We start from the raw sequence: 57671 nt of genomic DNA on the forward strand, positions 1-57671 counted from the left end.
GGCCATCGCTCCCAACACCTGCGCCACGATCGCGTCATCACCTCTGTCACCACGGTCATGTTCTGAACGTCGCATCAAGGCCGAGAGCCGACGTCCGCCCCTCGACCGATCCCCCTCCTCCTGCCGGGTGAGTCCCGTACGGCCCAGGTATGGCTCACGAAACGTGACGCCCCAACTGACCGTACGTGGGGGATTCGACGTGGCCGCTGTAACAAGCCCTGAACGGTCTGAGCTTCGGCTGACAGATGGTGAAGCTCCACCACCGTCACGCCGGAGCTCTCAAGGAATGCGACGCCGTCGACGTCGTGTACGAAGAGGTCCGGTTCGCGCCATGCGATGACTACGCGAGGGATGCGGCCCGCAAAATGACGCCCCGCAGAAAGCCCCTACGGACGTGCTGGCCACACCAGCGCCGTATTTCCCGCTTGCGCGTCCGAGCCGCCCTCAACGCCGTGTCCCGGAAGCTGGACGGCAAGACAGCAGCCGCAGGGACCATCAGCCGGAAGCGCGTGATCTTCCACAACGCGCTTGAGTATGCGATCGAGGCCGTACTTCTCACGGAGAACCCCCTCACCCGCATCAAGTGGAAAGCACCTGAGCAGGTGGACGAGGAGGTGGACGAGGAGGTGGACCCGGCGTGCGTGCCGGACCCCAACAGGCGGGCGATATCTTGGCCGCAGTGCGGGAGCAGAGCGCGCGTGGTCGCCACCTGGTGGCCTTCCTGGTGGCCTTCTTCGGCTCCATGTACTACGCGGCAGCCAGGCCGGCCGAGGTCATCGGACTGCGCCTGAGCGACTGCGGCCTTCCCCGGCGTGGCTGGGGCGTACTGCGGCTGGACGAAACCCGGCCGCGCTCCGGCTCGGCCTGGACCGACAGCGGGGGAGCTCACGAGAGGCGCGGACTCAAGCACCGGCCGCGCAAGGCCGTGCGCCCCGTCCCGATTCCGCCTGAGCTGGTCGCCCGCTGCGCTGGCACGTCACCGCCTACGGCGCTGCGCCGGACGGACGAGTCTTCCGCACGTCGCGCGGCGGGCTGGTCCAGGACACCGGATACGGCGTACGGCGAGGTCTGGGCCGAGGCTCGGCGCCGAGCCCTCACGGCCGCACAGCTCGGCTCCGTACTGGCGAAGCGTCCGTATGACCTTCGTCATGCTGCGGTGTCGACGAGGCTCAGCTCGGATGTCGAGCCTCAGCTCGGGCCAAACGGGCCCGGCATAGTGTCGCTGTGCTCTTCCGCGTGTACGCGAAGTTCCTCACGGACGGTGACGACGCGGCCAACGCGAAGATCTCGGCGCGCCTCCATGGCCCCGGGGCTGCTGCGGCGAAGCCCTGCTGAAGCCGGTCCACGCCTGGTCCACACACACCGAGAAACAGTGGTTCACAGCGAGACAGTGTGAGATAGCGCGCCCATCCCGGCGGGCAGACCTGAAAAGGTCCCCTGACCTGCCTAAATGGCTGGTCAGGGGACCTTTTCCATGTCCTGTGGCGGCGCCAGGATTCGAACCTGGGAAGGCTGAGCCGGCAGATTTACAGTCTGCTCCCTTTGGCCGCTCGGGCACACCGCCTTGGGATTGCTGCCTGGCACCCCGCTGGAGCGGTGCGCCGTGGCAACGGTGTAAACCATACCCGATGGCCGGGGGTGGTTCGCCACCCGGTTGATCAGTCGCCGCACGGGCCGCGGGGCGGCCGGGGGCACGCCACGGGTGGCTAGGCTTTGCGCACGGCCATCGAGGCCGCTTTCTGCCGGATCTACGTACGAGGAGCCAACTCACCATGGCCGACTCCAGTTTCGACATCGTCTCGAAGGTCGAGCGGCAGGAGGTCGACAACGCCCTGAACCAGGCCGCGAAGGAGATCTCCCAGCGCTACGACTTCAAGGGTGTGGACGCCTCCGTCGCGTGGTCGGGCGAGAAGATCGAGATGCGGGCGAACTCGGAGGAGCGGGTCAAGGCCGTGCTCGACATCTTCCAGTCCAAGCTGATCAAGCGCGGCATCTCCCTGAAGGCGCTGGACACCGGGGAGCCGCAGGCCTCCGGCAAGGAGTACCGCATCTCCTCCTCGCTCCAGGAGGGGATCTCGCAGGACAACGCGAAGAAGGTCGCCAAGGTCATCAGGGACGAGGGTCCCAAGGGCGTCAAGGCGCAGGTCCAGGGCGACGAGCTGCGGGTGACCTCCAAGAGCCGGGACAGTCTCCAGGAGGTCATCACGCTGCTGAAGGGCAAGGACTTCGACTTCGCGTTGCAGTTCGTCAACTACCGCTGAACGAGCGGGCTTCGCCTGACGCACGCGGGACACGGGGACACGGAAGCGGTCATGCCTTCTGGGGCGTGGCCGCTTCCGTGTGTCCGGGGCCGGTGGGCCGTCCGGCGGTGGGCCGTCCGGCGGTGGGCCGTTCGTCAGCTCCCGTCCCCTTGTCCGTCGTCCCCCTGTCGGTCGTCCCCTTGTCCGCCGTCCACTTGCCAGCCGTCGGCTCGCCGACCGGCGGCTCGTCGGACACCTGCTCGGACGGCGGCTCGTCGTCCGGGAGGCGGACCGTGCGCAGTTTCCAGGCGGTGAGGGCCGCTGCCGTCAGGGTGAGGGCGATGCCGGCGAGTGCGGCAGTCTGCATGCCATGGGTGAACGCGTCCCGGGCCGTGACCAGGACCCGGTCGCCGAGTGCGCCGGGGAGGCGGCCGGAGGCGGCGACGGCGCCGCTGAGGGTCTCGCCCGCCGCGTCCGCGGCGCGGGCGGGAACGCCGGACGGGGCGCTGTCGGCGTACTCGCGGCGGTAGACGGCGGTGCCGACGCTGCCGAGCAGGGCCATGCCGAGCGCGCCGCCGAACTCCTGGACGCATTCGAGCAGTCCGGAGGCGGCCCCGGCCTGCTCCGGCGGCGCGGTGCCGACGACCAGGTCGGTGACGAGCGTCATGACGGAGGCGACGCCCATCGCGTAGATCCCGGCGCCGGTCAGGATGCCCCACAGCGGGGTACCGGCCTCGACGCGGGTGAGGACGGCGAAGCCCACGGCGGCCAGGACGAATCCGGCGGCCATGAGATAGGCCCGGTTGATACGGCGGGCGAGCTGGACGCAGACAGGCGCGGCGACGCCGACGGCCAGCGAGGGGACGAGGCTCCACAGCGCGGCGCGCAGCGGGCTCATGCCGAGCACCGACTGAAGGTACTGGGTGGTGAAGATCGCGAAGCCGACCATGACGAACATCGCGACGAGGTTGGCGCCCAGCGCCGCGCCGAAGCCGGGGCGGCGGAAGAGCGCGAGGTCCAGCATCGGGTGCGCGAGAGTGCGCTGGCGGTACAGGAACAGCCAGGCGAAGACGACGCCCACCACGGCGCTGATCACATACGCGGGGTCGTAGCCCTCGGCGGCGAACTCCTTGACGGCGTAGATGACCGGGAGGACAGCGGCCAGGGAGAGCAGGGAGCTGGGCCAGTCGAAGCGGCCGGCGCCCGGGGTCTTGAACTCGGGGATCAGGAACGGCCCGAGGCACAGCAGGAGCAGCATCGCCGGCAGGTTCATCAAGAAGACCGAGCCCCACCAGAAGTGCTCCAGCAGCAGACCGCTGAGCACCGGGCCCGCGGCGACGCCGCTGACGGCGACGGCCGACCAGATGGAGATGGCGGTGGCGCGCTGCTTGGCGTCGTGGAAGAGGTTGCGGATCAGCGCCAGCGTGGAGGGCATCAGGGTGGCGCCGCCCAGGCCGAGGGCGGCGCGGGCCGCGATGAGCATCGCGGGGCTGGTGGCGTAGGCGGCCAGGAGAGAGGCGGCGCCGAAGGCGGTCGCACCGGTCAGCAGCAGCTTGCGGCGGCCTATGCGGTCGCCGAGTACGCCCATGGTGAGCAGCAGTCCGGCCAGGACGAAGCCGTAGATGTCCAGGATCCACAGCTGCTCGGTGGCGGTGGGTGCCAGCTCGCGGGAGATGAAGGGCACGGCGAAGTAGAGGACGGAGACGTCCATGTTGACCAGGAGCAGCGGGAGCAGGAGCACGCCGAGCGCGGTCCACTCCCGGCGCCCGGCCCGTGCGGGTGCCCTCTTCGCCGCCTCTGTCGATGCTGCTGTCTTTGCCGATGCTGCTGCCTCTGCCGCCCCTGGCGCCGATGTCGTTGGTCTCGTCGGAGTCATGGCGGGGACTATACGAGCGTCTTAAACGCTTGTCTATGACACTTGTATAAGACGTCCGTCTAGATGCTGCGGTACGGTCGTCCGCATGGGACACCGCGAAGATCTGCTGGAGGGCGCGAAGCGCTGCCTGCTGGAGAAGGGGTACGCGCGGACCACGGCGCGGGACATCGTGCAGGCGTCCGGAACGAACCTGGCCTCGATCGGCTACCACTACGGCTCCAAGGACGCGCTCTTGCAGGAGGCGCTGTTCGCATGGATGGGCGAGTGGATGGACGATGTGGAGGCCATCGTCAAGAGACGGGCGCGACCGGAGGCGAGCCGGGCCGAGCGCTTCACCGCGGGCTGGACGGCCGTGTCCCAGCTTTTGGGCCAGCACCGGCACATGTGGACGGCCTCGATCGAGCTGATCTTGCAGTCGTACGACAACAAGGAAATGCGCGAGCAGTTCACCAAGGCGCTGCCCGAGGCGCGCTCGGGCCTGGTGGCGCTGCTGAACGGGGTGCCCGAGGAGGAAGTGACGCAGGAGGAGCGGGATACCTTCGGCCGTCTCTACTACCTGCTGATGGTCGGGCTCGTCATGGAGGGAACGCTCGACCCCGATACCGAGGTACCGGGGTCGATGTTGGTCGAGGCGATGCGGGGCATCTCCGGCGGGTGACCGTCAGGGAGTGCCACCGGCCGGTGCACCTCGGGGACGGGGAGGGGCAGGCGGGTGACCGTCAAGGAGAGGCGGGACGGCGGCTACCAGCGGTAGTGGGGGTAGGCGGCCTGGGTGCCGGCCGGCACGATCTCGCGGCCGAGCGGCATCAGGGAGATGGGGATCATCTTGAAGTGGGCCAGCCCGAAGGGGATGCCGATGATGCTCACGCACAGGGCGACGCCCAGGGTGAGGTGGCCCAGGGTGAGCCAGATGCCCGCGAAGATCAGCCATATCACGTTCCCCGCACCGGAGGCCGCGCCCGCGTCGCGGCGCTCGACGACGGTTCTCCCGAACGGCCAGAGCGCGTAGGAGGCGATACGAAAGCATGCCAGGCCCCACGGAATCGTGATGATCAGGACACAGCACACCAGCCCGGCGAGGAGATAGCCCAGGGCCATCCACAGACCGGAGAAGATCAGCCAGATGAGGTTGAGGAGGGTCTTCACTCGGTCCAGCCTGCCATCTTCTCCAGCCGCGCGACACGTTCGCTCATCGGAGGGTGCGTGGAGAAGAGCTTGGAGCGGCCCTCGCCCCTGCGGAACGGGTTGGCGATCATCATGTGACTCGCCGTCTCCAGCCGGGGCTCGGGCGGCAGGGGAAGCTGCTGGGTGCCCAACTCCAGTTTGCGCAGCGCGGAGGCGAGCGCGTGGGGGTCTCCGGTGAGCTGGGCGCCGGCGGCGTCGGCCTCGTACTCCCGCGAGCGCGAGACGGCGAGCTGGATGAGCGAGGCGGCGACCGGGCCCAGGATCATGATCAGCAGCATGCCGACCAGGCCCGGGCCCTCGTCGTCGTCGGAGCGGCCGATGGGCACCAGCCAGGCGAAGTTGACCAGGAAGAGCACCACGGAGGCGAGGGCGCCGGCGACCGAGGAGATGAGGATGTCGCGGTTGTAGACATGGCTCAGCTCGTGCCCGATGACGCCGCGCAGCTCCCGCTCGTCCAGCAGGCGCAAGATGCCGTCGGTGCAGCACACCGCGGCGTTACGGGGATTGCGGCCGGTCGCGAAGGCGTTGGGGGCCTGGGTCGGGGAGAGGTAGAGGCGCGGCATGGGCTGGCGCGCGGCCGTCGACAGCTCGCGCACCATGCGGTACAGCTCCGGGGCCTCGAACTCGCTGACGGGACGGGCGCGCATGGCACGCAGGGCGAGCTTGTCGCTGTTCCAGTACGCGTACGCGTTGGTGCCCAGCGCGACGGCCAAGGCGATGACGAGCCCCGTCGTACCGAAGAAGCTCCCGATGACGAGGATGAGGGCGGACAGCCCTCCGAGGAGCAGAGCTGTCCTGAGCCCGTTGTGCCGACGGTGCACAGTACGCCCTCCAGGTGGTGCGGCAGGGGGACCTCGAGCAGGGCGGTCCTTCCACCCTCCGGTGGCCCCTTCCAGTGGACCCTCCCTGCCTGGTCAACGCATCCCGGACCGGCGCAGTTCCCCCGCCCGGCCCGTTGCGGGCCGGGCGTGACGGGACTCGCATCCGGCTGTGACCTGCCCCTGTCACACCGACGTGGCCCTCCCGCGCGTCAGAACATACTTGCGGGTGCTGCTGACCTCCATGGCGGCCGGATTCCGCTTGTCGACCTTGTAGACGTGGCCGCTGTCGGTGACGTAGAGCACGTTCTGGTCGGTGTAGTCGGGCTGGACGTCATGGCCGTTGCCCGCGATGGTCCACTGGCCCGCCTGGACGAGCTTGATCTCCTGGTACGTGCCCTCGACCCGGTAGGAGCGCAACACGGTGCCGCCGACCGCCCACAGGAGGTTGTAGGCCGGGTCCCACAGGACGCCGTGCGCCTGGTGGAAGGGGTAGGAGCGCAGGTACTTCAGGGAGCTGATGGAGCCGTTGGTGGGCGCGTAGAGGTGGAGGGAGCCGCCGCCCGCGACCATGAAGACCGAGCCGTCGTTGGTGGTGTCGCGGAAGCGGGTCTCCAGCACGTCGCCCCAGCCGGGGTTGAAGCTCCACTTGATGTTGGCATCGGTGAACTGGTCACCTCTGTTGAAGATACAGACGTTGTTCCGGTTCACGTCGAGCACGGCGATCTGGTACGAGGGCGCCGCCTCGGCATGTCCCGCCGCGAGCGCGCCCAGCGGCAGCGCCGCCCCTGCGGCTGCTGTCCCCTTCAGCAGGCTGCGTCTGTCGATACTCATGTCCCGTTCGTCCCCCCTCACCGTGGAATGGTCAGCCGGCCACTCTCGTACCGGAGACGTCCGGATACACCGGGAGGTTTTGCTCCGCTTATGGGGATTCACCCGGAGAGCGATGCCACGGGAGGTTTCGGACGAACGCGAGTCAGAAGTGCGCGCGCGCCTCTTCGGAGAGCGGCCTCTTCGGAGAGCGGTCTGTTCAGAAGAGCGCCGTGTCCGCGAAGCGGAGGAGGAGTTGTGGCGCACCGGATGCTGCGAGGGCGAGCGCCCCGGTGAGCGCGATCGTCACGGTCAGCGGCAGCGCGAGGCGGCGTGGGCGCGGGCGGGGCCCGGCTGCCGCCGTCTCGCCCGTACGGTCGCCCTCGTCGGCTGTACGGTCGCCGTCGTCGGCCGCGCGGAACAGCAGCGCCGTCCAGCGCAGGTAGTACACCAGGGCGATCACGACGTTCACCGCCATGACGACAGCGAGCCAGCCCAGGCCCGCGTCGACGGCGGCGCCGAAGACGGTCACCTTGGCGAACAGCCCGACGATGCCCGGCGGCAGGCCCGCCAGGCACAGCAGGAAGAAGCCCATCGCGAGTGCGGTCAGGGGGCGCGCGGAGATCAGGCCCCGGAAGTCGTCGAGGCGGTGTCCTGTGACGCCTTCGTCCGCCCCGTCCGCGTCGCCGTCCGCCCGGTCGGCAGCCGTCGCGCCGCGTACGGCCGTGACGACGGCGAAGGCGCCCAGGTTCACCACGGCGTACATCAGCGCGTAGGCGACGGTCGCGCCGATCGCCGCCGAGGGGTCGTCGGCCTGGCCCGCGTACCCGGCCGAGGCGATCGGGACGAGCAGATAGCCCGCCTGCCCCACCGAGGACCAGGCCAGCAGGCGCACCGCGCTGTGGGGCCGGTCGGCACGCTGGCGCAGCGCCGCGAGGTTGCCGACGCTCATGGTGAGCGCCGCCAGCACCGCCAGCGCCGGGCCCCACAGGTCCGCGTACGAGGGGAAGGCCCGCACGGTCACCAGGATCAGCCCGGTGAAGCCCGCCGCTTTGCCGACGACCGACAGGTAGGCGGCGACCGGCACCGGCGCGCCCACGTACGTCTCGGGCACCCAGAAGTGGAAGGGCGCGGCCCCCGCCTTGAAGGCGAAGCCGACCAGGGTGAGTACGACGCCGGTGGCGGCCAGGGTCTCCAGGCGGCTGTCGGCGGCGGGCAGGCCCTTGGCGACCGTGCTCAGGTGCATGCTCCCGGTCGCGGCGTAGACGAAACTGACGCCCAGGAGCATCACGGCGGTCGCGGTGACCGACGAGAGGAAGAACTTCAGTGCCGCCTCGGACGAGAGCCGCCGCCCGCGCCGCAGCCCGACCAGCGCGAAGGCGGGGAGCGAGACGACCTCCAGCGCGACCACGAGCGTGGTCAGGTCCCGGGAGGCGGGCAGCAGCGCCGCACCGGATGCCGAGGACAGCAGCAGGAACCAGAACTCCCCCGCCGGCAGCCCCTCGTCCCGTACGGCCGTCATGGACAGCAGCGCCGTCACGAAGGCGCCGCCGAGAACCAGCAACTGGATGATGAGCGTAAACGGGTCGGCGACGTAGCTGCACGCCCCGTTTCCCGAGGTCAGGCAGAACGTCGAGCGGTCCTCGCCGATCAGCGGGACGATCGCCAGCCCGGACAGCGCGAGGCCCCCGGTGGCCAGCCATCCGAGCACCGGTTTGTGCCGCTCCTCCAGGAAGAGGTCGGTCACCAGGACGACCAGGGCGACGACGGCGGCGATCGCGGGGGGCGCGATCGCCATCCAGTCGACGCTCTGGACGAGGTTGTGGGCGCCCTCGGTGCTCTGGGCGCTGAGCCTTTGGACGCTCTCGGAGGCGAGAGCCGCTGGCGCTGTCATCGGGTCACTCCTGGCAGCAGGCTCTGCACGGCCGGATCGGTCAGCCCCAGCAGCGCCGCGGGCCACAGCCCGGCGAGGACGGTGAGGACGACCAGCGGCGTCCAGGCGGCGAACTCGTAGGGCCGCACATCCGGCAGGTCCCGCGCCGAGGGCTCGGCCGCGGGGCGTCCCGGCCCTGTCCCGGCCGGGTCGCCCATGCACACGCGGCGTACGACCAGCAGCATGTAGGCGGCCGTCAGCAAGGTGCCCAGGGCGCCCAGGACCATGAAGACCAGGTAGGCGGGGCGGCTGAGCCCGCCGGCCGGATGGTAGGCGCCCAGCAGCGCCAGCAGCTCGCCCCAGAAGCCGGCCAGCCCGGGCAGTCCGAGGGAGGCGACGGCGCCGAAGGCGAGGATCCCGCCGAACCGTGGCGCCCGCCCGTAGAGCGCGGCGCCCGTCGTGCCCGCCAGGCTGTCCAGGTCGCTGGTGCCCGTACGGTCCTTGAGCGCGCCGACGAGGAAGAAGAGCAGGCCGGTGATGAGGCCGTGCGCGACGTTGGCGAACAGGGCGCCGTTGACGCCCGTGTGGGTGAGGGTGGCGATGCCGAGCAGCACGAAGCCCATGTGGCCGACGGAGGAGAAGGCGATCAGCCGTTTGAGGTCTCCCCCGGCTCCCTTGCGCACCAGGGCGAGGCAGGCGAGCGACCCGTAGATGATGCCGACGGCCGCGAAGGCCGCCAGATACGGCGCGAAGGTGTGGGTGCCGTCGGGAACGGCCGGCAGGAGGATGCGTACGAAACCGTAGGTGCCCATTTTCAGCAGCACTCCGGCCAGCAGTACCGAGCCCACCGTGGGCGCGGCGGTGTGCGCGTCGGGCAGCCAGCTGTGCAGCGGCCACATGGGCGCCTTGACGGCCAGGCCGACGCCGATGGCCAGGGCCGCGATCAGTTGCGTGGTGTGGCCGATGCCGGAGCCGTGCGCCTCGGCGAGCCGCACCATGTCGAACGTTCCGCCGTTCAGCCCGATCAGGAGCAGGCCGAGCAGCATCACCACGGAGCCGAGGAGCGTGTAGAGGATGAACTTCCACGCGGCGGCGGTCCGTCCCTCCCCGCCCCACCTGGCGATCAGGAAGTACATCGGGATGAGGACCATCTCGAACGCCAGGAAGAACAGCATCAGGTCGAGCACCGCGAAGGTGGCCAGCGTGCCGCACTCCAGCGCGAGCAGAAGGGCGACGAAGGCCCTCGGGCTGGGCCCCTGCGGCATCTTGGCGTAGCTGTAGAGCGCGCACAGGAACGTCAGCAGCGCGGTCAGCACGAGCAGCGGCAGGGAGACCCCGTCGGTGCCGAAGTGCAGCCGGATGCCCAGTGCCGGGATCCAGCCGACGTTCGACTCGGCCTGCATGGTGCCGGGGTTGTCGTGGTCGAAGCCGAGCGCCAGCAGGACGGAGAGGGCGAGCACCACGCCGGTGACGGTCACTCCGTGCCGCAGGACGGCCTGGTCGGGGCTCCGCCCGCGCAGCCCCGGCGGCGCGGGCAGCAGCGCGGCCAGGGCGCCGAGCAGCGGCAGGGCGACGACGGCGACGAGGAGCGCCTGCATCACGGTCTCGTCGAGCGGGATCACGTCACGCCCCTCCGTTCCCTGTCGCGGCCAGCACGGCGGCGATGGCGAGCACCAGTGAGCCCGTCAGAAGCGCGCCCAGATAGGTCTGCACGTTGCCGGTCTGCGCGCGGCGCACGGCGGCGCCCAGCAGCCGGGAGCCGCGCCCGGCGCCGTTGACGTAGGTGTCGACGACCTCGCGGTCCACGAAGCGCACGAGCCGGGCGGCGCCCTGGAGCGGGCGTACGACCAAGGCGGCGTAGACGGCGTCCAGGTGGAATCCGGCGGCGGCGTGCCGGTGCAGCGGACCGAGCAGCAGCAGACCGGGGTCCACGTCGTATTCCGGATGGAGCGCGGCGTGCGCCGTGGTGTGCCGCCAGGTCGCGTACGTCACGATGCCGCCGACCAGTGCGACTCCGGTGGAGAGCACGGAGGTGGTCAAGGTGGGCGCCAGGGAGCGGCCGTCGAACCAGTCGGGCAGCACGAGGAAGCCCAGCCCCGCCGCGAGGGAGGGCAGCGCGAGCGCCCACAGGACGGCGGTCATCACGACGGGCTCCCGGCGCTGGCCGTCGTCCGCGCGGCCGGGCGCGGGCATGGCCAGCTCCGTCTCGGGCGCCTGCTGCGGTACCGCCTCGGGCACGTGTTCGGCGGCCTTCTCGGCGCCGACGGCGAGCGGCACGGGGCCGCTGTCGGCGGCGGCCCCGGACACGGCACCGTTACCGGCGGGGCCGGGGGCGGAGGCGGAGGCCTCGGTGGCGGAGGCTCCGGTGGCGGGGGCTCCGGCAGGGGCACCGTGCGTTTCCCGGAGCGGGGCGCCGTGCGTTTCCCGGAGCGGGGCGCCGTGCGTTTCCCGGAGCCGCTCGGGGGCGCCTGCCAGCAGCCACAGGCGGGCCGCGTAGGCGGCGGTCAGGAGCGCGGTGAGCAGACCGGCGGCGAGGACGATCCATCCGGCGCTCACCGGAACACCGGGCGCCCCCTCGAACGCCGCGTGCGCGTCCCCGAAGGCGGCGTGCTCGGCAGCGGCCAGGACGGCCTCTTTCGAGAAGAATCCGGAGAACGGCGGGATGGCGGCCAGCGCCAGCAGTGCGATGGTCATCGTCCAGAAGGCATCCGGTGCGCGCTTGGCGATGCCTCCCGTACGGGCCATCACGGTGAGGGAGTTGGTGCCCGCGGCGTGGATGACGACTCCGGCGGCGAGGAAGAGCAGCGCCTTGAACGCGCCATGGGTGAGCAGGTGGAAGACGGCGGCGCCCCGGTCGGCGACGGCCAGTGCGCCCGCCATGTAGGCGAGTTGGCTGATGGTGGAGAAGGCCAGGACGCGTTTGATGTCGTCCTGGGCGAGCGCCGCCAGCGCGGCGCCGGTCATCGTCAGCGCCGCCATCAGCGCCAGGACGACGAGCGCGGCCGAGGAGGCGGCGAAGACGGGCAGCAGCCGGGCGACGAAGTAGATCCCGGCGGCGACCATCGTCGCGGCGTGGATCAGCGCGGAGACCGGCGTGGGGCCCGCCATCGCGTCGGGCAGCCAGGAGTGCAGCGGGAACTGCGCGGACTTGCCCGCGACCCCGGCGAGCAGCAGCAGCGCGATCACCGTCGGATGCGACAGCTCGAACCCGGACAGGGACGAGGTCACCCGGGTGACGACCGTGCTGATGCGGAAGCTGCCCGTCTCGGAGGCCAGGGCCAGGATGCCGATCAGGAACGGCACGTCGCCGAGCTTGGTGACCAGGAACGCCTTGAGCGATGCCGAGCGGGCCGCGGTCGTCTCCCAGTAGTGCCCGACCAGGAAGTACGAGCAGATGCCCATGATCTCCCAGCCGACGAGCAGCACGATCAGGTCGTCGCTGTAGACGACCAGGAACATCGCGGCTGTGAAGAGGGAGACCAGCGCGGCGTACGAGGGGTAGCGCGGGTCCTCGCGCAGATAGCCGGTGGAATACAGCTGCACACAGGAGGCGACGACGCCGACGAGCACCGCCACGAGGACGGCGAACCCGTCGAGCTGGAGGGCGAGTTGGACCGGGAGCGCGTCGTTGCCCGTCGGGGTCAGCTCGGTGGCGGCGCGCAGCGGCGCCCCGCCGCCTTGGCGGACCGCGACGACGACGGCGAGCCCGGCGGCGACGACGGTCGGCAGGACGGCCAGCGGCCGGACGAAGCCGGGGGCCCGGCGGCCGAGCAGCAGCCCGGCCACGGCGCCGAGAAAGGGCAGCACGGGGACGAGCGCTGCGAGGGTCGTGGTGCTCACGCGTGCTGCCTCCCTGCGGAGCCGCCCTGGTCGGAGGGGGTGTCGGGGCCGGTGTCCGCGCCGTTGTCAGTGGCGGGTGTCACACTCGCCTCATCGCTTGAACCGCCGCTGGAGACGCCCCCTGGCGGGCCGCCGTCCTCACGGAGGTCCCTGAGTCTGTCGATGTCGGAGCTGCCGCGGTTGCGGTACACGAGCAGGACGATCGCCAGACCGATGCCGATCTCGGCCGCGGCGATGGCGATGGTGAAGAGGGTGAGCGCCTGGCCCGCGTGCAGGGTGTCGCGGAGCCAGACGTCGAAGGCGACGAGGTTGAGGTTGACGGCGTTGAGCATCAGCTCGACCGACATCAGCACGAGGATGGCGTTCCTGCGGGCCAGCACCCCGTAGAGGCCCACGCAGAAGAGGAGCACGGCGAGTACGGCGGGATAGGCGAGGTGCATCAGCGCTCGCCTCCCTTGTCCCGCCGGGAGAGCACGATCGCGCCGACGAGCGCGGCCAGGAGGAGGACGGAGAGCGCTTCGAAGGGCAGCACCCAGTGCCGGAAGAGGGCGACGCCGGTGGCCTTGGACGAGCCTGCCACGGCGCCGTCGAGGTCGATCCAGGTGGAGCGGAAGGCGTCGACGACGACGGTCACCAAGGTGGCCGCCGCGGCGAGGGCGACGGTGAGCGCGATCCAGCGGTTGCCGGAGTCGGCGTCGGGCGAGCGCCCGATGGGTGCCTTGGTCAGCATCAGCCCGAACAGAAGGAGGACGACGACGGACCCGACGTAGATCAGCACCTGCACCCAGGCGATGAACTCCGCGGTCAGGAGCAGGTATTCGACGGCGACGCCGCCCAGCGCCGCCACCAGCCACAGCGCGGCGTGCACGAGCTGCTTGGTGGTGACGGTGACCAGCGCGGCGCCGAGGGTGGCGAGGCCGACGAGGAGGAAGACGATCTCGACCCCGGTCGGGGAGAGAAAGCCGGGGTGGCCGGCGGCGAGCGGCTGCGCGGCGGCGAGGCTCATGCGTCGCCCTCCGACTGCGGCTGTTCCGGCGGGGGCTGCTCCTGCGTCCGGGCCTGCGAGGGCTGTTCCGGCGGGGGCTGCTCCTCGGCGGCGGCGAGCTTGTCGGCGGTCTTGCGGGCCGCCGCCAGCTCCTTGGGCTCCTCGGCGGCCTCGTCCAGCGCGGGCGGCTCGGGCACGGTCCACATCCACTCGCGGAGCCGGTCACGCTCGTGCGTCAGCTCGTGGATGTCCGTCTCCGCGTACTCGAACTCGGGCGACCAGAACAGCGCGTCGAAAGGACAGACCTCGATGCAGATACCGCAGTACATGCACAGCGCGAAGTCGATCGCGAACCGGTCCAGCACATTGCGGCTGCGCTCCCGTCCGCCGGGCGCCGCCGGAGGCACCGTCTCCTTGTGGGAGTCGATGTAGATGCACCAGTCGGGGCACTCGCGCGCGCAGAGCATGCAGACGGTGCAGTTCTCCTCGAACAGACCGATGACGCCCCGGGTGCGGGGCGGCAGTTCGGGCTGCGCGTCCGGATAGTGGTCGGTGACCGAACGACGGGTCATCGTACGGAGGGTGACGGCCAGGCCCTTTGCCAGGCCCGAGCCGAAGACCCCCCGCTCGGAAGCCGCGCGTGCCACGGCTACATCACCACCTTGACGACGCCGGTGAGGGCGATCTGGAAGAGGGCGAGCGGCACGAGCGCCGTCCACGCCAGCCGCTGGATCTGGTCCTCGCGCAGCCTCGGGTAGCTGACCCGCAGCCAGATGACGCCGAAGGCGAGGACCCCGGTCTTGAGCAGCATCCACACCCAGCCGAGGCTGTCGGCGGCCGGGCCGTGCCAGCCACCGAGGAAGAGCACGGCGGTGAGCGCGGAGACGACGACGATGCCGGCGTACTCGGCGAGCAGGAAGAGCGCGAAGCGCAGCCCCGTGTACTCGGTGTACGCGCCGAAGATGATCTCCGAGTCGGCCACCGGCGCGTCGAAGGGCGGGCGTTGCAGCTCGGCGAGACCGGCCGTGAAGAAGACGACGGCGCCGATGAGCTGCCACGGCAGCCACCACCACTCCCAGACGCCGAGGATCCCGGGAAGGGAGAGGGTGCCCGCCGCCATGGCGACGGAGGCGGCGGCGAGCAGCATGGGCAGCTCGTACGCCATGAGCTGGGCCGCGGTACGCAGGCCGCCGAGGAGGGAGAACTTGTTGGCCGAGGCCCAGCCGCCCATCAGCGAGCCGAGGATGCCGACGCCCATGACGGCGAGCACGAAGAAGATCCCCGCGTCCAGGGCCTGGACGACGCCGCCGTCGGGTGCGACGGGGATCGCGACCAGCACGAGCATGTAGGGGATCAGCGCCAGCGCCGGGGCGAGCTGGAAGACGCGGCGGTCCGCGCCGTCGGGGACGATGTCCTCTTTCTGGGCGAACTTGACGCCGTCGGCGACGAGTTGGGCCCAGCCGTGGAAGCCCCCCGCGTACATGGGCCCGACGCGGCCCTGCATATGGGCCATGACCTTGTGTTCGGTCTGGCCCACCAGGAGGGGCAGGACGAGGAAGGCGAGAAGTACGGCGACGATACGGAGAGTGATGTCGAGGGCGTCCATCAGTCCTCGTCCCTCCGGTCCTCGTCCCTTTTCCCTGCGTCTCCCGCTGCCTCGGCGGGTGTCTCCGCGTCTCCCGCTGCCTCGGCGGGCGGGGAGATCTCGCTGTCGCCGTCGGCCTCGGGGGCCGGGGAGGCCTTGCTGTCGCCGTCGACCTCGGGGGCCGGGGAGGCCTCCTGGGCCGGGGTCCCCTCCGGGGCAGGGGCCGGGGGCGCCTCCGGAGCCGGAGCCTCAGCGGCGTGGTGCCAGGGGGCGTCGGTGGAGCGCGGGGCCTGTGCACCGGATGCCTTGTCCCGCGAGGTGGCCGACTGCTCGGGGGCCGGCGGCTCGGGACTCGACGGCTCGGGGGTCGGCGACTCGGGGGCGCGGGGCTCGGAGGCCGACGCGGCGGGCTTCTCCTCGCTCCCCGTGGGCGCCGTGGGCGCCGGAGGTTCCGTGGGCTCAGCGGGCTCCGCGGGCTTCTGCTGGGAGGTCGAGCCCGCGCTCGCCGAACGGGCGCGGCGCGGGGTGTCCCTGGTCGCGGTGCGGCGGGTGCGCTCCCGGGCGGGGGCCGGGGGAAGCTGGCCCTTGAGAGGGCCCCACTCGTTGGGGTCGGGGACGCCCGGGGGCAGCATCTGGCGGCGCTTGGGGCCGCCGTGCCCCGACTCCCCCGGCTCCTTGGCGCCGGGCCACGCCTTGGCGACGCGCGCCGCGAGGACGAAGTCCTTGCGCAGCGGGTGACCTTCGAAGGTGTCGGGCAGCAGCAGGGGGACGAGGTGCGGGTGGCCGGGGAAGTCGACGCCGAACATCTCGTGGGTCTCGCGCTCGTGCCAGGCGGCGCCCGCGTACACGCCGGTCGCGGTCGGCAGCGCGGGGGCCTCGTGCGGCACCGTCGTACGGACGACCAGCCGGCGCACCCCGGTGCCGTCCGCCGTGGGCAGCGCCACCAGGTGGGCGCAGACGCGGAATCCGGTGCCCGGCTCGTCGACGGCGCTGAGCCAGTCGAAGAAGGTGCAGCCCAGCTCGTCGCGCGCGGTCGTCAGCGCCGCGATCCACACCTCGGCGGGTACGTCGACGGTGAGCAGCTCATAGGCGTGCTCGGCCGTCGCGCCCTCGCCGAACAGGTCGTCGGCGGCGCGCGGCAGCCAGCCGGGATGCTCCGCCGGGGCGGTCACGTCCGCTCCCCCTCGCCGTCCGGGCGCGCGGCCTGCGGCGGGTGCCCGGCCTGCGGCGGGTTCACCAGGCCGCTGGTGAGGGCCGCGGCCGGGGTGCGGCCCGCGTAACGGTCGGACGTCGACTCCGCGGCGATCTTCTCCTGGAGCTTCAGCACGCCCTGGAGCAGGGCCTCGGGGCGGGGCGGGCAGCCGGGCACGTAGACGTCGACGGGGATGATCTGGTCGACGCCCTTGGTGACGGCGTACGAGTCCCAGTAGGGGCCGCCGCAGTTGGAGCAGGCACCGAATGAGATGACGTACTTCGGTTCGGGCATCTGCTCGTACAGGCGCTTGACGGCGGGCGCCATCTTGTCGGTGACCGTGCCCGACACCACCATCAGGTCGGCCTGCCGGGGCCCGGGCGCGAAGGGGATGACACCCAGCCGGATGAAGTCGTGCCGGGCCATGGACGCGGCGATGAACTCGATGGCGCAGCAGGCCAGCCCGAAGTTGAAGACCCACAGGCTGTAGCGGCGGCCCCAGTTGAGCACCACCTTCATCGGCTCGGGTGCCAGCCGGGCGAGCGGGCCGAGCCTGGGTCCGTCCGGCTGCGGTCCTTCGGTGATAGTTACGTCCATTCCAGGACGCCCTTCTTGTACGCGTACAGCAGGCCGACGGCCAGGAAGCCGAGGAAAAGGAACATCTCCACCAGCGTGACCCCGCCGAATCCGGGCGCGTCGAAGATTGTCGCCCAGGGGAAGAGGAAGACGGAGTCGACGGCGAAGATGACGTACAGGAAGGCGTAGACGTAGTAGCGGATCTGCGTGTGCGCCCAGCCCTCGCCGACGGGATCGACTCCGCACTCGTAGGTCAGCATCTTCTCGCGCGTGGGAACGACCGGCCGCAGCAGCCGGCCGGCGGAGAAGGCCACGCAGACGAAGAGCACCCCGACAACGGCGACCAGCCCGACGACCGAATAGCCGTGGAAATAGTCCGGCACGTCCGCCCCGTCCTGTGTGGTCTGTCGCCTGTGTCGTGTCGGTGTGTACGTTCGAGGATCTGTACGCACGGGAGTCTAGGCCCTGAGAGGGCCGACGAGGACAGCCGCGTCACACTCCGGTGGAGGTGGAAGGTGGGGGTAACCCCACCCCAGGTCTCCGACGGCCCCCATGGCGTCCCCGGGACCGGGCGGGCAGGCTGAGGCCATGAACGCGAGCCCTCCGTCGCCCTCTTCTGCCCCGGGGGCGCACGGTGCGGCAGCCGAGGGGGCTCACGGTGCGGCGGCCGGAGTGCCACCAGGGGCGGAGGGCGCCGCGGAATCGCTGCCTCCGCCGAAGGGCGCCCTGTCGCCGCAGACGTGGCGTGAGATCGCCCACCTGCTCCTCAGTGTCTTCACTGACACTCTCGCGTTCTTCTACATCGCGGCCGGAGTCTGGGTCGGCGGGCTGCTCGCGGTGACGGTCGTCGGGCTGCCCGCGCTGGCCTGCCTGCTGCTCGGATGCCGGCAGATCGGGAAGTTCGAGCGGGCCCGCGCGCGGGTGCTGCTGCGGCTGCGCATCGACGAGCCCAGCCCGCTGCACCCGGGCCGCCCCGGGTTCCTGGGCTGGATACGGGCGCAGCTGAGTGATCCGGTGGCCTGGCGGCAGGCGCTGTACTCCTTCATCCGGCTGCCGTGGGGCTGGTTCACCGCCATCGTGACGGCGTGCTCGCTCGTGGCCTGGCCCGCGCTGCCGTGGGTGGCCAGAGGGCTGACCAACGTCGACCGACTGCTCATACGGGTCCTGCTGTCGCCCTCGGACGTGCTGGAGCGGCGCGTCGCCGAGCTGGAGTCGGATCGGGGGGTGGTGGTGGATACCGCGGCAGCCGATCTGCGGCGGATCGAACGCGACCTCCACGACGGAGCACAAGCCCGCCTCGTCTCCCTCGCCATGGGCCTGGGCCTCGCCAAAGAAAAACTCCACGAAGACCCCCACACAGCCGCCCAAATGGTCGACCACGCCCACGACGAAGCAAAAATCGCCCTCCAAGAACTACGCGACCTCGCCCGCGGCATACACCCCGCCATCCTCACCGACCGCGGCCTCGGCCCCGCCCTCTCCACCCTCACCGCCCGCTGCACCACCCCCGTCACCCTCAACACCGACCTCACCCAACGACCCGCACCCGCCATCGAAGGCATCGCCTACTACACCGCCAGCGAACTCCTCCAAAACCTCACCAAACACAGCCAAGCCCCCCACGCCACCCTCGACATCTGGCGCACCCCACACCACCTCCTCCTCCAAATCCACGACCAAGGAAAAGGCGGCGCCACCCCCCACCCCGGAAGCGGCCTCACCGGACTCGCCGACCGACTCAACGCCGTCGACGGACTCCTCATCATCAACTCACCCCCCGGCGGCCCCACCACCATCACCGCCCAACTCCCCTGGAGATAACCCCCACCAACCCCCACCCCAACCCGAACACCCAACACACACCCCTCGACCAACAACCCCCACCCCCACCCGAGCACGCGCCGAGGCCGCACCCGCGTGTGCCTCCGCATCCGCGTGTACCTCCGCACGCACCCCACGCACGCACCCGCACCCACGCACTCCCACGCCCGCCCCGCCCCACGTAGTGCTGGGGGCAGCCGCGAGGTAGTGGTCGAGGTAGGGGAAACCCCCGGACCGAGACGGATGCCTGCGCTATTACCCCGCACCGGGCCACAGCGGATCCTGGAGACATGGCTTCAGCACCCACGATCCAGCGTCGCCCCCTGGCGCTCCTCCTGTTGCGCGCTCCGGTCAGCCGGTGGGCCGCACGCGAGATGCTCTACGTCCTCAGCGGTTTCCCGCTCGCCGTGATCGCCTTCACCTGGTCCTTCGGCGCGCTGGGCCTCGGGGCCCTGCTGCTGATCACCTTCCTGGGGATTCCGGTCCTGGCGGTCGGGCTCGCGGGATGCCGGGCGCTGGGGCAGCTGGAGCGGGGGCGGGCCAGAGCGCTGCTGGGGCTCAAGGTGGGTGAGCCGGAGCCCGTGCGCGCGCTCCAGCGCTCCAGAGGGCCGATGGCCTGGGTGGGCGCGCTGCTGCGCAGCGGTGTCTCCTGGCGGCACCTGGTCTACACGCTCATACGTCTGCCCTGGGCGCTGGTCAGCTTCATCGTCGCGCTCGCCCTCTGGTGCTGGGGCTGGGCACTGCTGCTCTACCCCCTGTGGCAGTGGCTCTTCCCCCGTTACATGGACCGGCCGGCGCTCCAGATAGGAAGGGAAGGCTTCACCATCGCCTCCCCCGGCTACAAGGGGGCCTGGGTGCCGGACGGACCCGTCGAGGTGCTGGTGGTGTCCGTGGGGGGCCTGTTGCTCACGCTGCTCACACCCTGGGTCGTCCGGGGCCTCGTCCAGGTGGACAAATTGCTGGTCAGCGGCCTATTGGGGCCCTCTTCGCTGGCGGCAAGGGTGTGGGAGCTGGAGTCGGATCGGGGGGTGGTGGTGGATACCGCGGCAGCCGATCTGCGGCGGATCGAACGCGACCTCCACGACGGAGCACAAGCCCGCCTCGTCTCCCTCGCCATGGGCCTGGGCCTCGCCAAAGAAAAACTCCACGAAGACCCCCACACAGCCGCCCAAATGGTCGACCACGCCCACGACGAAGCAAAAATCGCCCTCCAAGAACTACGCGACCTCGCCCGCGGCATACACCCCGCCATCCTCACCGACCGCGGCCTCGGCCCCGCCCTCTCCACCCTCACCGCCCGCTGCACCACCCCCGTCACCCTCAACACCGACCTCACCCAACGACCCGCACCCGCCATCGAAGGCATCGCCTACTACACCGCCAGCGAACTCCTCCAAAACCTCACCAAACACAGCCAAGCCCCCCACGCCACCCTCGACATCTGGCGCACCCCACACCACCTCCTCCTCCAAATCCACGACCAAGGAAAAGGCGGCGCCACCCCCCACCCCGGAAGCGGCCTCACCGGACTCGCCGACCGACTCAACGCCGTCGACGGACTCCTCATCATCAACTCACCCCCCGGCGGCCCCACCACCATCACCGCCCAACTCCCCTGGAGATAACCCCCACCAACCCCCACCCCAACCCGAACACCCAACACACACCCCTCGACCAACAACCCCCACCCCCACAGGGCTGGAAGCCGATCCTGGTATTCCAGCATCTGGGATGCTGGGCACCGCAGGAAGTGTCGACCGCAGGAAATGTCGCCATGGCCGGGGGGAAATGTGGAGCGCAAGGTGCGCGTGGTGATCGCCGAGGATTCCGTTCTGCTGCGCGAGGGGCTCACGGGCCTGCTGACGGACCGGGGGTATGACGTGGTGGCGGGCGTGGGGGACGGCGACGCGCTGGTGAAGACCGTGGGCGAGCTGGCAGCCGAGGGACAGCTTCCCGACGTGGTGGTGGCGGACGTACGGATGCCGCCGACCCACACCGACGAGGGGGTGCGCGCCGCGGTGCGGCTGCGGGCGACGCACGGAGAGCTGGGGGTCCTGGTCCTGTCGCAGTATGTGGAGGAGCAGTACGCGACCGAGCTGCTGGCCGGATCCAGCCGGGGGGTCGGCTATCTGCTGAAGGACCGGGTAGCTGATGTACGTGAATTCGTGGAGGCGGTCGCGCGCGTCGCCGACGGCGGCACGGCTCTCGACCCGGAAGTGGTCGCGCAGCTGCTCGGCCGCAGCCGTAAGCAGGATGTGCTCGCGGGGCTCACCCCGAGAGAGCGGGAGGTGCTGGGCCTGATGGCCGAGGGCCGGACGAACTCCGCGATCGCCACACAGCTCGTGGTCAGCCACGGTGCCGTCGAGAAGCATGTGAGCAACATCTTCCTGAAGCTCGGCCTCTCCCAGAGTGACGCGGATCACCGGCGGGTGCTGGCGGTGCTCACCTACCTGAACTCCTAGCGGGACGGGTACGGCGGGCAGGCGGGGCGAACGGGCGGGCAAGGGCGGGAAAAGGGGCACTTGAGGAGCGCTCCAGGGGGTGGGCCGATCGTGGCACCGCAGGGTGTACAGGTGTCTCAGAACGCCGTCCAGCATGAGAACACCTTCGGGAAGGCAACCCTTAGCGACGTACGATGGCTGGCGAGCCGCCGCCTTGAGGGAGGTCCGATCCACCGTGACCAGTCAGGTCAGTAGCCCAGTCGGGCAGCAGTCCGGCCCCGAAGGGGGTCAGGGCAGCGGAGGGGACGCCGGCAGTAAAGAGGTCCGGCGCCTCGACCGGGTCATCATCCGGTTCGCCGGAGACTCCGGCGACGGTATGCAGCTCACCGGGGACCGCTTCACATCCGAGACGGCGTCGTTCGGGAACGACCTGTCGACGCTGCCGAACTTCCCGGCCGAGATCCGCGCCCCCGCCGGGACCCTGCCGGGCGTCTCCAGCTTCCAGCTGCACTTCGCCGACCACGACATCCTCACCCCGGGTGACGCTCCGGACGTGCTGGTCGCCATGAACCCCGCCGCGCTGAAGGCGAACGTCGCGGATGTGCCGCGCGGCGCCGAGATCATCGTGAACACGGACGAGTTCACCAAGCGGGCGATGGCGAAGGTGGGCTACGAGAACAGCCCGCTGGAGGACGGTTCGCTGGACGGCTACAGCGTGCACCAGGTGCCGCTGACGACGCTGACCGTCGAGGCGCTCAAGGAGTACGACCTGGGCCGCAAGGAGGCCGGGCGCTCCAAGAACATGTTCGCGCTGGGTCTGCTGTCGTGGATGTACCACCGGCCCACCGAGCAGACCGAGGCCTTCCTGCGGTCGAAATTCGCCAAGAAGCCGACGGTCGCCGAGGCGAACATCTCGGCGTTCCGAGCAGGCTGGAACTTCGGCGAGACGACCGAGGACTTCGCGGTCTCCTACGAGGTCGCGCCCGCCACCACCGCCTTCCCGCCCGGGACGTACCGCAACATTTCGGGCAACCTCGCGCTGTCTTACGGACTGGTCGCCGCGTCTCAGCAGGCGGACCTGCCACTGTTCCTCGGCTCGTACCCCATCACCCCGGCCTCCGACGTGCTGCACGAGCTGAGCAAGCACAAGAACTTCGGGGTGCGCTCCTTTCAGGCCGAGGACGAGATCGCCGGCATCGGCGCCGCGCTCGGCGCGGCCTTCGGCGGCTCGCTGGCGGTCACCACGACCTCGGGCCCGGGTGTGGCGCTCAAGTCGGAGACCATCGGCCTGGCCGTCTCCCTGGAGCTGCCGCTGCTGATCATCGACATCCAGCGCGGCGGTCCCTCCACCGGATTGCCCACCAAGACCGAGCAGGCGGACCTGCTCCAGGCGATGTACGGGCGCAACGGCGAGGCACCGGTGCCGATCGTGGCGCCGGCCACCCCCGCCGACTGCTTCACCGCCGCGCTGGACGCGGCACAGATCGCGCTGACCTACCGCACCCCGGTCTTCCTGCTGTCGGACGGCTACCTCGCCAACGGCTCCGAGCCCTGGCGGATCCCCGACGTGGGCGAGCTGCCCGACCTGCGGGTGCGCTTCGCCTCGGGGCCGAACCACGAGCTGGACGACGGTACCGAGGTCTTCTGGCCGTACAAGCGCGATCCGCACACCCTCGCCCGCCCCTGGGCGGTGCCCGGTACACCCGGTCTCGAACACCGCATCGGCGGCATCGAGAAGCAGGACGGCACCGGCAACATCTCCTACGATCCGGCCAACCACGAGTTCATGGTCCGCACCCGCCAGGGCAAGGTGGACGGCATCGAGGTGCCGGACCTGGAGGTCAGCGACCCCACCGGCGGGGCCGGGCTGCTGGTGCTGGGCTGGGGCTCCACCTACGGCCCCATCACCGCCGCCGTACGCCGTATCCGCAACGCGGGTGGCGAGATCGCGCAGGCGCACCTGCGCAACCTCAACCCGTTCCCCCGGAATCTCGGTGAGGTGCTGCGGCGTTACGAAAAGGTGGTTGTGCCCGAGATGAACCTCGGGCAGCTCGCCACTTTGGTCCGCGCCAAGTATCTCGTCGACGCACAGTCGTATACGCAGGTCAACGGCATGCCCTTCAAGGCTGAGCAGCTCGCGACCGCACTCAAGGAGGCCATCGCAAATGGCTGAGACGTCCGCAGGTGTCGCGGAGGAGGCCCCCCGTGCCGGGGAGGCCCAGGGCGCAGCACCCGAGGCGCTTTCGCTGGTGCCCCGCGCCGAGGGCAAGCAGACGATGAAGGACTTCAAGTCCGATCAGGAGGTCCGCTGGTGCCCCGGCTGCGGTGACTACGCCGTGCTCGCCGCCGTGCAGGGCTTCATGCCCGAGCTGGGTCTGGCGAAGGAGAACATCGTCTTCGTCTCCGGCATCGGGTGCTCCTCGCGCTTCCCGTACTACATGAACACCTACGGGATGCACTCCATCCACGGCCGCGCCCCGTCCATCGCCACGGGCCTGGCCGCCTCCCGGCGCGACCTGAGCGTGTGGGTCGTCACCGGCGACGGGGACGCGCTGTCGATCGGGGGCAACCACCTGATCCACGCGCTGCGGCGCAATGTGAACTTGAAGATCCTGCTGTTCAACAACCGGATCTACGGCCTGACCAAGGGGCAGTACAGCCCGACGTCGGAGGCCGGAAAGATCACGAAGTCGACGCCGATGGGGTCGCTGGACTCGCCGTTCAACCCCGTCTCGCTGGCACTCGGCGCCGAGGCCAGCTTCGTGGCCCGTACGGTCGACTCGGACCGCAAGCACCTCACCAGCGTGCTGCGCGCCGCCGCCGACCACCCGGGCACGGCGCTCGTGGAGATCTACCAGAACTGCAACATCTTCAACGACGGCGCCTTCGAGGCCCTCAAGGACAAAGAGCAAGCGCAGGAAGCCGTGATCCGGCTGGAGCACGGCGAGCCCATCCGCTTCGGCGTGCCCGCCGAGGACGGGCTCGGCGTCCACGGTGTCGTGCGGGACCGCGCCGGCGAGCTGTCCGTCGTGGATGTGCGGGACGAGGGCACGGCAGATGTGCTGGTGCACGACGCCTCCGCCGCCTCCCCGGCCACCGCGTTCGCGCTCTCCCGCCTCGCGGACGCGGACACGCTGCACCGCACCCCGATCGGTGTGCTGCGCGATGTCCGCAGGCCCGTGTACGACACGGAGATGGCGGACCAGCTCGAACGCGCCGTCGAGCAGGGCGGCAAGGGCGACCTGTCCGCGCTGCTGCACGGCAATGACACCTGGACGGTCGTGGGCTGACCCGCCCGGACCGCACCGCCCGAGGGCCTGGCACCCAAAGAGGTGCCGGGCCTTTGTGCTGCCCGCGGACCAGCTCTTGTCCCACCCGCGGACCAGCTCTTGTCCCACCCGCGGACCAGCTCTTGTCCCGCCCGGACAGCCCCCGTGCTGCCCGGACAGCCCCGTGCTGCCCGGACGGCCTTGTGTCGCGCGGCGGCGACAGGACCAAAACTCAAAACGGGAATGACAGAGCGCCGTCCGACCGTTACCTTCTGGGAGCCGGAAGTTGTACGGAGGGGGCACTCGTGAGCGCACAGACATCGAGCCGCACAGGTCTGCTGTACGGATTCGCCGCGTACGGCATGTGGGGGCTGCTCCCGCTGTACTGGCACGCGCTCGCCCAGACCGGCGCCGGTGAGGTGCTGGCCCACCGCATGGTGTGGTCGCTGCCGACGGCGCTGGTGGTCCTGGCCCTGGTGCGCCGCTGGTCGTGGATCCCCGCCCTGCTCCGGCAGCCGAAGAAGCTGGGTCTGGTGGTGCTGGCCTCGCTGGTCATCTCCGCCAACTGGGGCCTGTTCATCTGGGCCATCAGCGAGGACCGAGTACTGGAATCGTCCCTCGGCTACTTCATCAACCCGCTGGTCTCCATAGCCTTCGGCGTGCTGCTGCTGCGCGAGAGGCTGCGCGTCGCGCAGTGGGTGGCCGTCGGCATCGGCGCCCTCGCGGTCGTCGTGATGACCCTCGCCTACGGCAGGCTGCCGTGGCTGTCACTGTGCCTGGCGCTCAGCTTCGCGACGTACGGCCTGATCAAGAAGCGCATCAAGCTGGACGGTGTGGAGGGCTTCAGCGCCGAGACCGCCGTGCAGTTCCTGCCCGCGCTCGGCTTCCTCAGCTACCTCGGCGTGCGCGGCGAGTCCACGTTCGTCTCCGACGGTGTCGGCCACACCCTGCTCCTGGTCTTCTGCGGCGTGGCGACGGCGTTGCCGCTGATCTTCTTCGGCGGCGCGGCCGTACGCCTGCCGCTGTCCACGATCGGACTGCTCCAGTACTTGGCCCCGGCCTTCATGTTCCTGCTCGGGCTCACCGTCTTCCACGAGGAGATGCCCCCCGAGCGCTGGGCGGGCTTCGGCCTGGTGTGGGCGGCTTTGTGCCTCCTGACCTGGGACGCGCTCCGCGCCGCCGGCCAGGGCCGCGCGGCGCTGCGCGCGGCGGCCGAACGGGCGCGCGAGCTGGAGGCGGAAGAGCGGGAGACGGCGCACGAGCTGGAGCCCCAGGGGCCGCCCCAGGCCCAGGCTCAGGCTCAGCCCTCCGTTTCCACGCGGTAGCCGCTCATCACGGCCAGGCTCTCGTCCCGTACCGGCCGCGAGGTGTCGCGGTCCGGACGGTACGGCTCCAGTTCGCCGGCCACCGCACCCGAGGAGATCTCGCGCGCCGCCAGCAGACCCAGCAGCGGCGCGAGGGTCACCCCGCTGTGGGTGACGACGGTGTAGAGCCCCGGCGCCTCCGGGTGCGGGCCCACCAGCGGAAGCCCGTCCTCCGGTACGGGGCGCACGCCCACCCGCAGCCCGGCCAGCGAGCCGGTGCGCAGCGCGGGCAGCACCTCGGCGCAGTGCGCCAGCAGATCGGCCCCGGCGGGGACGGCGGTCTCCGCCGACGGGTCCAGCAGCCCGTCCACCGCCCAGGAGATCGCGCACACCCTGCCCCCCGGCGCCGGGCGCAGATCCACCCCCGGGGTGGCCAGGATCGCGCCGAGCGGCCCCTCCGGCAGCGGCACCGACTCGCCCACCAGTCCGGGTATCTGCCGCAGCGGCAGCTCTACACCCGCCATCGCCGCGATCCGCCCGGCATCCGGCCCCGCGCAGTTGACGACGTGATCCGCCTCCCAGGTGCGGCCCCGCGCGACGACCCCCAGCACCCGGCCGCCGCCCGCTCCGGAGGCCCCGCCTTCCCCGCCCTCGCGCAGCAGCCCCGTCACCGGGGTGTCGTAGCGGATCTCGGCGCCGAGTACGGCGGCCCGGTCCAGCAGGGCGCGGGCCAGCGCCGGCGCGTCGTACCAGGCGGCGTCGTCGTGCACGACCAGTTCGTCCGCACGGCAGGAGGCCGGGTCGGCGGCGGGGGCGAGAGTGCGCAGTTCGGCGGGGTCCGCCGTACGGCACGCGTGGCCCCAGCCGGCGAGGCGCTCGGCGCGCTCGCGGATGGTGCGCCGCTCGGCGTCGGTGTGGCCCCACTGCACCAGCGGTGCCGGGTGCCGCCAGGCCTCGTGGCCCTCCAGTTCGCGGTGCAGCACGGAGCTGCGGCGGTTCAGCTCGAAGTAGGAGTACGGGGTCTTCAGGTGTGTGACGTCGATGGAGAAGGTGGCACTGGAGGTGCGCTGGGCGGGGCCCGCGGCGTCGAGCACGGTGACGCTGACACCCGCTTCGGCCAGCCGGTGCGCGGTGGCGGCGCCGATCACTCCGGCGCCGATGACGAGGGCGCGGGGCGCGCGCGCTCCGCACGCGCGGGCTCCGGACACGGCGGCTCCGGACTCGGCAGCTCCGGACCTGGGGTCTCGGGTCATGAGGGTTTCTCGTGCTTCCTGTGGTTCGTGATGAGTACGGGGAGGAGCGGGAGGTTCCGGAAGCGCGGAAGGCATGGCGGGCCCGGGAGAGACGGGGCTTCACCGGGTGGCCTTGCTCAAGGCGTCGCAGAACCCTGCCGCTTCACAGAGCCCTGCCGCTTCACAGGACAGGGCCGCTTCACAGCACCTTGCTCAAGAACGCGCGGGTGCGCTCGTGCCGCGGGTCGCCCAGGACGGCCTCGGGGGTGCCGGACTCGACGACGACCCCGTCGTCCATGAAGACCAGCGAGTCCCCGACCTCGCGGGCGAAGCCCATCTCGTGGGTGACGACGACCATCGTCATGCCGTCCTCGGCGAGCGCGCGCATCACATCCAGGACCTCGCCCACCAGTTCGGGGTCGAGCGCGGAGGTGGGCTCGTCGAAGAGCATCAGCTCGGGCTCCATCGCCAGGGCACGGGCGATGGCCACCCGCTGCTGCTGGCCGCCGGACAGCTGGGAGGGGTAGCTGTCCGCCTTGTCGCCGAGCCCGACCCTGGCGAGCAGCTTCTCGCCGCGCGCCCGCGCCTTCTCCTTGGGCTCCTTCTTGACCTGGACGGGAGCCTCGGTGATGTTCTCCAGCGCGGTCATGTGCGGGAAGAGGTTGAAGCGCTGGAAGACCATGCCGATGCCCTGGCGGCGCTGGGAGACGGCCTTCTCGCTCAGCTCGTGCAGCTTGCCGTCGCGCTCCTCGTAGCCGACGAGCCGGTCGCGTACGTACAGGCGTCCCCGGTCGATGCGCTCCAGGTGGTTGACGCAGCGCAGGAAGGTGGACTTGCCGGAGCCCGAGGGGCCCACCAGGCACATGACCTCGCCGGGATCGACGCTCAGGTCGATGCCCTGGAGCACCTGGACGGCGCCGAAGTTCTTGTGGACGGCCTCGGCCTTGATCACGGATGTCAACGGGTCGCCTCCGTACGGTCGTTCGCGCGTGCCGCGCCCAGTCCGGCGCGCAGCCGCTGGAGCGGGGTGGGCGGCAGCGCGCGGCCGGCGCCGCGTCCGTAGCGCCGCTCCAGGTAGTACTGCCCGACGTTCAGCACCGAGGTCGCCACGAGGTACCAGAAGCAGGCGACGACCAGCAGCGGCACCTGCTGGAAGTTGCGGGAGTAGATGCCCTGGATCGAGGTGAGCAGCTCGGGCACGGCGATGGCGAAGACCAGCGAGGTCGTCTTCAGCATCGAGATGGCCTGGTTGCCGGTGGGCGGGATGATGATGCGCAGCGCCTGCGGCAGCACGATGCGGCGCAGGGTCTGGGCGCGCGACATCCCGAGCGCCGCGGCGGCCTCGTTCTGCCCGTCGTCGACGGAGCTGATGCCGGCGCGGACGATCTCGGCCATGTACGCGGCCTCGTGCAGGCCCAGGCCGAGGACGGCCGCCGCCATCTGGGTGATGAGGGTGTTGGTGTCCGCCTCGATGAACGTCGGGCCCCAGGGGATGCCGAGTCCGACCTTCGGCACGATCGCCGAGAGGAAATACCAGAACAGCAGCTGCACCAGCAGCGGGGTGCCGCGGAAGACCCAGATGTAGCACCAGCTGAGGTTGGCCAGGATCGGATTCGCCGACATCCGCAGTACGGCGAGGAGGACGCCGCCGACGATGCCGATGGTCATGGCCAACGCCGTCAGCAGCAGCGTCGTGCGCAGCCCTTCCATGATCACCGGCGAGAAGAGGAACTCCCCCACCGTGCCCCACCGCATACGGGGATTGGTGATCCAGCCCTCCAGCAGGAAGACCAGCAAGAACAGCAGCGCGAGGGCCGCGATCCGCAGCCCGGGGCGGCGCAGCGGCACGGAGCGCAGGGAGGCCGCGGGGGCCGGTCCGGCCGGGCCCGCCGGAGTGCGGGTGAGCGCGTCGGTCATGCCGCTCCCCCGTTCACCGTGGCGCGCTCCAGGGCGCCGGAGCCGATCTTCCACTGCTTGAGGATCTTCTTGTAGGTGCCGTTGTCGATGAGCTTTTGCAGGGCACCCTGAACGGCTCGTACCACGTTCCGGTCCTCCTTGTTGATCAGGATTCCGTACGGCAGGAAGCGGTACGGCTCCCCCGCGGTGCGGAATCTGCCGTGCGACATCTCCGCCTGGTAGTTGACGGTGGGGGTGCCGCCGACGAAGGCGTCGGCGCGGCCGGTGGACAGGGCCTGGAAGCAGCCGACCGAGTCGGGGAAGACCAGCTTCTCCAGCTTCGGCCGGCCCGCCGCCGCGCACTTGGCGGCCTGCGCGCCCACGTCGTCCACCTGCGAGGTGCCCTGCTCGACGGCGACCTTGCTGCCGCACAGGCTCTTCAGCGAGCGGACGCGGTCGGCCGCCTGTTCGGCGACGAGGATGGAGCTGCTGGTCTTCATGTAGTCGACGAAGGTGACCTGGCCCTGGCGCTCCTTCTTGTCGAGCATCGCCTGGATCGCCACGTCGTAGCGGCGCGACTGGACGCCGCCGATGATGCTGTCGAAGTTCGCCTGCACCATCTTGACCTTCACGCCGAGCACCTGGCCCACCGCGCGGATGAGGTCGGGCTCGGCGCCGATGACGGTCTTGTTGTCGATGTCGAGGAGCGAGAGCGGCGGGTAGTCGTTGCCGACGGCCGAGACGAGGGCGCCCTTGTCGCGGATCTTCCCCGGGAGCAGGGCGCGCAGCTCGGGGTCGGTGCGCTGGTCCGGCACCTTGGACTTGTTGACGGTCGCGGCGCCTCCGCACCCGGTGGCGGTCAGTGTGAGGAGCCCCGCGAGCGCGAGGGGAAGAGCGGCGGCACGGGCGCGCGTGTGCGGCCTGTGCCTCCAGTGCCTCCAGTGCTTCAGGCGCACGGGGTCTCCTTCCGGAGGTCCTGGTTCCGATGGGGTGGACGCCCAATCTGCGGGACGCCGGGAGCCCAGGCAAGATGAGAGAGAGTGAGCCTTTTCGCACAAGGTGTTAAGTTCCGCTGATGCTGACTCCTCCGCAGTTGCAGGCCGTCCGCGAGGTCGTCGCCACCGGTTCGTTCCGTACGGCGGCCCGTCGGCTGGGCTATACACCTTCGGCGGTCTCCCAGCAGATCGCCGGCATCGAGCGCGCCCTTGGCGTGTCCCTGTTCACGCGGTCACCGCGCAGCGTGCGCCCGACGCCCGCCGGGCTTCAGCTGGCCGGGCGTGCCGAGCGGCTGCTGGCGGACCTGTCGGCGGCGGAGGAGGAGATGCGCGGCTACGCGGCGGCCGAGCGGGGGCGGCTGCGGCTGGGCAGCTTCTGGTCGGCCGGCTACCGCCTGGTGCCCACCGTGCTCACCGGCTTCCTGCGCGACCGGCCCCAGGTGGAGGTCCGCTACGAGGAGGGTGACCCGCAGGTGACCGTGCCCGCCGTGCTGGAGGGGCGGCTGGATCTGGCGGTCGTCTTCGAGTACGGCGTGGTGCCGCAGGAGTGGCCGGAGGGCCTGGAGCACACGCTGGTGCTGGAGGAGCCGCTCTATGTGCTGCTGCCACCGGGCCACCGGCTGGCGGGGCGCGGCCAGATCCGCCTGGCGGACCTGCGCCACGAGCGCTGGATCAGCTACCACGAGGACACCGACGCCTCGCGCTGTCTCCAGCACATCTGCGCCGCCGGAGGCTTCCGCCCCGAGGTGCTGTTCCGTACGAACGACTACAACCTGCCCTATGAGCTGGTCCGCCGGGGGCTGGGCGTCGCGCTCGCTCCGGAGCTGGCGGTCGTCGATCCGCCGGGGGATCCGGCCGCCCACCTCGTCCGCCTCACCGGCCCCGCCCACACCCGCCGTATCTACGCCACCCGCCGCACCACGGACCCCAGCCCGTTCCTCCCCCAGGCCCTCGAACTGCTCCACAGCGCCACCGAGGCCCTTCCCCCTCGGGAGGGGCTGGCGACGGTGGTGTGAGGGGAATCGAAAGGGAGGGCCGGTCGCTCAGGCCGTGATGCCGCGGCCGGTGAAGTCGCTCAGGCCGTGATGTCGCGGCCGGTGAAGCGGGCCCAGGCCGCCGAGGTGAAAAGGGCGGTGTAGAGGGCCTGGAGACCGAGGTTCTTGAGGACCTCGTCCCAGTAGACCGGGTCGCGCAGCAGGTCGGCGAAGCTCAGCCAGTAGTTGGGGAACAGATACGGGTGGACCGCGTGCAGCTGCGGGATGGTGTTGACGATCTGCACGGTGATCAGCAGCCCGACCGTCGCGGCCATGGCGGCGATGCCGCTGTTGGTGAGCGTCGAGATGAACAGGCCCAGCGCGGCGAGCCCGACGAGGCTGACGGCGACCGCGACGGCGATGGCCAGCGCACGCAACAGCCCCTCGCCGAAGGAGACGGTCATGCCGGACAGCAAGGTGACTTCGCCGGTGGGGAAGAGCAGGGCACCGGTGATCAGCGCGGAGACGGCGACGGTGAGGGTGGCGGCCAGGCAGAAGGCCAGGATGGTGGTGAACTTCGCCGCCAGCAGCCGCGTACGCCCCGCCGGGGCGACCAGCAGATAGCGCAGGGTGCCGCCACCGGCCTCGCCGGCGACGGAGTCGCCCGCGATGACGCCGACGGTCATCGGCAAGAAGAACGGGAGCGTGGCGGCCAACGAGGTGAAGACCAGGAACAGGCCGTTGTTGGTGACCTGGGAGATGAACGCGGGGCCGCCCTCCTCCCCGCCGCCGCCGATCGAACCGCCGTCACTGGTCTCGATCCTGACGGCGATGCCGACCAGCACCGGCACGGCGGCCAGCACCGCCAGCAGGGCCAGGGTGCGCCAGCGGCGGAAGGTGATGACCAGCTCGCTGCGGAAGAGCCCCAGCGACCACAGCGGACGGGCCCGCACGGCGCCGCCAGCCGGAACCCGCGCGGCCTCCGCCCCGGCACCCGCTTCCACGCCCGTCTCCGCGTCCGTTTCCACGCCCGTCTCAGCGCCCGTCTCAGCCCGCGACATCGAAGCCCTCCCCGGTGAGCGAGACGAACACGTCCTCCAGCGAGGCACGCGTCATGCCGAACGAACGGACCCGGACACCGGCCGTCACGAGCGCGGTGTTCAGCTCGGCGAGCTCGCCCGGGGGCGGGTCTCCGGTGAGCTGTTCGCCGTCGGTGACCAGGTCGGTCACCCCGTGCTCCTTCAGCACCCTGGCGGCCTCGGCCGGGTCGGGCGTGGTGACGGCCAGCCTGCCTCGGGCCCCGGCCGACATCTCGGCGACGGTGCCCTGGGTGACCAGCCGGCCCCGGTTCATCACGGCGGTGTGGGTGCAGACCTGCTCGATCTCGTCCAGCAGGTGGGAGGAGAGGAAGACGGTGATCCCGTCCCCCGCCAGCTCCCGTACGAGGGCGCGGATCTCCCGCATGCCCTGCGGGTCGAGGCCGTTGGTCGGCTCGTCCAGGACCAGCAGCTCGCGCGGCTGGAGCAGGGCCGCGGCCAGTCCGAGGCGCTGCTTCATGCCGAGCGAGTAGGCCCGCGCCTTCTTGCCCGCCGCCGCGGACAGCCCCACCCGCTCCAGCGCCCGCTCCACCCGGGCCGTACGGGTCCCGGGGTCGGCGGTGGGGTCGGCGGCGTCGTAGCGCAGGAGGTTGTCGCGGCCGGAGAGGAAGCCGTAGAGCGCGGGCCCTTCGATGAGCGCGCCCACCCTCGGCAGGACGCGCCGCACCGCGGCTGGCATGGGCTCGCCCAGTACGTGCGCGCTGCCGCTGGTGGACTCGATGAGGCCGAGCAGCATCCGGATGGTGGTGGTCTTCCCCGAGCCGTTGGGCCCGAGGAAGCCGAAGACGCTGCCGCGCGGGACGGAGAGATCGAGGGTGTCGACGGCGAGCTGTCCGCCGCGGAAGCGCTTGGTGAGTCCCTGGGTCGAGATCACGGCGCTCTCGTCGGTGCGCGCGGCGGCCGGCTCTGCCATGTGCTCCCCTCAATCCCTCTCGTCCTGCTCGGATGGCGTCACTCGGCCCGCGTTATTCGGCGGCGGCGTTCGCGGCCTTGACCAGGCCCTCCTTGGTCACGGCCCCGACGTAGACCTTGCCGTCGTCCGTCATCAGGGCGTTGACGAGGCGGGTGCTGAAGACCCGTCCGGTGCCGAAGTCGCCCTTGACCTCGTCGGTGAAGCTGTCGAGCATCTTCTGCCCGTCGCCCTTGCCGGAGGCGCCGTTCTTGCTGCCGACGCCGCCCGGCAGGCCGGTGTCCAGCTCGGCGACCTTGCCCCAGTCGCTCGCGCCCTTGTTGACGATGTCGAGCCCGGACAGGTCCGGCTTGCCGCCCTTCGCCGCGTCGTCCGCCTTCTCGTGCGGCTTGGCCTCGGTGACCTTGGCCCCCTTCGGGGGCTTGAAGTCGAAGGCCCCGGCGTCGGGCTCGCCGAAGTCGACCTTGGTGTAGGCCACGTCGACGGCGGGCTTGTCGCCGTCCTTCGGGGTGAGCGTGAACTTCAGCGGCACGCCGTTCTTCGCGTCGACGCCTATGCGGACCGACTCGATGGTGGAGTCGGGCGCGTTCTTGGGCTTGAGGACGAGCTGGTAGGCGTCGCGGCCCGCGATCTTCGCGGTGCCGTCGACGCTCACGGACGTGGACTTGCCGACCGCCTTGAGGGCCTGCTTGGCCGCCTTCTGCGGGGTGACCCCGTCGGGCGCCGCCGGTCCGCCCTTGCCGTGCCCGCCCTTGCCGTGCCCGTCCCTGGGCGCCTTGGCGTGCCAGGCGGTGTTGCTGGCGCTGTCGAACGCCCATACGTCCTGGGAGTTGCGGACGACGCTGTACTCGGCGGCGTCCTCGATGACGGAGAGGCGCTGCTTGTCGGGGCCGTCGGCGGCGAAGCGCAGGGTGTGCTCGCCGGAGGCCAGCTCCATGAGCTTCTTGTCGGGCGAGGCGTCCGGCTTGCCCTTGGCGCCGCCCTCGCCGCCCTCGCCGCCCTTGTGCTGGCTCTGCGGCCCGCCGCCGAAGCCGCCGCCGCCCGCGCCGCCCGGCAGGGAGGGCAGGCCGAGGTCGGTGTTGACCTTGATGGTGCCGGACATGTGGTCGACGTTCGACTTGGCCACCTTGGCGACCAGGTCCTCCGCCGTGATCTTCGGAAGGTCGGGATCACCGGAGCTGGCGAGCGCGGGGACCAGCCCGACGGTCGCCGCGGCGATACCCGCGACGGCGGCCGGTACGCCGTACCGCACCGCCTTGCGCCGGGAATTCCTCGGTTGGATCTGTGCCATCTGTCTGTCCTACCTCCGTGATCGGCGGCGGTCTGTAGGTCGCACTCGTCCACCCCTTGCCGCCATTCTCACCCGAATCGGTGCGGGGGTGCATGCCTCCCATGGCATCAAATCCAGCGGCCCTTGGCGTCAGCCGCCGGAGGCAGATCGCCGTACTCCCCCGGGATGACGGCCCTACGCCTGCGGGTTGGCCGGCGCGGAGCGCATCTCAGGGGTGCGGAGCCGCAGTTCAGCCGGACCGCCGGGCACTCGGCCCACCGGACACCCGGACCGCCCGGCACACGGCCCGCCCCCAGAATTCGGCTTCAGCCCACGCGGGACGCGGGTTCAGCCCACGCAGGATTCGGGTTCAGCCCACGCAGGACACGCTTCAGCCCGCGCGGTGCACCACGGACGTGCAGAGCGCCGAGAGCGCGGCCTTCGCGGCGTTGTCGGGAAGCGGGGCCAGCGTCTCGCGGGCCTCGTCGGCGTAGCGGACCGTCGCGCGGCGGGCCTGTTCCAGCGCCGGGTGCGCCCGCAGCCCGGCCAGCGCTTCCGCGAGCCGCGCGTCGTCGCTCAGGTCCCCGCCCAGGAGGGCGGCCAGCTCGCGGTCCTCGGCGGTGCACTCCGGGGAGGCGGCCCGCTCGCGCACGTACAGCACCGGCAGGGTGGGGATGCCCTCGCGCAGGTCGGTGCCGGGGGTCTTGCCCGACTCCCGTTCGTCGCTGGCGATGTCGAGGACGTCGTCGGCGAGCTGGAAGGCGACCCCGACGCGCTCGCAGTACTGGGTCAGCACCGAGACGGTGCGCTCGTCGGCGCCGGACATCATCGCGCCGAAGCGGCCCGCGACGGCGATCAGCGAGCCGGTCTTGCCCGCGATCACGTCGAGGTAGTGGTCGATCGGGTCCTGGCCCTCGGAAGGTCCGGCCGTCTCCAGGATCTGGCCGGTGACGAGGCGTTCGAACGCCTCGGCCTGGATGCGCACGGCCTCCGGGCCGAGGTCGGCCAGTATGTGCGAGGCACGCGCGAAGAGGAAGTCTCCGGTGAGGACGGCGACGGAGTTGTCCCAGTTGGCGTTGGCGCTGGGCACCCCGCGCCGCACGTCGGCCTCGTCCATGACGTCGTCGTGGTAGAGCGTGGCGAGGTGGGTCAGCTCGACCACCACGGCCGAGGGGACGACACCGGGCGCGTGCGGATCGCCGAACTGCGCCCCGAGCATCACCAGCAGCGGCCGGAACCGCTTCCCGCCGGCCCGCACCAGGTGCTGCGCGGCCTCCGTGATGAAGGGGACGTCGCTCTTCGTGGCCTCGATGAGGCCCTCTTCGACGGCCGCCAACCCGGCCTGGACATCTGCTTCAAGAGCCTGGTCCCGCACGCTCAGCCCGAAGGGCCCGACGTCGGTCACGAGGGGTACTCCTGTCTGCGTACGTGGAAGAACGAGTGGAAGGAACGATCAGCGGCGCTCGGATCGTGCGATGTCACGTTCTCTCATTGGCCGAGTGCCACCCAACCGGTTGAGTGCCACCGTCTTCTGGCAGCGTAACCGGTCACACAACGATCACGGTCGGCGCCTGCCCAGCAGACCTCTCTTGGCGCGCCATGCCGGGATATACGGGATATGTTGCAGGTCACCCTTTGGGTGCGGTTTGCGGATGTGCGTCCGGGAGAGCAGAGGCACTCGAATCACCGAACGTGTCAGGAGCAACCCCTGTGTCCCCCAGATCCAGCCGAGAGCCCGACCGGGAACGGGACCCGGACAGCAGCGAGCCTACGGGCAACGGCGATCAGGCGGCGGACGAGCGCGACGAGCGCGATCACCGGTTCCTGGGCCACCCGCTGGGCCTGCTGACCCTCTCGGGGCTGGAGGTCTGGGAGCGCTTCTCCTTCCTGGGCATGCAGGCCATCCTGGTGCTGTTCTTCTCCGCCTCCGAGGCCGACAACGGCCTCGGCATGACGCCCGGCGCCGCCGCCTCGGTCGCCGCCGGCTACAGCACCCTGGTCTATCTGCTGTCGGTGGCCGGCGGCTGGATCGCCGACCGGATGCTGGGCTCGTACCGCTCGGTGCTCTACGGAGGCGTGCTCATCGCCTGCGGCCACTACGCGATGGCCGTACCGGTGGACGCCCTCACCTGGATCGGCCTCGGCCTGATCAGCGCGGGCACCGGCATGCTCAAGCCGAACGTGGCCGCCATGGTCGGCAAGCTCTACAGCGCCACCGACGAGCGCCGCGACGCCGGGTTCTCCCTCTACTACATGAGCATCAACGTGGGCGCCTTCTTCGGTCCCATCGTCACCGGGCTGCTCGGCGAGGACATCGACTGGCACTGGGGCTTCTCGGCGGCGGCCGTCGGCATGACCCTCGGCCTCATCCAGTACGTCGCCGGGCGCCGCCGGCTGGCCGGGCGCAAGGAGAGCGCCGAGTTCGCGCTGCCCCCGGCCGCCATGCGGCGCGCGACATGGCTGATCGTGGCCGGCGTCCTGGTGTGCGCGGCGCTGTGCGTGGCGCTGTCCCTGGCGGGCGCGCTGACGCTCTCGGGCTTCGTGGACGCGCTCACCTACGCGTCGATGGCCGCGCCCCTCGTCTACTTCACGGTGATCTGGCGCAGCCCCCGGGTCAGCGCCGCCGAGCGCGGCAGGCTGCGGCCGTTCCTGGTGCTGTGGCTGGCCTCGGTCGCGTTCAACTTCGTGCTCTTCCAGTCCTACACCGTGCTCGTCCTGCTCACCGACGCCCATGTGAACACCAGCGTCTTCGGCTACCACGTGCCCTCCAGCTGGATCAGCTCCGCGCTGGGTGCCGTCTCGGTGCTCTCGGCGCCGTTCATCGCGGGCACCTGGCAGCGGATGGGCCCGCGCCAGCCGCACGCCTCCAACAAGCTGGCGCTCGGCGTCCTCCTGGGCGGCCTGGGCTTCTTCGTCCTGGTGCCGCCGCTGCTGGGCGCCTCGGGCGACGGCTGGCGGCTGAGCCTGGTGTGGATCGTGCTGGCCGTGCTGTTCATCGGTGTCGGCGATGTGCTGCTGGAGTCCACGGGGCTGTCCGCGACGAGCAAGCTGGCGCCCGCCGCCTTCAGCAGCCAGGCGCTGGCCCTGTGGTTCCTCTCGCTCGCGCTCGCCACCGGCGTCCAGGCCCAGACCGTGAAGTTCTACGGCGAGATCTCCGACAGCCTCTATTTCACGCTCAACGGCGCCGTCGCCGTCGTGGTCGCGCTGGCCGTCTTCGCCGTCGCGCCCTGGCTGCGCCGCACGATGCACCCCGTCCACTGAGCCCGCCCCCTGGTGTCCGAGGATTTTCTTATGCACATCCGCACAGCTGATCAGTTCCCCCACCAGGTCGTCCGTGAGGACCTGTGGATTCCGCTCCCGGACGGGAAATATCTGTACGCCCGGGTCTGGCGACCCGTGACGGACGAGCCGGTCCCCGTCCTGCTGGAGTACCTCCCCTACCGGCTCAGCGACTGGACGGCCCCGCGCGACGCGCAGCGCCACCCCTGGTACGCGGGCCACGGCTACGCCTCCGTGCGCGTGGATGTGCGCGGCCACGGCAACTCCGAGGGCCTGCCCGGCGACGAGTACGACGAGACGGAGCTGGCCGACGGCGAGGCCGTCATCGCCTGGCTCGCCGACCGGCCCTGGTCCAGCGGCAGGGTCGGCATGTTCGGCATCTCCTGGGGCGGCTTCAACAGCCTCCAGCTCGCGGCCCGCGCCCCCGAGGCGCTCAAGGCGATCGTCACCGTCTGCTCGGCGGACGACCGCTACGACAACGACGTGCACTACATGGGCGGCTCCGTCCTCGCCGTCGACATGCACGCCTGGGCCTCCACGATGCTCGCCTTCGTCTCCCGCCCGCCGGACCCGGCCCAGGTCGGCGAGGGGTGGCGGGAGATGTGGCAGCGCAGGCTGGAGGCCGTCGACCCGTTCATCCACACCTGGCTGGGCCACCAGTCCCGCGACGCGTACTGGCGGCAGGGCAGCGTGTGCGAGGACTACTCCACGGTCAAGGCCGCCGTCCTGGCCGTCGGCGGCTGGCACGACCCCTACCGCGACACGGTCCTGCGGCTCGTGGAGCACCTGCCCCGCGAGAGCGGCGCGCCGGTACGCGGGCTGATCGGCCCCTGGTCGCACCAGTATCCGGACCGCGGCCTGCCGCCGGGACCGGCCATCGGCTTCCTCCAGGAGACCTTGCGCTGGTGGGACAAGTGGCTCAAGCCCGAGGAGAGGACGGCGGCACCGGCCGGCGAGAAGGACGTCATGGACGAGCCGCTGCTGCGCTCGTGGATCAGCGAGTCGCACCCGCCCGCCACCGTCTACCCCCAGCTGGCCGGACGCTGGGTCGGCGACGGGGCCTGGCCCTCGCCCGCCGTCGCCATGACCCCCTACGAGCTGCCCGGCAGCGGCCCCGTACTGGTGCGCTCACCACAGCAGACCGGCGTGGACGCCGGCCGCTTCTTCCCGTTCGGGAACGACTCGGACCTGCCGCCGGACCAGCGCGAGGAGGACGGCCGCTCGGTCTGCTTCGACTCCGGCGCGCTGGAGGGCCGCGTGGAGGTGCTGGGACGGCCCCGGGTGCGGCTGCGCATCACCTCGGACGTGCCGCGCGGACAAGTCGTCGCACGGGTGTGCGACGTGGCGCCGGACGGGTCCTCGACGCTGGTCACCCGGGGCGTCCTCAACCTCGCCGCGCGGCACGGGCGCGACCAGGTCGTCGAGTGGGAGCCCGGTACCACCGAGGACGTCACCTTCGAACTGAACGGCATCGGGCACGCGTTCCCACCCGGCCACCGCATCCGCCTCGCCCTGTCCTCCGCGTACTGGCCCTGGATCTGGCCGCAGCCCGGAAGCGAGGCAGGCTGGGTCCTCGACCCCGGCGCCAGCACCCTGGAGCTGCCCGTACGCGACCCCGCCGCCGACGCGGGAAGCCCGCCGATCCGCTTCGCCGAGCCCGAACAGGCCGAACCCCTCGGCGTCCGCTACCCGGAGCCGGAGAACCAGCGGCCGGAACGCGTCGTCGTCCGCGATGTAGCCGCCGGCGAGTGGCGCCTGGAGGTCGACCCCCGCTACGGCGGCACCCGTGTCTACCCCGACGGCCTCGAATTCACCGAGGACGCGTTGGAGAGCTATGTCGTCCATGAGGGCGACCCCTTGAGCGCCTCGGCCCACTCGGCGTGGGAGATCCGCCTCCGCCGCCCCGACCTGGGCTGGGACGCCCGAGTCACCACCCGCTCCCGTTTGCGGGCTGACGGGGCGGACTTCATCGCCGTGAATGAGGTGCGCTGCGAGGACGGTGACGAGGAGGTGTTCCACCGGGTGTGGGAGCGGCGGATTCCGCGTACTGCGGGCTGAAAATCAGCCCCTCCGGCGTTTGAGGAGCGGGGGTGTGGGGGGGCGGAGCCCCCCACGAAAAAGGGAAGGGGCGAGGCGGGGGAAAAGGAGTCAGCGCCGTCAGGCACCAACAGCGGACCCAATTCGCCGGGAGGCGAACCCCGTGCCGACTACGAACCGCATCAACGGCCCGAACGAAGCCGCCGCGGCCAGCCCGGTGAAGTACAGCCCCGGCACGGACGAGGCGAACCCCGCCCCCAAGAGCGGCGCACCCCCCGACCGCACCAGCGCCGCCCGCAGCGCGGGGCCGAGGAAGCCGAGCGTGCCCAGATCCGCCCGGTATCCGGTGGCGGCGATCACATGGTCGCCCTCGACGGGCCCGCCGCCGCCCCCCAGTTCCAGCTCGACCCGCCCGTCGTCCCGCACACGGACCCCCGTCGGCGGACGGCCCTGGGTCACCCCGACCCGTCCGGTGAAGCGCTCCCGCAGCCACCAGGCGCCGAGCGGTCCCAGGACGCGGCGTACCAGTTCGTGGCGTACGGGCTCGGGCAGGTGCCGGAAGCCGCCCGCGCCGTGGGTGAGCCCGTACAGCGACCAGGCCCGCCCGAAGGGCGACTCGGGGCGGAGGCGGGGCTGGTGGTCGGGCGGTGCGCCGAAGCCGACGGCCCGCCGCCCGCGCGCGACCACCCGCACCGAGGCGGCCCCGGCCTCCGCCGCGAGCACGGCGGTCTCCAGCGCCGACTGGCCAGCGCCGACGACCAGCAGGTCGCGGCCCGCGAACCGGCCCAGGTCGCGGTGGTGGGAGCTGTGCGAGACGGGTCCGGCGGGCGAGGGCCCGTCGGGCACGGCGGCGGCCAGCTCGCGCGGCACGTACGCGGCGCCGCTCAGCCCGGTCGCGACCACCACGGCACGCGCGGCGCACACCTCGCCGCCGTCGAGCTTGACCTCGAAGCCGCCGGTGGCCCGCCGGTCGACGGCGACGACGCGCTCGGTCTCCAGCCCCGGCACCAGGCGCTGCTGGAACCACTGGCCGTAGCGGGCGAACGTCTCCACCGGCACCAGGTCCCAGTCGGACTCGTAGCGCCGCTCGCCCGCCGCGCGGCAGTAGTCGATGAGGGTGTGGCCCGGCTGTGGCGCGTCGATGTCCGAGGCCGCCGGGGTCGACTTGAGCAGCATTCCCGCCGGCATCTGCTCCCGCCACCCGGCCATCGGTTCCCCGAAGACCCGTACCCGCGCCCCGCGTGCGCGCAGATGTGCCGCGGCCGACAGCCCGTAGGGCCCCGCTCCGATCACCACGACGGCTTCCTCGTGGCGACGTACCCGGCCGGGTACCCGGCCGGGTACGCCCCCGGATACGCGGCGGTGTCCACTCATCCTCACCTGGTGTCTCCTTTGCGTCGGACGACTGACGAACTCCCGCGCGGGCCCCACAGCTGCCACAGGTGGCGGGCTCCCGGGCGGGCGAGCCGGACCAGCAGCACGGCGGCGGGCAGCGGGTCGTCCGCCGCCGCCCAGGCCAGCTCGGTGCCCTGCGCGCGGGTGTGCGACGGCGCGTGGGGCGTGCGGTAGCCGCGCCCGCGCCCGTACAGATAGGCGAGCCGCGCCGCCGGGTCGATGTGCTCCACGAGATAGCGGCGGCCCTCGCGCTGGACGCCCCCGGGCACGGCCCGCCCGGTCAGGTCCAGGTGCAGGGCGCGTACGACGTCCACGCCCGACTCGCTCTCGAACATCCGGAACTGGGCGCCCGTACGCGGGTTGAAGTCCAGCAGCTTGTAGCGGCCGTCGCGGCGGTCGAAGCGCCAGTCGAGGTCGAGGACCCCGGTGAAGCCGAGCCGCTTGACGAACCCGGCGGTCAGCTCGGCCAGTTCGGGGTTGGCCACGGTGCGGGCGGACGCCGTCATGCCCGCGTGCGGCGGCCACGAGCGGACCTTCACGCCGGTGAACAGCGCACGCGGCTCGCTCTCCGGGCTGAAGTAGCCGTGCACGATCCAGTCCTCCGCCTCCTCCAGCGGCAGGTACTCCTGGAGGAGCACACCGGGACTGTCCCCCCAACCACGGGCCATGGCCAGCAGTTCCCGCGCGGAGGAGACACGGGTGGTGCCGCCCACGGCGGGCCGGGCGCGGCGTACGAACGCCTCGCGGTTCTTGGCCACCATGGGAAAGCGGGCCCGCGCCGCGAACCACTCCACCTCGGCGTAGGTGCGCGGGGACACGCTGACGGGCGTGGCGATCCCGTGCTCCGTGCACAGCTCGTGCAGGCCCTGCTTGCTCGCCAGCCGCCGGGGCAGCTTGGGGGGCACCGGCGGGAAGAGGAAGTGGGCGCTCAGCTCGCGCTGGTGCTCGGCGATCAGGACCGCGGCTTCCTCGTCGGTCGGTATCAGCACAGCCGGGCCGCCCAGCCGCCGCGCCGTGGCCAGCAGCCCGGCCAGCAGCCGTTCGGCGGGCTCCCTGCCGGTGGTCGGCCACACGAACGCCTCCCGCAGATAGCGGGAGCGGGCGGCGGGGGTCCAGCGGTCCTCGGTGATCGCGTACATCGGCACCCCGAGCCGCCCGAGGCTGCGGATGGCGCCGACGCCGCCGTGGTGCAGCGGATAGTTTCCGATCTTCACGACCAGTCCGGGAACGGACCGGTCGGGCTCGGGGCTCCGGGCCCCTCCGGCGTCCCGTCCGAGCTTGCGCCGTGCGCGCCCTGGACCGCCGTGTGCACGCGTGCTCGCCACTCGTACCCACTCCCCCCAACGGGCACGACCCGTGGCATCACCAGGCAGCCGGACCGTCGAGAACAGCCCGGCACCGCCTGCGCCGCCGCGAAGCCCCCCTCCGCGCCGCCCCCTCCGTGCCCCGGCTCAGCACGCTAGGGCCGGACGTCCCGATCCGCCAGACCATTCGGGGCAATTGAGGCCACATGAGGTCACAGAGGCCATACCTTTGCCCCGCCTTTGCGTGCTTCACCACCGGGGTACGGGCCCATAACCTGACCCGTATGAGTGACACAGCCCTCTTCGGCCCGGACAACCTTCCGTACGGCCTCTTCAGCACACCGGACAGCCCCGGCCACCGCCGACTCGGTGTCCGGTACGGCGACGACGTGCTCGACGCGGGAGCCGCCGCCGTCGCCTTCGGCTCCGCACACGCCGACCTGCTCCAGCAGCCCTCGCTCAACCCCCTGATGGCCGCCGGGCGGAGCGTGTGGCAGTCCGTGCGGGCCGAGCTGCGCTCCTGGCTGACGGACGATGCCCACCGTGAGACGGCGGCCCGCCAGCTGCTGCCCCTGTCCGGGGTGCGGCTCCACCTGCCGTTCGAGGTCGCCGACTACGTCGACTTCTACGCGAGCGAGCACCACGCCACCAACGTCGGCCGCATCTTCCGCCCCGACAGCGACGCGCTCACCCCCAACTGGAAGCACCTGCCGATCGGTTACCACGGCCGCGCGGGCACCGTCGTCGTCTCCGGCACACCCGTCGTACGGCCCCACGGGCAGCGCAAGCCGCCGAACGAGCCGCTGCCGCTCTTCGGGCCCTCGCAGCGGCTGGACATCGAGGCCGAGGTCGGCTTCGTCGTCGGCACCCCCAGCGAGCTGGGCACCCCGGTCGGGCTCGACGGCTTCCGCGACCACGTCTTCGGCGTGACGCTGCTCAACGACTGGTCCGCGCGGGACCTGCAAGCCTGGGAGTACGTGCCGCTAGGCCCCTTCCTCGGCAAGTCCTTCGCCACCTCCGTCTCGCCGTGGATCACCCCGCTGGAGGCCCTGGACGCGGCCCGCGTGGCGCCTCCGCCGCGCGACTTCCCGCTGCTGCCCTACCTCGACGACTCGGCGGAGGGCGTCACCGACGGCGGGATCGACCTGCGGCTGACGGTGCGGCTGAACGGCCATGTGATCGCGGAGCCGCCGTTCTCCACGATGTACTGGACGGCGGCACAGCAGCTCGCCCACCTGACCGTGAACGGGGCCTCGCTGCGCACGGGCGACCTGTACGCGTCGGGCACCGTCAGCGGCCCTGAGCCCAGCCAGTTCGGCTCCCTCCTCGAACTGACGTGGGGCGGGCGCGAACCCCTGGAGCTCCCCGACGGAAAGCGGACGTTCCTCGAAGACGGCGACGAGGTGACCCTCAGCGCCTGGTGCCGGGGCCCGGCGGGCACCCGCCTGGGTCTTGGCGAGGTCAAGGGGCAGGTGCGGCCGGCCGCGGGCGGGTGAGCGCAAGCCGCGGGTGCGTGAACCGCGAGCCGCAGGGGTGTGACTCACGAGTGGAGCAACCTTTTTCGCCCGGGCGGCGACGGAGGTGCGGGTGCGCGCGGACAGTCGCGCGCACCTGTTCACCCCCACAGAAGGAGCACCAGTGACAAGCACACCGAAGCACCGTCGAAGAAGGAGCCTGACGGCGATAGCCGTGGCGGCCTCGGCCGCCGGTGGCACCGGGGGCTACCTCGCGATCGCTTCCCCCGGCGGTGCCGAGGCCGCGGCGGCCCGCGCCGTCGTCGTCGCCACGAACGGCAGCGACGACGGCGCGGGCACCGCGGCCGACCCCTACGCGACGCTGGAGAAGGCGTTCGACATCGCGAAGGCGGGCACCACCATCCAGGTCAAGGGCGGGACGTACTACCCCAGGAAGAGCCTGAAGAGCCAGGAGAACGGCACGGCGCGGGAGCCGATCACGCTGAAGCCGTACGGGACGGACCGGGTGAAGGTCGACGGGTCGAAGCTGCCCGAGGGCCAGTGGATCGTCGGGCTGGGCGGGGACCACTGGCACGTGAGCGACATGCGCTTCCGGAACGGCCCCGCGCACGGCTTCGTCGCCACCTCGTCCACCGGCGGGGTCTTCGAGAACCTCACCACCGAGGGCAACGGCGACTCCGGCTTCACGCTGCGCGGCGAGGGCACCGTGAACAACCTCGTCAAGAACCTCGACTCGTACGGCAACTACGACCCGGCCAACCACGGCCAGAACGCCGACGGTCTCGCCGTGAAGTTCGGTTCGGGCAAGGGCAACAAGGTCACCGGCGCACGGCTGTTCAACAACTCCGACGACGGCGCCGACCTGTGGAAGTTCGGGACCGGTCTGACGATCGAGCACTCCTGGGCCTACGGCAACGGGAAGAACCGCTGGAACGACGGCGCCTTCGAGGGCAACGGCAACGGCTTCAAACTCGGCGGCGACGGCACAGCCGCCGGCCACGTGGTGGACTACAACGCCGCCTGGGACAACCACCAGCACGGCTTCACCGAGAACAGCAACCCCGGCGCGATGCGGCTGAGCCGTAACACCGCCTATGCGAACGCCTCCGCCGGCTTCTACTTCGCCGAGGGCTCGTCCGAGCTGAGCCGGAACCTCGCCGCGGAGAACACGGCCGAGGCGGCCAAGACCGGCGGCTCCACCGTCTCCTCCGGCAACAGCTGGGACGACGGGGTCACCACCCCGCCCTTCGCCGGCACCGACCCGGCCTCTGCCACGGGCGCGCGGGGCGCGGGCGGCGCGCTGCCGGTCACGAAGTTCCTGACGGTGGACGCGGCGGCCGAGATCGGCTCGCCCATGAAGTGACGGCTCGAACGCCTCTCTTCGGCTGACGCGCTCTTCTCGTCCCTGTGCCCCGGGTCCCCCCTCGCCGAGGGGACCCGGGGCACAGCGTCAACGGGCTCCGGCCGACCGTGGCGTGGCCGACCCTGGCCTGGTCACCCGATGCCACCGCCGACCGTGCGCTCGTGTCCTTCGGCTGTGGCCGAGACCGTGTACGAGTCGCCCTTCGCGTTCCGCTTTCCCGCCGAGTGGTCGAACTGGCCGGCGAAGACGTGCTTGCCGGGCGGGACGGTCCGTCCCTTCCTGAGCGTCCAGCGGTAGACGAGCGCGCCCTCCTCGTGCTTGACGGAGACGTCGTAGTCCTGGGGAGGGCGGGTACGCCAGGAGCCCGTGGAGGCCAGCTTCCGTGCCTTCTCCGCGATCCGCAGCTCCACCGTCAGCGCGGTGAGCCGCGTCGTGGAGGCGACGGTCACCTCGGTCTGTGACCAGTAGTCGTTGCTCCCCGGGTCGACCGCACCGCGCGAGGTGAGCGGGCCGGCGGCCCGCCCGGTCCCGGCCGGTCCCGCCGAGGTCCGGACCGTCGGAGGGTCCGCGGCACCGTCGCCGCCCTGCGCCCACAGCGCGGTCGTGGCGCCGGTGCCGAGCACCACCACGAGAGCGCCCACGGCGCTCGCCACCCGTGGCCAGGTCCTGGGAGCCCCGGGTCCCCAGCGGAACGGCGCCATGGTGGCGCGCCGGGTCCGCCGCTTGCTGCCGGGCTCCTCGACGGCGCGCGCGATCCGCGCGGCCATCCGCGCGCGGTCCGGCTGATGAGCGTCCGCGGCGGCACGCAGCCGGGCGCGCACCCACTCCCGCTCCTCGGCGTCCTCCGTCGCATTCACCAGGTGTACCGCTCCGCCTTCTCGCCACGCAGTGCCAGTACCGCGTCCACGTTACGCGGCACGCCCTGCTCCTGGGGCTTCAGCAGCCGCTCCAGCTCGGCCATCCCGCGCGACGCCTGGCTCTTGACCGTACCCGTCGAGATGCCGAGGGCGCGGGCCGTGTCCCGCTCCGACAGATCGAACGCGTGCCGCAGGACCACACAGGCACGCCTGCGGAACGGCAGCCGCCCGAGCGCCTCTCGTACGTCCAGTACGGCGGGGACGTCAGTGCCCTCGCTGGGCTCCGCGTGCCGCGACCAGAACAGGGCGATCCTGCGCCGCTCGCGGGTACGGCTGCGGATGTGGGAGCGCGCGAGGTTGGCGACGACGCCACGGGCATACGCCGCGGGGCGGTCGGCCCCGCGCACCCGGTCCCACTTGTGCCAGATCGCGACGAAGGCGTCCGACGCGAGGTCATCGGCCTCATCGGCCTCGCCGAGCAAGAGGTGGGCCAGGCGGGCGAGTTCGGCGTGATGCTGCTCGAAGAAGGCGTGGAACTCGTCCGTTGAGGAACGCACGCTACCCCTCGGTGTTCGAAATCCCGGTCGTCTGTCGTCATTCCGTACCCCCGTGCGAGCGGTGAGGCTACCAAAGAGCCCGCGCGGCGATCCCCGCCGCGCGTGACAACCGCCAGACGACGGTGGCGTGTTCGCGTCGGCACTGGCGAAACCGGCTCGGAGACCGGCCCCGACGGTGGCGTCCCCTGCTGTCCGACCGCGACCTCTCGCCACCGGCAGCGCCGCCCGCCCTCGCCCACCTCACCCTGGACGGACTGCCGCACCTCACCGACGTGACGGACCTCTCCCGGCTCACCGGGCTGACGGGGGGCTCCGCCCACCGGGGCACCGACACCCCAACCTTGCTATTTTGGCGCGGACTTGACGGGTGACGGAAGGGCACGGGGTGGGGCCCGAAGCACGAGGAGCCGCTGCCGCCACGGCGGCAGCGACTGCCGCGCGTGCGCTCTTACGGCGGCTTACGGTAGGAGCCCTCGCCGTAACGCTTCTGGCCGGGGGCCTGGCCGCCGGGCTGTGGGCGGCGTCAGCCGTCCGTACCGTGCCGGAGGACACCACTCCCCCGGTGCGGACCCAGCCGCCGCCCCCGCCCGACCCGGCGGCGGACAAACGGGCCGCCGAGGACTCCGCGAGGCTGCGCGAACACATCGTCGGCGTACACGAACGCGGCCACGGCCGGGGAACCGTCATCGCCACCGACCTGGCGGGCACCGAGGCGGACGACAGGGCGGCCCAGCAGATCTCCGACGACTACCTCCAGCGCCAGATCCAGCGGTGCCGGAAGGTGAAGGACATCACTCCGGTCACCGTCACCGGCAAACACGGGGACCGGCTCGGCGAGCGCACCCAGCACCTCGTCGTGACGGTGGGCCGGTCCGGGTGCGACCGCTGACCTCCGCCCGCCAGGACGCGGGCTCCGGCTCCTCCTAGGACGCGGGCTCGGGCTCGGGCTCCGGCTCCGGGTCTGGCTCGGGCTCCTGTTCCGGCTCCGGCCCCGACGGCCCCGCGAGCACCTCCAAGATCCCTTCCCCGTAGTTGGCCAGCTTCTTCTCGCCGACGCCCCCGATTCCGCCCAGCTCGCCGAGCGTGCCGGGCCGCTGGGTGGCGATCTCGCGCAGCGTCGCGTCGTGGAAGACGACGTACGCCGGGACGCCCTGCTCCCTGGCCTGCTCGCCGCGCCAGGCGCGCAGCGCCTCGAACAGCGGCTTGGCCTCCTCCGGCAGGTCGGCCGCCGCCGCTGCCGCCTTGCCGCCGCCGCGCCCGGAGCGCTCACCGCGCCCGCCGCCCTCGGCCTTGGCGGGTGCCGTGTCCTTGCGCAGCCGTACCTCCCGCTCGCCGCGCAGCACCTCCGCGCTGGCATCGGTGAGCACCAGCGTGCCGTGCTCGCCCTCGACCTCCAGGAGGCCCTGGGCGAGCAGCTGCCGGACGATGCCGCGCCATTCGGCCTCGCCCAGATCGGCGCCGATACCGAAGACCTTCAGCCCGTCGTGGTCGAACTGGATGACCTTGGCGGTCTTGCGGCCCAGCAGAATGTCCACGATCTGGCCGGCGCCGAACTTCTGGCCGCGCTCCCTCTTGAGCCGTACGACACAGGAGAGCGCCTTTTGGGCGGGCACCGTGCCGTCCCACGTCTCGGGGGGCGTCAGACAGGTGTCGCAGTTCCCGCAGGCGACGTCCGTGGTGCCCGCCGCGGGCTCCTGGTCGAAGTACTCCAGCAGCTGTGCCCTGCGGCAGCGCACCGACTCGCACAGCGACAGCATCGCGTCGAGGTGGGCCCGCGCGCGGCGCTGGAAGGCGGGGTCGCCCTCGCCGCCCTCGATCAGCTTGCGCTGCTGGACGACGTCCTGGAGGCCGTAGGCGAGCCAGGCCGTGGAGGGCTCGCCGTCCCGCCCGGCGCGGCCGGTCTCCTGGTAGTAGCCCTCGACGGATTTGGGCAGGTCGAGGTGGGCGACGAAGCGCACGTCCGGCTTGTCGATGCCCATGCCGAAGGCGATCGTGGCCACCACCACCAGCCCCTCCTCCCGCAGGAAGCGGGACTGGTGCGCCGCGCGCGTGCCCGCGTCCAGGCCCGCGTGGTAGGGCACCGCCTCGATGCCGTTGCGGCACAGGAACTCGGCGGTGCGCTCCACACCGTTGCGCGACAGGCAGTAGACGATCCCCGCGTCGCCCGCGTGCTCCTCCTTCAAGAAGCGCAGCAACTGCTTCTTCGGGTCGCGCTTGGGCACGACGCGGTACTGGATGTTGGGGCGGTCGAAGCTGGCGACGAAGTCGCGGGCGCCGCTCAGGCCGAGGCGCTCGACGATCTCGCGGTGGGTGGCGCGCGTCGCCGTGGCCGTCAGCGCGACACGGGGCACCTCGGGCCAGCGCTCGCCGAGCATCGACAGCGACAGGTAGTCGGGCCGGAAGTCGTGGCCCCACTGGGCGACGCAGTGTGCCTCGTCGATCGCGAAGAGCGACACCTTGCCGCGCTCCAGCAGAGCGGTCGTCGCCTCCAGGCGCAGCCGCTCGGGGGCCAGATACAGCAGGTCCAGCTCACCGGCGAGGAATTCGGCCTCCACCACGCGGCGCTCGTCGAAGTCCAGCGTCGAGTTGATGAACCCGGCGCGCACACCCAGCCCCCGCAGCGCGTCCACCTGGTCCTGCATCAGGGCGATCAGGGGCGAGATCACCACGCCTGTACCTGGTCTGACCAGCGCCGGGATCTGGTAGCAGAGCGACTTGCCGCCGCCGGTCGGCATCAGCACGACCGCGTCGCCACCGCGCGTCACGTGCTCGATGACGGCTTCCTGCTCGCCGCGGAACGCGTCGTAGCCGAACACCTTGCGCAGCACGCGCAGCACGTCCGGCTCCGGCGCCCCGCCGGACTCCTCGGCACTCTCTCGAAGCATGCCGCCACGATATGCGCCACCACCGACAGGCCGCGCCGCTTCCGCCGGACGGCACCGCTTCCGCCGGACGGCACCCCCTCCGCCGGACGACACCCCCTCCGCCGGACGGAAGGCCCTTGGGGCCCGCCGGCCCCTTCGGCGGAAGGGGCACCACCGGCGGAGGGGGCCGCTGCTAGGTTGTCGTGAGCCTGAAGTACAACCGAGGAGGGCAAGTGCGCACGTCAGCACGGATGACGGGGGCGGTGGCCGCGGCAGCGGCGATCGCGCTGATGCTGAGCGGCTGCGGAAGCAGCGACGACGGCAAGGACAAGGGCAAGGACAAGGGCGGCAGCGCCGAGAAGACCGCCGATCCCACTCCCTCGGCGGAGAAGACGGCGGGCGGCAAGGCCGCGCTGCCGGGGGTGTGGGCGACGCAGGCGTCCGGTCAGAAGCTGACCTTGACCGTCGTCGGCGACGCCGTCTCCCTGCTCCGGGACAAGAAGGCGTGCAGCGGCCGGGTCATGAACACCGGCGCGGACAGCGCGCTGGTCCTCAAGTGCCCCGGCGGCACCGGCGAGGACCGCAGCACCGGCAAGGTCGCCAAGCTGGAGGCGAAGACGCTGAAGGTCACCTGGAACGGCGGCGAGACCGACACCTACGCCAAGGTCGCCGAAGCTCCCGCGAAGCTGCCCAAGGACCCCGGACAGCTCAAGGACGTGCCCGGTCTCTCCGACAAGCTCCGCAAGGCCACGGAAGAGCCCGGAAAGGTCCGGGAATACCCCGGCAACTGACCCTGTGCTTCCCCGCACTGGGCAGGGGGGCGCCCCGAAGGGGCGCGGGGAACTGCGCGACCAGCCAAAAGCACCCGCACCCTGCAAAGCACAGCCAGGGGCACCCCCTGCTCAGCACCAGAAAGGCGGACGCTCACGGCTCCCGCGGAGAAAGCAGATGCACCGACTCCTGTTCGCGCGGATCGGTGCGCGCCACCACCACCGTCACCGGCTCCTCACCCGTGACCGGCATGTGCGGCATGTTGGCGGGGACGTAGACCATGTCGCCCGGGTGCAGAGTGTCGTGGTGGTCTAAATCCTCGCCGTGCCATATCTCGTGCTCACCGCTGACGACGTAGATCGCCGACTCGTGGCCCGCGTGCAGATGGGGCTCGCCGCGGGAGTTCGCCGGGATGTGCAGGACGTGCAGACACAGCCCCTTCGCACCCACCGACTCGGCGGAGACCCCCTCGGTGAAGATGCCGCCCTGTTTCCCCTCGTATCCGTCGTTCTCCCGACGGAGGATCACACAACCCATGCTTCGAATTCCTACCGTTTCCGCACACCATTTGCCACCGGTGCATCAAAAGACGCCGCCAGAAGCCCGGTTGGGTCTCCTGGCGGCGTCATGGACAAGCTGGACGTGACGGGCCGTCAGGGTCTGGCCCGGCGGCCCGTCACCGGACGACGGGTCACCGGACGAACACCCCGGCGTGCCCGGCCAGGTCGAGGAAGTACTGCGGCGCCACACCGAGCACGATCGTGACCGCCACACCGATCGCGATGGCCGAGGTCGTCATCACACTCGGCACCGCCACGCTCGGCCCGTCGGCCTGGGGCTCGCTGAAGAACATCAGGACGATGACCCGCAGATAGAAGAACGCCGCGATGGCCGAGGCGATCACACCGACCACGACCAGCACGCCCGCTCCGCTCTCGGCCGCCGCCTTGAACACCGCGAACTTCCCCGCGAAACCAGACGTGAGAGGAATACCCGCGAACGCCAGCAGGAAGACGGCGAACACGGCGGCCAGTAGCGGCGAACGCCGCCCCAGCCCCGCCCACTTGGACAGGTGCGTCGCCTCGCCGCCCGCGTCCCGCACCAGCGTGACCACGGCGAACGCGCCCAGCGTCACGAAGGAGTAGGCCCCCAGGTAGAAGAGCACCGAGGAGATGCCGTCCTCCGAGGTGGCGATGACACCCGCCAGCAGGAACCCGGCGTGGGCGATCGAGGAGTAGGCCAGCAGCCGCTTGATGTCGGTCTGGGTGATCGCCACCACGGCCCCGGCCAGCATGGTCAGGATCGCCACGCCCCACATCACAGGCCGCCAGTCCCAGCGCAGCCCCGGCAGCACCACGTACAGCAGCCGCAGCAGCGCGCCGAAGGCCGCGACCTTGGTGGCGGCGGCCATGAAGCCGGTCACCGGGGTCGGCGCGCCCTGGTACACATCCGGGGTCCACATGTGGAAGGGGACGGCGCCGACCTTGAAGAGCAGGCCCATCACCACCAGCGCGCCGCCGATCAGCAGCAGCGCGTCGTTGCCCATGGTGTCGGCGAGCACCGGATCGGTCGTCGCGTCGGAGCCGGAGATGACCCGGGCGATGCCCGAGTAGTTGACGGTGCCCGCGTAGCCGTACAGCAGCGCGATGCCGAACAGCAGGAACGCCGAGGAGAAGGCGCCCAGCAGGAAGTACTTGACCGCCGCCTCCTGCGACAGCAGCCGCCTGCGCCGCGCCAGCGCGCACAGCAGGTACAGCGGGAGGGAGAAGACCTCCAGCGCGATGAAGAGGGTCAGCAGGTCGTTGGCGGCCGGGAAGAGCAGCATGCCGCCGACGGCGAACATCAGCAGCGGGAAGACCTCGGTGGTCGTCCAGCCCGCCTTCGTCGCCTCCCGCTCGCCCTCACCGCCGGGTACGGAGGCGGGCTGCGCGGCGAAGGAGTCGACCCGCGCGCCGTGGGACGCGGGCTCCAGCCTGCGCTCGGCGAAGGTGAAGACGCCCACGATGCCGACCAGCAAGATGGTGCCCTGCAAGAAGAGCGCCGGGCCGTCGACGGCGAGCGCGCCCATCCCGACGATCTGCGCCTTGCCGCCGCCCGAGCCGCTGGCCGCCAGCCCGACGACCGCGGCGAAGGCGGCGGCCAGGCCCAGCAGCGACAAGAACACCTGCGTCGGATAGCGCGACTTGCGCGGCAGGAACGCCTCGATGACGATGCCGAGCGCCGCGACGCCCAGGACGATCAGCGTCGGCGAGAGCTTGCCGTACTCGATGCTGGGGGCCTGGAGCTTGTCGCCCTCGCCTGCCGCCAGTGTCCACAGGCTGGGGACAGCCGTTTGCACCACGCTCACTCGTGGTCACCTCCGCCGTTCTCCGCAGGCTTGTAGGAGGTCCGGTGGTCGGCGACCCGGTGCTGCGGCTTGGGGTCGGTCTTCCGCACGTCGGACATGGTGTGCTCGACCGCCGGGTTGACGATCTGGGTGAGCGGCTTGGGGAACAGGCCGAGGAAGAGCAGCAGCGCGATCAGCGGCGCCACCACGGCCATCTCCCGCACCTTCAGGTCCGGCATCCGCTCGATCTCCGGCTTGACGACCGGCCCTGTCATGGTGCGCTGGTAGAGCAGCAGCACGTACAGCGCGGCCAGGACGATGCCGGCGGTGGCCACGATGCCCGCGACCGGGTAGCGGCTGAACGTGCCGACCAGGACGAGGAATTCGCTGATGAACGGCGCGAGCCCCGGCAGCGACAGCGTCGCCAGGCCGCCGACGAGGAACGTGCCGGCCAGCACCGGCGCCACCTTCTGCACCCCGCCGTAGTCCGCGATCAGACGCGAACCCCGGCGGGAGATGAGGAAGCCCGCCACCAGCATCAGGGCGGCCGTCGAGATGCCGTGGAAGACCATGTACAGCGTCGCGCCGCCCTGGCCCTGGCTGGTCATCGCGAAGATGCCGAGGACGATGAAGCCGAAGTGCGAGATGGAGGCGTAGGCCACCAGCCGCTTGATGTCCCGCTGGCCGACGGCGAGCAGCGCGCCGTACAGGATGCTGACCAGCGCGAGCGCGAGCACGACCGGGGTGGCCCAGTCGCTGGCGCCGGGGAAGAGGCCGAGGCAGAAGCGGAGCATCGCGAAGGTGCCGACCTTGTCGACGACCGCCGTGATGAGCACCGCGACCGGCGCCGTGGCCTCGCCCATCGCGTTGGGCAGCCAGGTGTGCAGCGGCCACAGCGGCGCCTTGATGGCGAAGGCGAAGAAGAAGCCCAGGAACAGCAGCCGTTCGGTGGTGGCCGACATGGTGAGGTCACCGTCGGCCCGTGCCTCCAGCAGCCGCTGGAGGGAGAAGGTGCCCTCGCCCAGCTGGTCGGCGCTGACGACGTACAGCCCGATGACGGCGGCCAGCATGATCAGCCCGCCGGCCAGGTTGTAGAGGAGGAACTTCACCGCCGCGTAGGAGCGCTGCTTGGCGCCCTCCTCCTCACCGGCGGCGTGCGCCCGGTCCCCGAAGCCGCCGATGAGGAAGTACATCGGGATGAGCATGGCTTCGAAGAAGATGTAGAAGAGGAAGACGTCGGTGGAGGCGAAGGAGATGAGGACCATCGCCTCGACGGCCAGGATCAGCGCGAAGAAGCCCTGCGTGGGCCGCCACCTGCTGGTCGTCTTCTCCCGCCCGGTGGGGTCGGCGTCGTTCCAGCCGGCGCCGATGACGAACGGGATCAGCAGCGCCGTCAGGGCGATCATCACCGCGCCGATGCCGTCGACGCCCAGCTCGTAGCGGACCCCGAAGTCGGGGATCCACGCGCGGGATTCGGTGAGCTGGTAGCGGGAGCCGTCCGGGTCGAAGCGGACCAGCACCACCACCGCGAGGACGAGCGTGGCCAGCGAGACCAGCAGCGCCAGCCACTTGGCGGCGGTCCGCCGGGCCGCCGGGACGGCCGCCGTGGCGACGGCCCCGACGGCGGGCAGCGCCGCCGTGACCGTCAGAAGAGGAAATGACATAACTCAGACCGCCCTCATCAGCAAGGTGGCGGCGATCAGCACCGCCGCGCCGCCGAACATGGAGACCGCGTACGAGCGGGCGAAACCGTTCTGGAGCCGCCGCAGCCGCCCGGACAGCCCGCCGAAGGACGCCGCCGTGCCGTTCACCGCGCCGTCCACGACCTTGTTGTCGACGTAGACGAGGCTGCGGGTGAGGTACTTGCCGCCGTTGACCAGCACGACGTGGTTGAAGTCGTCCTGGAGCAGGTCGCGCCTGGCGGCGCGGGTCAGCAGCGAGCCACGCGGCGCCACCGACGGCACCGTCCGGCGTCCGTACTGCAACCACGCGGCGCCCACCCCGATGACCAGGGCGACGACGGTGGCCCCGGTGACCGTGGACGCGGACAGCGGCGAGTGGCCGTGCTCGAACTGCGTCACCGGCTCCAGCCAGTGCACGAAGGACTCGCCCGCCTTGAAGAGCCCGCCGGCGAAGACCGAGCCGAAGGCGAGGACGATCATCGGGATCGTCATGGTCTTCGGGGACTCGTGCGGGTGTGGCTCATGCCCCTCAGCGTCCGGCTTCCAGCGCTTCTCGCCGAAGAAGGTCAGCAGCATCACCCGCGTCATGTAGTACGCGGTGATCGCCGCGCCCAGCAGGGTGACGGCGCCCAGGATCCAGCCCTGGGTGCCGCCCTTGGCGAAGGCGGCCTCGATGATCTGGTCCTTGGAGAAGAAGCCGGACAGCCCGGGGAAGCCGATGATGGCGAGATATCCGAGGCCGAACGTCACGAAGGTGACCGGCATGTGCTTGCGCAGGCCCCCGTAGTGGCGCATGTTCACCTCGTCGTTCATCCCGTGCATCACGGAACCGGCGCCGAGGAAGAGACCGGCCTTGAAGAAGCCGTGGGTGACCAGGTGCATGATGGCGAACGCGTAGCCGATCGGGCCGAGCCCGGCCGCCAGGATCATGTAGCCGATCTGCGACATCGTCGAGCCCGCCAGGGCCTTCTTGATGTCGTCCTTCGCACAACCGACGATCGCACCGAACAGCAGCGTGACCGCGCCGACGACGACCACCGCGGTCTGCGCGTCCGGCGCCTCGTTGAAGATCGCGCCGGAGCGGGTGATGAGGTAGACGCCGGCGGTCACCATCGTCGCCGCGTGGATCAGGGCCGAGACCGGGGTCGGGCCCTCCATCGCGTCCCCCAGCCAGGACTGGAGCGGCACCTGCGCCGACTTGCCGCAGGCGGCCAGCAGCAGCATCAGCCCGACCGCCGTCAGCTTGCCCTCGCCCGCCTCCGTAGCGCTGGAGAGCACCGGCGCGAAGGCGAAGGACCCGAAGGTGGTGAACATCAGGAAGATGGCGATGGCCAGGCCCGCGTCACCGACGCGGTTGACCAGGAACGCCTTCTTGGCCGCCGTCGCCGCGCTCGGCCTGTCCTGCCAGAACCCGATCAGCAGGTAGGAGGCCAGACCCACGCCCTCCCAGCCGACGTACAGCAGCAGGTAGTTGTCCGCGAGGACGAGCAGCAGCATCGCCGCGAGGAAGAGGTTCAGATAGGCGAAGAAGCGGCGGCGCCTGGGGTCGTGCTCCATGTAGCCGACCGAGTACAGATGGATGAGCGTGCCCACGCCGGTGATCAGCAGGACGAACGTCATCGAGAGCTGGTCGAGCTGGAAGGCGACGTCGGCCTGGAAGCCCTCCACCGGCACCCACGACCACAGGTGCGAGTGCATCGCGCGGTGCTCGCCGCCCTTGCCGAGCATGTCGAGGAAGAGGGCCGCGCCCAGCACGAAGGAGACGGCGGCGAGCAGTGTCGCCAGCCAGTGCCCCGTGCGGTCCAGACGCCGGCCGCCGCACAGCAGCACCGCGGCGCCCAGCACTGGAGCGCCGACGAGCAGTCCGATCAATGACTCCACTGGTTCGTACCCCTTACAGCTTCATGAGGCTGGCGTCGTCGACCGAGGCCGAGTGGCGGGAGCGGTAGAGCATCACGATGATCGCCAGCCCGACCACGACCTCGGCGGCGGCGACGACCATGACGAAGAACGCCATGATCTGGCCGTCGAGATTGCCGTGCATGCGGGAGAAGGCGACCAGGGTCAAGTTGGCCGCGTTGAGCATCAGCTCGATGCACATGAACACCACGATGGCGTTGCGCCGGATGAGGACTCCGGCGGCGCCGATGGTGAACAGCAGTGCTGCCAGATAGACGTAGTTGACGGGGCTCACTTGGCTGCCTCCTCGCGGTCGTCGGCTCCGCCGCGTGCCTCGTCGCTCTCACGGCCGTCCGTGCGCTCCCGCGCTGTGCCCTTTGCGGACTCGGCGGCCTCGGCGGCCCTCTCTCCCGGGTCCTTCGGGCCCGGGTAGGCGCGCTGGCCGTGGTGGTCGGCGGTGCGCTGCTCCAGCGCGGCGAGGCTCGCCATCTGCTCGGCGCTGACCTCGCGGATCTGGCCGCGCTCGCGCAGCGTGTGGCTGACGCTGATCTCGGCGGGGGTGCCGTCGGGCAGCAGCCCCGGACGGTCGACCGCGTTGTGCCGGGCGTAGACGCCGGGCGCGGGCAGCGGTGGCAGCTGCTTGCCGCCGCGCACCCGCTCCTCGGCCTGCTCGCGCTGGGACTTGCTCTTCTCGATGCGCTCGCGGTGGGTCAGCAGCGTGGCACCGACGGCGGCCACGGTCAGCAGCGCGCCGACGACCTCGAAGGCGACCACGTACTTGGTGAACAGCAGCGAGGCCAGCGCGGGGACGTTGCCCTGGGCGTTGGCCGCCTCCAGCCCGTTGAAGCTGGCGATGGGGGTCTGGCCGATGCCTGCGATCAGCAGGATGCCGAGGCCGAGCGCGCATCCGACGGCCAGCCAGCGCTGCCCCTTGATGGTCTCCTTGAGGGAGTCCGCCGCGCTGACACCCACCAGCATCAGCACGAACAAGAACAGCATCATGACCGCGCCGGTGTAGACGACGATCTGGACGACGCCCAGGAAGTAGGCGCCGTTGGCGAGGTAGAACAGCGCCAGGATGATCATGGTCCCGGCCAGACAGAGCGCGCTGTGCACCGCGCGGCGCATCAGCACGGTGCCGAGCCCGCCGATGACGGCGATGGTGCCCAGCACCCAGAACTGGAGGGCCTCACCGGTGGAGGTGGCGGTGGAGGCGGCGAGCGCGTTCATCGGTCGCCCTCCCCGGATCCGGTCTCGGTGCCGCCGGTCATGGCGCCGTGGGCCGCGGCGGTCGAATCCAGACCGGCGCCCGCGGCGGCGGCCGGCTCGTCGGGGCCGAAGGTGTCGGCCGACTCCTGGGGGACGCCGCTGTCCCGGGCCTTCTGCGGCTGCGTACCGGGCGCGGCCTCGCTGACCAGGCCCTGGTAGTAGTCCTTTTCGGTCATGCCAGGGAAGATGGCGTGCGGGGAGTCGACCATGCCCTCCTCCAGGCCCGCGAGCAGCTCCTCCTTGGTGTAGATGAGGGACTGCCGGGAGGAGTCGGCCAGTTCGTACTCGTTGGTCATGGTCAGCGCCCGGGTGGGGCACGCCTCGACGCACAGGCCGCACAGGATGCAGCGCAGGTAGTTGATCTGGTAGACGCGGCCGTAGCGCTCGCCCGGGGAGTAGCGCTC

The 57671-nt window shown here is 71.1% G+C and carries 50 protein-coding genes and 1 tRNA gene (2 of these 51 running past the window's edge); 15 read left to right on the forward strand and 36 right to left on the reverse strand.

Going from position 1 to position 57671, the window contains the following annotated elements; translation table 11 throughout:
• Together OHB04_RS17460 and OHB04_RS17465 are read right to left on the reverse strand one after the other, a co-directional pair.
• Window positions 1-59, reverse strand: partial view of a hypothetical protein gene (locus tag OHB04_RS17460; protein WP_326688618.1) — the beginning only. The gene continues 958 nt to the left of window position 1, outside the view; only the first 59 of its 1017 coding nucleotides appear in the window; the start codon lies at window positions 57-59; its stop codon lies off the left edge, out of view.
• Window positions 60-1482: 1423 nt separating this feature from the next.
• A tRNA-Tyr gene (locus OHB04_RS17465) sits at window positions 1483-1564 on the reverse strand.
• Window positions 1565-1772: 208 nt separating this feature from the next.
• On the opposite strand from OHB04_RS17465, the gene OHB04_RS17470 reads away from it, so the two are divergent.
• The gene (locus OHB04_RS17470) at window positions 1773-2261 is read left to right on the forward strand and encodes a YajQ family cyclic di-GMP-binding protein (RefSeq protein ID WP_326688619.1); all 489 of its coding nucleotides are present in this window, start codon (window positions 1773-1775) and stop codon (window positions 2259-2261) included.
• Between the two features lie 49 nt (window positions 2262-2310).
• Here the strand turns inward: OHB04_RS17470 and OHB04_RS17475 are convergent, their stop codons facing one another.
• A complete protein-coding gene (locus tag OHB04_RS17475; protein ID WP_326807767.1) occupies window positions 2311-4116 on the reverse strand; it encodes an MFS transporter in 1806 nt (601 codons plus the stop codon).
• A gap of 85 nt (window positions 4117-4201) precedes the next feature.
• On the opposite strand from OHB04_RS17475, the gene OHB04_RS17480 reads away from it, so the two are divergent.
• Window positions 4202-4774, forward strand: a complete 573-nt coding sequence (locus OHB04_RS17480) for a TetR/AcrR family transcriptional regulator (RefSeq protein WP_326688621.1) — start codon at window positions 4202-4204, stop codon at window positions 4772-4774.
• 83 nt (window positions 4775-4857) lie between these two features.
• On the opposite strand, the gene OHB04_RS17485 is transcribed toward OHB04_RS17480, so the two are convergent.
• From OHB04_RS17485 to OHB04_RS17545, 13 genes are all read right to left on the reverse strand, one after another.
• Window positions 4858-5262: a YccF domain-containing protein gene (locus tag OHB04_RS17485; protein ID WP_326688622.1), complete on the reverse strand. Its 405-nt coding sequence runs from the start codon at window positions 5260-5262 to the stop codon at window positions 4858-4860.
• Window positions 5259-6122 carry a zinc metalloprotease HtpX gene (gene htpX / locus OHB04_RS17490; protein ID WP_326688623.1) on the reverse strand — a complete coding sequence of 288 codons (864 nt, stop codon included), beginning with the start codon at window positions 6120-6122 and terminating at the stop codon, window positions 5259-5261. The genes OHB04_RS17485 and htpX overlap by 4 nt, the downstream gene beginning before the upstream one ends.
• A gap of 183 nt (window positions 6123-6305) precedes the next feature.
• Window positions 6306-6953, reverse strand: coding sequence for a twin-arginine translocation signal domain-containing protein (locus OHB04_RS17495; protein WP_326807768.1), 648 nt, complete (start codon window positions 6951-6953; stop codon window positions 6306-6308).
• Between the two features lie 196 nt (window positions 6954-7149).
• Complete coding sequence (locus OHB04_RS17500; RefSeq protein ID WP_326807769.1) at window positions 7150-8823, reverse strand: NADH-quinone oxidoreductase subunit N; 1674 nt, start codon at window positions 8821-8823, stop codon at window positions 7150-7152.
• Window positions 8820-10400, reverse strand: a complete 1581-nt coding sequence (locus tag OHB04_RS17505; protein WP_326809466.1) for a complex I subunit 4 family protein — start codon at window positions 10398-10400, stop codon at window positions 8820-8822. The genes OHB04_RS17500 and OHB04_RS17505 overlap by 4 nt, the downstream gene beginning before the upstream one ends.
• Before the next feature lie 25 nt (window positions 10401-10425).
• Complete coding sequence (locus OHB04_RS17510) at window positions 10426-12642, reverse strand: NADH-quinone oxidoreductase subunit 5 family protein (protein ID WP_326688626.1); 2217 nt, start codon at window positions 12640-12642, stop codon at window positions 10426-10428.
• Entirely contained in the window at window positions 12639-13082 is a 444-nt protein-coding gene (gene nuoK, locus OHB04_RS17515) for an NADH-quinone oxidoreductase subunit NuoK (RefSeq protein WP_326688627.1), read from the reverse strand. The genes OHB04_RS17510 and nuoK (OHB04_RS17515) overlap by 4 nt, the downstream gene beginning before the upstream one ends.
• Window positions 13082-13648, reverse strand: a complete 567-nt coding sequence (locus OHB04_RS17520) for an NADH-quinone oxidoreductase subunit J family protein (protein ID WP_326688628.1) — start codon at window positions 13646-13648, stop codon at window positions 13082-13084. The genes nuoK (OHB04_RS17515) and OHB04_RS17520 overlap by 1 nt, the downstream gene beginning before the upstream one ends.
• Window positions 13645-14199 (reverse strand): 4Fe-4S binding protein, encoded by a 555-nt coding sequence (locus OHB04_RS17525; RefSeq protein ID WP_326692784.1) that lies wholly within the window; start codon window positions 14197-14199, stop codon window positions 13645-13647. Before OHB04_RS17525 ends, OHB04_RS17520 begins: the two co-directional genes overlap by 4 nt.
• A gap of 77 nt (window positions 14200-14276) precedes the next feature.
• Window positions 14277-15233 (reverse strand): complex I subunit 1/NuoH family protein, encoded by a 957-nt coding sequence (locus OHB04_RS17530; RefSeq protein ID WP_405805031.1) that lies wholly within the window; start codon window positions 15231-15233, stop codon window positions 14277-14279.
• On the reverse strand, window positions 15233-16384 hold the full coding sequence (locus OHB04_RS17535; protein WP_326807770.1) for an NADH-quinone oxidoreductase subunit C: 1152 nt from the start codon (window positions 16382-16384) through the stop codon (window positions 15233-15235). The genes OHB04_RS17530 and OHB04_RS17535 overlap by 1 nt, the downstream gene beginning before the upstream one ends.
• Window positions 16381-17001, reverse strand: a complete 621-nt coding sequence (locus OHB04_RS17540; protein ID WP_326807771.1) for an NADH-quinone oxidoreductase subunit B — start codon at window positions 16999-17001, stop codon at window positions 16381-16383. The genes OHB04_RS17535 and OHB04_RS17540 overlap by 4 nt, the downstream gene beginning before the upstream one ends.
• Complete coding sequence (locus OHB04_RS17545; RefSeq protein WP_326688631.1) at window positions 16992-17363, reverse strand: NADH-quinone oxidoreductase subunit A; 372 nt, start codon at window positions 17361-17363, stop codon at window positions 16992-16994. Before OHB04_RS17545 ends, OHB04_RS17540 begins: the two co-directional genes overlap by 10 nt.
• A 205-nt stretch (window positions 17364-17568) precedes the next feature.
• Between OHB04_RS17545 and OHB04_RS17550 the strand changes: the two genes are divergently transcribed.
• From OHB04_RS17550 to rarD, 6 genes are all read left to right on the forward strand, one after another.
• On the forward strand, window positions 17569-18801 hold the full coding sequence (locus OHB04_RS17550; protein WP_326688632.1) for a sensor histidine kinase: 1233 nt from the start codon (window positions 17569-17571) through the stop codon (window positions 18799-18801).
• A gap of 290 nt (window positions 18802-19091) precedes the next feature.
• Window positions 19092-20426: a sensor histidine kinase gene (locus OHB04_RS17555; RefSeq protein WP_326688633.1), complete on the forward strand. Its 1335-nt coding sequence runs from the start codon at window positions 19092-19094 to the stop codon at window positions 20424-20426.
• A 141-nt stretch (window positions 20427-20567) separates the two neighbouring features.
• Window positions 20568-21263, forward strand: a complete 696-nt coding sequence (locus OHB04_RS17560; RefSeq protein ID WP_326688634.1) for a response regulator transcription factor — start codon at window positions 20568-20570, stop codon at window positions 21261-21263.
• A 214-nt stretch (window positions 21264-21477) separates the two neighbouring features.
• The gene (locus OHB04_RS17565) at window positions 21478-23415 is read left to right on the forward strand and encodes a 2-oxoacid:acceptor oxidoreductase subunit alpha (RefSeq protein ID WP_326807772.1); all 1938 of its coding nucleotides are present in this window, start codon (window positions 21478-21480) and stop codon (window positions 23413-23415) included.
• Window positions 23408-24532 (forward strand): 2-oxoacid:ferredoxin oxidoreductase subunit beta, encoded by a 1125-nt coding sequence (locus OHB04_RS17570; RefSeq protein ID WP_326688636.1) that lies wholly within the window; start codon window positions 23408-23410, stop codon window positions 24530-24532. Before OHB04_RS17565 ends, OHB04_RS17570 begins: the two co-directional genes overlap by 8 nt.
• A 341-nt stretch (window positions 24533-24873) precedes the next feature.
• Window positions 24874-25836: an EamA family transporter RarD gene (gene rarD, locus OHB04_RS17575; protein ID WP_442815095.1), complete on the forward strand. Its 963-nt coding sequence runs from the start codon at window positions 24874-24876 to the stop codon at window positions 25834-25836.
• Here the strand turns inward: rarD and OHB04_RS17580 are convergent.
• The 4 genes from OHB04_RS17580 to OHB04_RS17595 form a co-directional block, all read right to left on the reverse strand.
• Complete coding sequence (locus OHB04_RS17580) at window positions 25812-27068, reverse strand: NAD(P)/FAD-dependent oxidoreductase (RefSeq protein WP_326688638.1); 1257 nt, start codon at window positions 27066-27068, stop codon at window positions 25812-25814. The two genes, rarD and OHB04_RS17580, sit on opposite strands and share 25 nt — an antisense overlap.
• Before the next feature lie 178 nt (window positions 27069-27246).
• Entirely contained in the window at window positions 27247-27999 is a 753-nt protein-coding gene (locus tag OHB04_RS17585; protein ID WP_326809467.1) for an amino acid ABC transporter ATP-binding protein, read from the reverse strand.
• Window positions 28000-28004: 5 nt separating this feature from the next.
• Window positions 28005-28964, reverse strand: coding sequence for an amino acid ABC transporter permease (locus OHB04_RS17590; RefSeq protein WP_326688640.1), 960 nt, complete (start codon window positions 28962-28964; stop codon window positions 28005-28007).
• Window positions 28961-29899: an ABC transporter substrate-binding protein gene (locus OHB04_RS17595; RefSeq protein WP_326688641.1), complete on the reverse strand. Its 939-nt coding sequence runs from the start codon at window positions 29897-29899 to the stop codon at window positions 28961-28963. Before OHB04_RS17595 ends, OHB04_RS17590 begins: the two co-directional genes overlap by 4 nt.
• A gap of 119 nt (window positions 29900-30018) precedes the next feature.
• Here OHB04_RS17595 and OHB04_RS17600 point away from each other — a divergent pair, with 119 nt between their 5' ends.
• A complete protein-coding gene (locus OHB04_RS17600; protein ID WP_326688642.1) occupies window positions 30019-30954 on the forward strand; it encodes a LysR family transcriptional regulator in 936 nt (311 codons plus the stop codon).
• Window positions 30955-31013: 59 nt separating this feature from the next.
• Here OHB04_RS17600 and OHB04_RS17605 read toward each other — a convergent pair whose 3' ends face one another.
• From OHB04_RS17605 to OHB04_RS17620, 4 genes are all read right to left on the reverse strand, one after another.
• Window positions 31014-31973: an ABC transporter permease gene (locus tag OHB04_RS17605; protein WP_326807773.1), complete on the reverse strand. Its 960-nt coding sequence runs from the start codon at window positions 31971-31973 to the stop codon at window positions 31014-31016.
• Window positions 31960-32922 carry an ABC transporter ATP-binding protein gene (locus OHB04_RS17610; RefSeq protein ID WP_326688644.1) on the reverse strand — a complete coding sequence of 321 codons (963 nt, stop codon included), beginning with the start codon at window positions 32920-32922 and terminating at the stop codon, window positions 31960-31962. The genes OHB04_RS17605 and OHB04_RS17610 overlap by 14 nt, the downstream gene beginning before the upstream one ends.
• A gap of 52 nt (window positions 32923-32974) precedes the next feature.
• On the reverse strand, window positions 32975-34210 hold the full coding sequence (locus OHB04_RS17615; RefSeq protein ID WP_326807774.1) for a LolA family protein: 1236 nt from the start codon (window positions 34208-34210) through the stop codon (window positions 32975-32977).
• Window positions 34211-34580: 370 nt separating this feature from the next.
• The gene (locus OHB04_RS17620; protein WP_326688646.1) at window positions 34581-35594 is read right to left on the reverse strand and encodes a polyprenyl synthetase family protein; all 1014 of its coding nucleotides are present in this window, start codon (window positions 35592-35594) and stop codon (window positions 34581-34583) included.
• A 305-nt stretch (window positions 35595-35899) separates the two neighbouring features.
• Here OHB04_RS17620 and OHB04_RS17625 point away from each other — a divergent pair, with 305 nt between their 5' ends.
• Complete coding sequence (locus OHB04_RS17625; RefSeq protein WP_326807775.1) at window positions 35900-37450, forward strand: peptide MFS transporter; 1551 nt, start codon at window positions 35900-35902, stop codon at window positions 37448-37450.
• A 30-nt stretch (window positions 37451-37480) separates the two neighbouring features.
• A complete protein-coding gene (locus OHB04_RS17630; RefSeq protein ID WP_326807776.1) occupies window positions 37481-39526 on the forward strand; it encodes a CocE/NonD family hydrolase in 2046 nt (681 codons plus the stop codon).
• Window positions 39527-39625: 99 nt separating this feature from the next.
• Here OHB04_RS17630 and OHB04_RS17635 read toward each other — a convergent pair whose 3' ends face one another.
• Both OHB04_RS17635 and OHB04_RS17640 read right to left on the reverse strand, forming a co-directional pair.
• Window positions 39626-40879 (reverse strand): FAD-dependent oxidoreductase, encoded by a 1254-nt coding sequence (locus OHB04_RS17635; protein ID WP_326807777.1) that lies wholly within the window; start codon window positions 40877-40879, stop codon window positions 39626-39628.
• 2 nt (window positions 40880-40881) lie between these two features.
• A complete protein-coding gene (locus OHB04_RS17640) occupies window positions 40882-42114 on the reverse strand; it encodes a carboxylate--amine ligase (RefSeq protein WP_326807778.1) in 1233 nt (410 codons plus the stop codon).
• A gap of 374 nt (window positions 42115-42488) precedes the next feature.
• Between OHB04_RS17640 and fahA the strand changes: the two genes are divergently transcribed.
• Window positions 42489-43700: a fumarylacetoacetase gene (gene fahA / locus OHB04_RS17645; protein WP_326807779.1), complete on the forward strand. Its 1212-nt coding sequence runs from the start codon at window positions 42489-42491 to the stop codon at window positions 43698-43700.
• A 142-nt stretch (window positions 43701-43842) separates the two neighbouring features.
• Complete coding sequence (locus OHB04_RS17650; RefSeq protein ID WP_326807780.1) at window positions 43843-45042, forward strand: right-handed parallel beta-helix repeat-containing protein; 1200 nt, start codon at window positions 43843-43845, stop codon at window positions 45040-45042.
• Between the two features lie 131 nt (window positions 45043-45173).
• On the opposite strand, the gene OHB04_RS17655 is transcribed toward OHB04_RS17650, so the two are convergent.
• Window positions 45174-45899: a hypothetical protein gene (locus tag OHB04_RS17655; protein WP_326807781.1), complete on the reverse strand. Its 726-nt coding sequence runs from the start codon at window positions 45897-45899 to the stop codon at window positions 45174-45176.
• Window positions 45896-46456, reverse strand: a complete 561-nt coding sequence (locus OHB04_RS17660; RefSeq protein WP_326688654.1) for a SigE family RNA polymerase sigma factor — start codon at window positions 46454-46456, stop codon at window positions 45896-45898. Before OHB04_RS17660 ends, OHB04_RS17655 begins: the two co-directional genes overlap by 4 nt.
• 562 nt (window positions 46457-47018) lie before the next feature.
• Here OHB04_RS17660 and OHB04_RS17665 point away from each other — a divergent pair.
• A complete protein-coding gene (locus OHB04_RS17665) occupies window positions 47019-47345 on the forward strand; it encodes a hypothetical protein (protein ID WP_326807782.1) in 327 nt (108 codons plus the stop codon).
• A gap of 34 nt (window positions 47346-47379) precedes the next feature.
• On the opposite strand, the gene recQ is transcribed toward OHB04_RS17665, so the two are convergent.
• Entirely contained in the window at window positions 47380-49341 is a 1962-nt protein-coding gene (recQ, locus tag OHB04_RS17670) for a DNA helicase RecQ (RefSeq protein ID WP_326807783.1), read from the reverse strand.
• A 212-nt stretch (window positions 49342-49553) separates the two neighbouring features.
• Between recQ and OHB04_RS17675 the strand changes: the two genes are divergently transcribed.
• Window positions 49554-50111: a hypothetical protein gene (locus tag OHB04_RS17675; RefSeq protein WP_326688657.1), complete on the forward strand. Its 558-nt coding sequence runs from the start codon at window positions 49554-49556 to the stop codon at window positions 50109-50111.
• A 133-nt stretch (window positions 50112-50244) separates the two neighbouring features.
• Here OHB04_RS17675 and OHB04_RS17680 read toward each other — a convergent pair whose 3' ends face one another.
• From OHB04_RS17680 to nuoI, 7 genes are all read right to left on the reverse strand, one after another.
• Window positions 50245-50628, reverse strand: coding sequence for a cupin domain-containing protein (locus tag OHB04_RS17680; protein WP_326688658.1), 384 nt, complete (start codon window positions 50626-50628; stop codon window positions 50245-50247).
• A gap of 154 nt (window positions 50629-50782) precedes the next feature.
• Window positions 50783-52438: an NADH-quinone oxidoreductase subunit NuoN gene (nuoN, locus tag OHB04_RS17685; protein WP_326688659.1), complete on the reverse strand. Its 1656-nt coding sequence runs from the start codon at window positions 52436-52438 to the stop codon at window positions 50783-50785.
• A complete protein-coding gene (locus tag OHB04_RS17690) occupies window positions 52435-54081 on the reverse strand; it encodes an NADH-quinone oxidoreductase subunit M (protein WP_326688660.1) in 1647 nt (548 codons plus the stop codon). The genes nuoN and OHB04_RS17690 overlap by 4 nt, the downstream gene beginning before the upstream one ends.
• A 3-nt stretch (window positions 54082-54084) precedes the next feature.
• Window positions 54085-55980, reverse strand: coding sequence for an NADH-quinone oxidoreductase subunit L (gene nuoL / locus OHB04_RS17695; protein WP_326688661.1), 1896 nt, complete (start codon window positions 55978-55980; stop codon window positions 54085-54087).
• A gap of 13 nt (window positions 55981-55993) precedes the next feature.
• Entirely contained in the window at window positions 55994-56293 is a 300-nt protein-coding gene (gene nuoK, locus OHB04_RS17700) for an NADH-quinone oxidoreductase subunit NuoK (RefSeq protein WP_242753277.1), read from the reverse strand.
• Complete coding sequence (locus OHB04_RS17705) at window positions 56290-57228, reverse strand: NADH-quinone oxidoreductase subunit J (RefSeq protein ID WP_326807784.1); 939 nt, start codon at window positions 57226-57228, stop codon at window positions 56290-56292. The genes nuoK (OHB04_RS17700) and OHB04_RS17705 overlap by 4 nt, the downstream gene beginning before the upstream one ends.
• Window positions 57225-57671, reverse strand: the 3' portion of a protein-coding gene (gene nuoI / locus OHB04_RS17710) for an NADH-quinone oxidoreductase subunit NuoI (protein WP_442815096.1). The gene runs 261 nt beyond the window's last position; the window shows 447 of its 708 coding nt (coding positions 262-708); its start codon lies beyond the right edge, outside the window — the gene reads right to left on this strand; its stop codon occupies window positions 57225-57227. Before nuoI ends, OHB04_RS17705 begins: the two co-directional genes overlap by 4 nt.

This window comes from Streptomyces sp. NBC_01775 (genome assembly GCF_035917675.1).
Taxonomy (GTDB): Bacteria; Actinomycetota; Actinomycetes; order Streptomycetales; family Streptomycetaceae; genus Streptomyces.

Bases quoted from the DNA above. Each gene is read 5' to 3' on its own strand.
- OHB04_RS17600 (WP_326688642.1), top strand. From the start codon at position 30,019: ATGCTGACTCCTCCGCAGTTGCAGGCCGTCCGCGAGGTCGTCGCCACC.
- OHB04_RS17580 (WP_326688638.1), bottom strand. From the start codon at position 27,068: ATGACCCGAGACCCCAGGTCCGGAGCTGCCGAGTCCGGAGCCGCCGTG.
- fahA (WP_326807779.1), top strand. From the start codon at position 42,489: ATGAGTGACACAGCCCTCTTCGGCCCGGACAACCTTCCGTACGGCCTC.
- OHB04_RS17495 (WP_326807768.1), bottom strand. From the start codon at position 6,953: ATGAGTATCGACAGACGCAGCCTGCTGAAGGGGACAGCAGCCGCAGGG.
- nuoK (WP_326688627.1), bottom strand. From the start codon at position 13,082: ATGCACCTCGCCTATCCCGCCGTACTCGCCGTGCTCCTCTTCTGCGTG.
- OHB04_RS17480 (WP_326688621.1), top strand. From the start codon at position 4,202: ATGGGACACCGCGAAGATCTGCTGGAGGGCGCGAAGCGCTGCCTGCTG.
- rarD (WP_442815095.1), top strand. From the start codon at position 24,874: ATGTGGGGGCTGCTCCCGCTGTACTGGCACGCGCTCGCCCAGACCGGC.
- OHB04_RS17540 (WP_326807771.1), bottom strand. From the start codon at position 17,001: ATGGACGTAACTATCACCGAAGGACCGCAGCCGGACGGACCCAGGCTC.
- OHB04_RS17555 (WP_326688633.1), top strand. From the start codon at position 19,092: ATGGCTTCAGCACCCACGATCCAGCGTCGCCCCCTGGCGCTCCTCCTG.
- OHB04_RS17680 (WP_326688658.1), bottom strand. From the start codon at position 50,628: ATGGGTTGTGTGATCCTCCGTCGGGAGAACGACGGATACGAGGGGAAA.
- OHB04_RS17635 (WP_326807777.1), bottom strand. From the start codon at position 40,879: ATGAGTGGACACCGCCGCGTATCCGGGGGCGTACCCGGCCGGGTACCC.
- OHB04_RS17560 (WP_326688634.1), top strand. From the start codon at position 20,568: ATGTCGCCATGGCCGGGGGGAAATGTGGAGCGCAAGGTGCGCGTGGTG.
- OHB04_RS17590 (WP_326688640.1), bottom strand. From the start codon at position 28,964: ATGACCGACGCGCTCACCCGCACTCCGGCGGGCCCGGCCGGACCGGCC.
- OHB04_RS17615 (WP_326807774.1), bottom strand. From the start codon at position 34,210: ATGGCACAGATCCAACCGAGGAATTCCCGGCGCAAGGCGGTGCGGTAC.
- OHB04_RS17525 (WP_326692784.1), bottom strand. From the start codon at position 14,199: ATGACCCGTCGTTCGGTCACCGACCACTATCCGGACGCGCAGCCCGAA.
- OHB04_RS17690 (WP_326688660.1), bottom strand. From the start codon at position 54,081: ATGTCATTTCCTCTTCTGACGGTCACGGCGGCGCTGCCCGCCGTCGGG.
- OHB04_RS17530 (WP_405805031.1), bottom strand. From the start codon at position 15,233: ATGGACGCCCTCGACATCACTCTCCGTATCGTCGCCGTACTTCTCGCC.
- OHB04_RS17475 (WP_326807767.1), bottom strand. From the start codon at position 4,116: ATGACTCCGACGAGACCAACGACATCGGCGCCAGGGGCGGCAGAGGCA.
- OHB04_RS17605 (WP_326807773.1), bottom strand. From the start codon at position 31,973: ATGTCGCGGGCTGAGACGGGCGCTGAGACGGGCGTGGAAACGGACGCG.
- OHB04_RS17500 (WP_326807769.1), bottom strand. From the start codon at position 8,823: ATGACAGCGCCAGCGGCTCTCGCCTCCGAGAGCGTCCAAAGGCTCAGC.
- OHB04_RS17550 (WP_326688632.1), top strand. From the start codon at position 17,569: ATGAACGCGAGCCCTCCGTCGCCCTCTTCTGCCCCGGGGGCGCACGGT.
- OHB04_RS17520 (WP_326688628.1), bottom strand. From the start codon at position 13,648: ATGAGCCTCGCCGCCGCGCAGCCGCTCGCCGCCGGCCACCCCGGCTTT.
- OHB04_RS17610 (WP_326688644.1), bottom strand. From the start codon at position 32,922: ATGGCAGAGCCGGCCGCCGCGCGCACCGACGAGAGCGCCGTGATCTCG.
- OHB04_RS17470 (WP_326688619.1), top strand. From the start codon at position 1,773: ATGGCCGACTCCAGTTTCGACATCGTCTCGAAGGTCGAGCGGCAGGAG.
- recQ (WP_326807783.1), bottom strand. From the start codon at position 49,341: ATGCTTCGAGAGAGTGCCGAGGAGTCCGGCGGGGCGCCGGAGCCGGAC.
- OHB04_RS17630 (WP_326807776.1), top strand. From the start codon at position 37,481: ATGCACATCCGCACAGCTGATCAGTTCCCCCACCAGGTCGTCCGTGAG.
- OHB04_RS17705 (WP_326807784.1), bottom strand. From the start codon at position 57,228: ATGAACGCGCTCGCCGCCTCCACCGCCACCTCCACCGGTGAGGCCCTC.
- OHB04_RS17505 (WP_326809466.1), bottom strand. From the start codon at position 10,400: ATGCAGGCGCTCCTCGTCGCCGTCGTCGCCCTGCCGCTGCTCGGCGCC.
- OHB04_RS17570 (WP_326688636.1), top strand. From the start codon at position 23,408: ATGGCTGAGACGTCCGCAGGTGTCGCGGAGGAGGCCCCCCGTGCCGGG.